Genomic DNA, 55859 nt, shown 5'->3' on the forward strand with positions numbered 1-55859 from the left:
GCATCCAATCCGGCTTGCCGCCAGGCGGCTGTGATTTTTGTGATGACCGTTTCCTGCTGCAACAGCGGAACGTTCGATTTGCCCATAATGCGCAAATTGACCGAATACAAAGCGATCATCATTAAAATGCCGGATAACAGTGGATTGATTTTCCCTTTCGTATGCAAAAGCCCAGTCAACACCCCGGCGGCAAAGCCGGCCAAAAGCGCCGCGGCTGAGGCGGCAAACGGATTGGCTCCATTGACAATCAGCACGGCGGCGACGGACGCGCCGGTGACGAAGCTGCCGTCAACCGTCAGATCGGGAAAATCCAAAATGCGAAACGATAAATAGACGCCGAGCGCCATCACGGCGTAAATCAAGCCGGCTTCGACGGAACTGAACATCGCTGTCCACACAACTTTTCACCTACCTTTTCGGAAACACACCAAAGGCGCATGTGACACGTTGAGTGCCAAAACGCACTTTTCCCTACTTTTTTGGCCCCCCTCCTTCATCGAAGGAGGGACGGCCGCTTATTCAATATATTCCGCAATGGAATCCCATTCCGGATTGAGCTTGATGCCCATTTCTTGCGCTGCTTTTTTGTTGATGACAAGCTTCAATTTTTGTGGATATTGCACCGGCAAATCGGCTGGCTTTTTGCCGTCTTGCAAAATTTGCGCCGCCATTTCCCCCGCTTCGTAGCCGATGTCATAATAGTCGAACCCGTACGCCGCAAAACCGCCGCGCTTGACGGAATCCAGTTCACCAACAAAAAGCGGAATGTCGTGTTCATTCGCCACCTGGATCACCGACTCGAGCGCCGAGACGACCGTGTTGTCGGTGATGATGTACAGACAATCGACTTTGCCGACGAGCGACTCGGTCGCCTGCTTCACCTCTGCTGATGTCGATACTGATGCAGGAACGATTTGCAAGTCCGTTCCTTGCATCGCCTTTTTCACCTGTTCGATTTGAGCGACTGAGTTTTGTTCGCCGGCGTTATATACCATGCCGACACGGTTGCCTTTGATATATTTGTCAATAAACTGCACCGTTTTCGGAATGGCCTCCGGGTGCGTATCGGTCGTTCCCGTCACATTGCCGCCCGGTTTTTCCATTGATTGGACAAGCTGTGCGCCGACTGGGTCAGTCACCGAAGTGAACACGATTGGAATGTCTTTTGTCGCATTGAGCGCCGCCTGCGCGCTTGGCGTTGAGTTGGCAAAAATCAAGTCGACGCCGTCCGAAACAAAATTATTGGCGATCGTTTGGTTGTTGCTTTGGTCGCCTTGGGCGATTTGCACGTCATACTCAACGGACAGCCCTTTGTCTTTTAACGCCTGCTGGAATCCCTTGCGCGCCGCATCGAGCGATGGATGCTCGACAATTTGCGTCACGCCGATTTTGTACGTCTTTTCTTTCCCGCTCTTCCCGCCGCTTCCCTGGCTGCTTCCCGTCTCTTTCGCGCCGCCGCAGCCGCCAAGCAACAAAAAGCCGGCTGCACACACCGCGGCGAACCGCCGAATCGATTGGCCCATGATCCCATCCCCCTATGTAGAGAAGTTTAGTCCTTTTAAACTTTTATGTGTTAAATTATATAAATTTATCTACTTGTTTTCAATATACTATTCAAAAAAAAGAAAAGGTGCTGAAAATTCAGCACCATCAAGCATGGGAAGACGCGAGCCGCTCTTTTAACGCTCTTCGCAAAATTTTTCCTGTCGCATTTTTCGGCAGCTCGTCCAAAAAGTCAATCGCGCTCGGCACTTTATATTTTGCCAACCGCTCACGGCAGTAAGCAATGAGCTCTGCTTCCGTCAACTCCGGATTTTTCGCGACGACATACGCCCGCACCGCCTCTCCGTAATCCGGGTCCGGCACGCCGATCACCGCGGCTTCAACGACATCCGGATGGCTGTACAGCACTTCTTCGACTTCGCGTGGATACACGTTGTAGCCGCCGACGATAATCATCTCTTTCTTTCGGTCGACGATGTAGAAATAGCCGTCCTCGTCCATGCGCGCCAAATCACCGGTGTGCAGCCAGCCGTCGCGCAAGGCGGCCGAGGTCTCTTCAGGCATTTTGTAGTACCCTTTCATGACGTTCGGCCCGCGAACGACAAGCTCGCCAACTTCGCCGACGGGCACTTCTTCTCCGTATTCGTTGACGACCTTATTTTCAACGTTTTTAATGTTCGTTCCAATCGAACCAGGCTTGCGCGGCCGATCGAGCGGATTAAAGCAGGTGACAGGGGACGCCTCCGAAAGCCCATATCCTTCCGAAATGATGACGTTGAACTTTTTCTCAAAGTTTTCAAGCAAAGCGACCGGCATTGAAGCGCCTCCTGAGATGCAAAGGCGGAGCGTCCGCAAATCGTCCGCGCTTCCACCTTCGTACTGATAAAGGAAATTGTACATCGTCGGCACGCCGGCAAAAATCGTCGCTTTTTCCTCTCGGGCTAGCTGAAACAACTTTGCTGGGCTGAACTTTGGCATGATGAGCACCGTTCCGCCGTTCATCAGCGGGGCATTGAGCGCCACGGTCAAGCAAAAGACATGAAACATCGGCAACGCGGCGATGACGCGATCGTTTTCATTGATGCCTAAATAATCAGCCGTATCTTGCGCATTGCTGTATATGTTTTTATGAGTGAGCATCGCCCCTTTCGGCTTGCCGGTCGTCCCCGATGTGTACAAAATGACGGCGACATCGTCATCACCCAGTTCAGGTCCGGTAAAGTCCGGGCTGCCGTCCGCCAACACTTCTGCAAACGATTTCATCCCTTCCGACAGCGAAACACCTTTCTCCTTCCCTTCCGGCGTTTCACAAACGATCGCATGCTCGAGCAGCGGAAGCCGCTTCTTCGCCTCCACAAACAACGGAGCGAGCAAGTCGAGGCCGATCACCGCCTTGACGTCGCCGTTGTGCAAAATATAAGAAATTTCCTCGGGCGTGTAAATGGGATTGATCGGAATGACGGTCGCCCCAAGCCGCAACGCCCCGTACAAGCCGATGACAAACTGCGGCGAGTTGCCAAGCAACAAGGCGATATGGTCGCCTCGGCGAACGCCAAGCCGCGCCAACCCGTCGGCAAATCGGGAAATGGCTTCGTCCAATTGTTGATACGTGCACCGCTCTTTCATGAACACATACGCTTCCTTGTCCGGCAACTGCTTAGCGATTTGCGCCAACCGCGTCGTTACGTTCATATACGCTCCTCCCCCAAAATGAATGAATGACCATTCATTTTATAAGTAAAAAAATTCGAACTATATTTATTATAAAAAAAAGAACAGCAAAGGGCAAGGGAAAGCGTTTCCTTTGCTGCTCTCTCTTATTTTGGCCTATTGCGCCCATGTTAGGCCGGTGCGGGCGAGGCGGATGACACCGCGGAACGTCCGGCCAGCCTCCTCAACCAGCTGCTCGTGCCGGCCAACGTGTGGCAAATGCGTCAACCATAATTCTCCGACACGTGCTCCCTCTGCGATGGCCGCCGCCTCCTCGCTCGTCATATGCCCAGCCGGCGCCGCGTTTTGCCCAGCGTAAAAGTTGCACTCGCAAATGAGCAAGTCGGCTCCTTTGGCAAACGGAAGAAACTCCGGTATATAGCTTGAATCGGCCGTATAAACAACCGTCTTGCCGCCGGCAGTAATGCGCATCGCGTAGCATGGCACCGGATGGACTGTTTTCATAAATGTGATCGAAAACGGTCCAACAGCCAGCGTCCCATTCGGGTCATAGGCAATTCCTTCCGTAATGCCGCTGTGCGTCAAGCGGGAAAACGCCGCCTCGTCTTCCACATGGCCGTAAATCGGCAAGACGGGAAGGTCAGCTCCCAAATTTTTATGAATGAGACGCGCGTATTGGAGCGGGCCGATGTCGGCGATATGGTCGTAATGGTAATGGGAGATGATGACCGCATCTAAGTTTTCCACAGCCGTATAGTTTTGCAGCTTGGCAAGCGCCCCGCTGCCGCAATCAACGAGCAGGCAAAATCCGTCATGCTCGAACAAATACGCCGATGTCGCTTCATTGGCGGCCGGGAACCCTCCCCAATAGCCGATGACCGTCACTTTCATTTTCGGTTCTCTCCTTCCATTCGTTTTGTCTTCATCATACACAACCGCGCCTATTTTTTCATCTTTGTTGATTTTTGTTTTAAAACACCTATTGACATTTTGTTATGTGTTATAATACAATAAAATTACCAAGACAACGGAGGGGATCGGAATGTTGATGAAAGTGTTGGAATTTTTCAGAAACTTGCCACCTAAAAAATGTACGCACTGCGGCAAAGAGATTGACGAGCAGCATGAATGCTACGGCAACACGTGCTCTGATTGCCTTGGCGCCGCTTACCGCCAATAGGTGAGCGGACGCTGCCCTTGCGTCACGTTCGCCGGCTGCCCCGCCGGCGTTTGGCTGTTCCCCAATGCAGCCTGCCTTTTCTCTTGACTGCCTCCAGCTAAGAGGCATTTTTTTTTTGCCAATCTCAGGGGCGCCATCACACACAACGTTCTAATGGCGGCCCATCCGCAAAAAGCAATCCCTCGTCCTAGAAAATGGTTTTAATTCCATCTGTTGTTTGATTCCGATATTGGCCAATGCAAAAAGGCGTCCCAATCTTTTTAGGACGCCTTCGAGACGGCATGGTTCAATCATCACGTTTGAGCTGCTGTTTCCGTCCATACCGCATAACGGCGGCGATACCGAAGGAGAAAATACACGAGCGTCGCCAAGGCAAAGACCGCGGCTGTCGCAAGCAATATCGCAGCTTCCTTCCACATGACCAAGAAATCGCCGCTTGAAATGACTGCTCGCAACCCACGGATCGCATGGGTCATCGGCAGCCACGGATGAAGCGACTGCAACGCACCCGGAACGAGCTCAATCGGATACGTGCCGGCGCTTCCAACTAGCTGGGCAATCAATAGCAAAATGGCAAGAAACCGGCCTGAGTTGTCAAACACGGTGACAAGGAATTGAACAATCATCATAAATGTTATGCTGATGATCCAAGTGAACAAATGCCAAGCAAATTCGGGCGGAGCACGATGGCCCGCAGCTCTTTTCGCAGCATATGGCGCTCCCTCCTTTGTACAGATGACCAAATTGTCCGCATGGTCAATTTCCAACAAAAAAAGAGGATCATCTATCTCGACAATCCTTGCAAAAAATAGAGCGTAAACAATTCAGCAATTTGTTCTTTTGTCAACGGTTCATGATCTTTTTCCCAATCGACGATCAAGGCGATGTACGTCTTGAGCATCAAAAATGCCGTAATTTCCGAATTGCACGGACGAATCTCCCCTTTTTCCACCGCCGCATCAATTTTTTGCCGAATGAACTCGACCATTGCCCGGTCCAGTTTGGCAAGCACTTCTTGCACCGCCGCCGTACCGATATTGCGCACTTCTTGAAGCAGCTTCGCCGTCAGCTGATGGCGCTGGCGAAATTCCAAAATGCGGTACAAGGCGCGGTGGACGTTTTCGGAAAACGGCAGCGACGAGTCCATCGCCAGCTCCGCTTCCGCCTTGATTTCCATAATCAATCCGGAGACGATTTCATCAAGCAGTTCCTCTTTGCTTTTAAAAAACGTATAGATCGTCCCCTTGCCGACGTTGGCGAGCTTGGCGATCTGCTCCATCGTCGTCGCCTTGTAGCCAAAGGCAGCAAACGATTGGGCCGCCGCTTCGATGATTTGCCGTTTGCGGTCGCTTGCCATACTCCTCATCCTTCAAACTGACTAAATGAACAATTTGGTCAATCCGTATCCATTATACTATCAAACAACATGGATGTAAAGGGCCGTCGCATTGGGGACGGAATTTCTTCCTGCTCCCTCATCCTTTCCAAGCAAATGGGTAGAAGCGCCGTTGAAGCTTCTCCCACGTTCTTTTCACATCCCTTTTGCAGCGGAAACCACTTCCACGAACCAAAAGAGACAAACAGCCATCCGCTGCTTTTCGCTTCAAACGGCGGGCGGCCGCACCGACGTCCAAATGTGAGCGGCGAACGGACCAGGGCGTTGGAAAACCGTTGGTTAACGGACGCTGCTGTACAGATCGGACGTCTGTTGAACTGGCGCTTGTTGCAAATACAGAAGCACGTCACGCACCGCTTTTTCGCCTTGGTCAATGCAATCCGGCAATCCGAGCCCTTCGTATGAGCTGCCGGCCAAAAACACCCCCGGCAACTCGGACGCCATCTGCTCCTTAATCTTCGCCAGCCGCTCGCGGTGCCCGACCGTGTATTGCGGCATGGCCCGCTTCCAGCGCGAGATGACGGCGAACTCCGGTTGGCCGGCGATGTTCATCACTTTATTTAAATCATCCAATACAACACGGACGATCTCATCATCAGGTTGGTCGACGATCTCCTCATCGCCCGGGCGCCCGACGTAGCAACGCAAGAGCGCCTTGCCAGGCGGCGCGGTGTGCGGCCATTTTTTATGCGTCCATGTGCACGCTGTCATCGTGTAATCGCTGCGGCGCGAAACGACAAACCCGGTGCCGTCAATGTCTTGGCGGATCGCCTCCTCCGGAAATGCGAGCGCCACCGTCGCCACCGACGTCAGCGGCACTGAACGGAACGGGGCGAAAAACGGATAGTCAGCGAACATGTCGGGCACAACATGATGCGGCGTTGTCACGATGATGCCGTCTGCCCCCCACACCTCTCCTGTGCTCAGTTGCAGCCGATACGCCGAATCGGTGCGAACGATCCGCTCGACACGCACCCCTTTGATGACGCTGCCCGGCTCAAGCCGTTTTTCCACTTCATCAACGAGCGACTGCAAGCCCGTTTTTAACGTCTGGAACGCCCCTTTCCGCTCTTTTTGCTCTTTCGGCGTCGTTCGTCTCGCTCCACGGACAAGGCTTCCGTATTTTTGCTCAAGCTGAAAAAACTGTGGAAACGTCGCCATTAGGCTCATCTCATCAATGTCGCCGGCGTAAATGCCGGAAAGTAGCGGTTCGATGAGATTGTCCACCACCTCATCGCCGAGGCGGCGGCGGAAGAAGCGGCCAAGCGGCATATCACCATCGACTTTCACCGGCGGCAGCACAAAGTCAAGCGCCGCCCGCAGCTTGCCGGCCGGGGAAAACAGTCCGGTCGTTAAAAACGGGGCGATGCGCGTCGGAATGCCCATCACCGCTCCGCCCGGAATGGGATAGAGTTTGCCGTTGACCAAAATGTACGATGTTCCGGTCGCGTTATGAACGATCTCATGTTCAAGGCCGACTTCCTTCACAAGGCGAAACGCGCTCGTTTTCCGCGCCAAAAACGAGTCTGGACCGCGTTCAATGACAAAACCGTCGCGGACGACCGTCTGCACTTTTCCGCCGAGCCGGTGCGTCGCCTCGACAAGTTTGCATGCAAGTGGGAGGCGTTGCTCTCGAATCGCTTTTTGCAAGTAGTAAGCAGCCGTCAAGCCGGTAATGCCACCGCCGATGATGACGACCGTCCGTTGCCCTTCATTCATGTCGATCGCCTTCTTCCGCCCACCGCTTTAACACAACCGACGCCAATGCATCAATAAACAATGGATTCGTGTTGGGCATCTCCGGTCGGTAATAGCGGGCGCCGATCTCTTCCGTCACCTGTTTGCACTCAATGTCGTTGTCATACAACACTTCCAAATGGTCGGCGACAAAACCGACCGGCGCGTAAACGAACGACGTATAGCCGCGCTCTTCGTAAAGCTGGCGCGTCAAGTCTTGCACGTCCGGCCCAAGCCATGGTTCCGGCGTCTGACCGGCGCTTTGCCAGCCGACGGCATAGTGGGCGACGCCGGCTTGATCAGCAATTCGTTTCGCTGTATCTTCGAGCTGCGTTGGATACGGGTCACCGGCTTGAATAATTTTTTCCGGCAAACTATGTGCGGATACGATCAGCACAGCTCGCTCCCGCTCACGTTCCGGCATGGCGGCAAAAATCGCCCGCACTTGTTCTGCCCAATATTGCAAAAACTTCGGCTCGTCATACCATTGATCAATCGTGTAAATGGTCGGTCCGCCGAGCTTTTCCGCTGCCGCTTTCGCCCGCTCATTGTACGAGCGAATGCTGAATGTGGAATAATGAGGGGCTAGGACGATCCCAACCGCTTCTTTGATGCCGTCATCATGCATGCGCTCGACGGCATCCTCAATGAACGGCTCAATATGTTTGAGCCCTAAATACATGCGAAACTCGACTTCATCTTGCACTTCGTTCAGCCGCTCCTCGAGCCGTTTCGCCTGCTCTTCCGTAATTTTCGCAAGGGGCGACAACCCGCCGATCGCCCGATAGCGCGCTTTTAAATCCTCGATTTGTTCCTGCGGCGGCTTGCGCCCATGGCGAATGTGCGTATAATAACGTTCAATATCATCTTCCCGGTACGGCGTTCCGTACGCCATCACGAGCAGCCCCACTGTTTTTTTCACCATTGTGCCACCCCCTCGTTTAGTTCGTTGACGTATATTCGTGGATAAAAGCGGTCAGACGCTTCAGTGTCGCCGGCTGAACATCCGGAAAAATGCCGTGGCCTAAGTTGAAGATGTAGCCCGGCCGTTCCATCCCTTCGTCCAAAATGCGCTTCACCCGTTCTTCGATCACGTCCCACGGCGCAAGAAGCACCGCCGGATCCAAGTTGCCTTGAATCGCTTTGACAATGCCTTGGCGGCGCGCTTCGCGAATCGACAGCCGCCAGTCAAGGCCGATGACATCAAGCGGCAAGTCGTTCCACTCATGCACTAAGTGACTGGCGCCGACGCCAAACATAATGAGCGGAGCCCCTTCTTCCCGCAAAGCGGCAAAAATGCGCGCCATCGCCGGCTTGATAAACGTCCGGTAATCGTCAGCACTAACGGCGCCAACCCAAGAATCAAAAATTTGCACAGCGCTTGCCCCTGCCCGAATTTGCGCCCGCACATAACGGATCGTCATCTCAGCGAGCTTGTCCATTAAGGCGAACCACGCTTTCGGTTCAGCATACATGAACGCTTTCGTCTTATGATAATTTTTTGACGGACCGCCTTCAATCATGTAGCTCGCCAACGTAAACGGCGCCCCGGCAAACCCGATGAGCGGCACATCCAACTGTTCGTTGACAAGGAGCCGGATCGTTTCAAACACATACGGCACATCATGTTCTGGATCAATCTCCCCGAGCCGCTCGACGTCTTGAAGCGAGCGAATCGAATTCGCGATCACTGGCCCGACGCCGCCCTGAATCTCGACGTCCACGCCAATGGCCGGCAGCGGTGTCATAATGTCTTTATATAAAATGGCGGCATCGACGCCATATTGCTCAACTGGAAGTCTCGTGACGTACGCGCAAAGCTCCGGTTGATGCGTAATGTCAAACAGCGAATATTTTTCTTTCAGCGCCCGATACTCCGGCTGCGACCGTCCGGCTTGCCGCATATACCAAACCGGCACGTACGGCGTTTGTTCGCCGCGGCAGGCGCGCAAAAATGTATCGTTGATCTGTCTTGCCATCTCCATCCGCCTTTCTGTCCTCACAATCCCGTCAACGATTTCGCCTTTTCTTGCCTTCAAACATTGCCTATCTCCCTTTCACTATACAGCTTTCCGTACCCAATGTATAGAGAAGAAGGCGAACTGTCAAAAAATCGACCGATTTTTCAGTTCATGCCCATTATAGCAAAAAAGCTGCCCCGGCCGCACGGGACAGCTTTCTGTTCAGATGAGAAACATGGCGACAACGGTCGTAACCACCAAGCCGACAGCAACAGGAATGAGGTTGCGGCGCGCCAGCTCAAACGGGTCAACCCCGCAGATCGCTGCCGCTGGAATGAGCGCCCACGGAACGAGCGTGCCGCCGCCGACCCAAATGGCGGCGATTTGGCCGAGCGCCGTCAACGTCGCCGCTCCGCCGCCAATCGCTACAGAAAACAAATGAGCAACCGAACCGGCGAGCGAGATGCCGGAAAATCCGGAACCGTCAAGACCAGTAATGGCCCCGACGATTGTGAGCGTAACCGCCCCCACCTCATTGTTCAGCGGCACCGCGTGAGCCAAGGCAGCCCCTAAATCGTTGACAATGCCTTGCGATGCCTGCGGCAAATAGTCGCCGATGATTTTCACAAACCCCGCATCGCCAAGATAGAAAAACGCAGCGATCGGAATAACAGGTCCGAACACTTTAAACCCGAACTGAAACCCTTCAATAAAGTAATTGGTCACTTCCGCAAAACTTTCTTGCCGATGGGCGAGAACGGAGATGAGAATCAAAATGAAAATCGCCGTCCCACCAACCAAGGCGGTTGCTTCCCCGCCTTGCAACCGCAAATAAAACATCGCGATGACATCAAGGGCGAACAAAATTGGAATCAACAGCGCAAGCCATTTTTTCGTTTGTCCCGTCAGGAAATGGCTTGTTTTTTCCAGCGTCGAATCGACCGTTGCAGCCATTTCCGCCTCCCCGCTTGCCAGGCGCCCTCGCTTCATGTCACGGCGCAGCAAGGAAAACGCGGTGACCGTTGTGACGACCCCCATGACAAAAACAAGCGGAACGCTGGCAGCGATGACATCGCCGACCGGCAGCCCGGCGGCATCGGCCGTTAATTTCGGCGCCCCTTGGATGATAAAATCGCCGGAAAGCGCGATGCCATGCCCGAACAAGTTCATCGCCATCGCCGCTCCCAACGCCGGCAAGCCCACTCGGACCGCTGCCGGCAACAAAACGGCACCCATGAGAGCAACAGCCGGAGACGGCCAGAAAAACCAAGAAATGATCATCATCAAAATTCCGATCGTCCAATACGCCCAAGCCGGCGTACGGATGAAACGGACAAACGGCGAAACCATGACATCATTGATGCCGGTGGCCGACAACACTTTGCTCATCGCCACAATAATAGAGATGACTAAAATCGTCGGCAATAGCTCCGTAATCGCGTAAATAAAGCTGTTAAACACTCCGCTGACCGCCGCGCTCAACGAATGGGTAGCGACCGCCGCCAATAAAAAGATGCCGGCAATGCAAATGAGCGATGTATCTTTGCGGGCGACCATAAACCCAATAATGAGCACGATGAACAGCAAGTAAATCCAGTGCAGCGCTACAAGCTCTACACCCATGAATCATTCCCCTTTCTTCCCAACTTCCAGCCCGACCCGCTGGACATGCGCCCAGGCCGGTGTACTACAGCATATGAAGCGGGAAAAAAGGTGTGAAAGCTTCGGCCATCCATTGAAAATGAAAAACGCCGGCGCCAGCACAAACAGCACTAGCGTCCGGCTTTCTGCCCACGTTGCAGGCGCACGTACCGCCCTGCCATCCAAAGCCCCCATATGTTTCCGCCAAGCCAAGTGGCGAGCCAAAGAAGGCGCGGGGAAACAGCCAACAGTACGAGATGGAATACCGTATTTTGCCCAATCAGCAGAATGGAAAGCAACCGAACCGCCGCAGCATCCGGTTGCGCCTGCGGCAACGGGTACAGCCGCGGCCATAGCGAATAGCGATGATGGGAAGGCAGCGCGGCCAATTGAACAGCGGTCGCGTAAAGAAACAAAAATGCGATGGCCGCCCGCCCGTATTGGTGATCGATCACAGCCAACATGAAGCCTCCAATCGCAGTGAGACGGACATACAGACCAGCATACCCGCCGGCGCGCAAAAACGTGCGGGCATACAAATGAAAAAACACATGCCGCTTGTCGTACGGAATCAAAGCGAGCAGCGAATCAAGCCAGCGCCGCCGCTTTGCCGCCTCCCTCCATTCCGGAACGTCGGTAAACAAGTTGGCCAGCCGGTAAAACGCCGTGGCCGCTCGCTGTTCTTCCGCGATGATCCGTTCCCATTTCCATGTTTTTCCTCTCGTCAACCGTGACAAACAGATGGACAGAACGGCCATCAAACCGACCAAAACGACAAAAAATGGCCATGGGGCCGCAACCAGCACCAAATAAACGAACACCGCCGCTAGGATGAAACGCGTAAATGCGCCAAAGCGATGAAAAGACGGATCGGCGATGTAGCTTCCTTGCCAACTGGCCCATAAGCTCCATCCTTTGAAGCAGAAAAGACCGAACAAAAAAAGCGGCCATGACACCGGGGAAAAGCGAGCATGCAGTGGACCCGCCAACAGCAAAAGCAAAGAAAGGCCGTACGCCTGCCATAACCATGAGACGAAAAACGCCCGCTGAATATACGGACCGAGCCGTTCTTCCGCCGGCAATAAAAACACCGTATCCGCCTCGCGGAACAAGGTGCGCACCGATCCAGCGGCCGCCGCCCAGCCGAACACGACCGCCGCAATAGCCGGATACGGAAACGAGTCAGGAAGCGCCGCCGCAAAGCGCTCGTACATCACCGCTATGCCGCCAAGCACAATGATCAAACCGACGAGCAAATGGTCGTTGAACATATAGCGCAAGTAGCGGATCCGTTTTCGCCATTCCAATTGGAAACGCTGCTTCCAAAGACGGCGGGCGTCAATCATGGCGCATCGTCCTTTGTCAATTCGACGTACAGTTCATCAAGCGACGCCCCCCGCAGCCCGAACTGGCGGCGAATGTCATCGAGCGTCCCTTTGGCCTTGACGCGGCCGTTGTGCAAAATAACGAATGAGTCGCAATACCGCTCTGCCGTCGCTAAAATGTGCGTCGACAGCAAAATGCCCGCCCCCTTCGCTTTCTGTTCATTCATTCGCTCAAGCAGGGCGTGAATGGCAAGCGGATCGAGGCCGAGAAACGGCTCATCGATGATATAAAGCGGCGGTTCAAGCAAAAAGGCGCATACAATCATGACTTTTTGCTTCATTCCTTTCGAAAAATGAGCCGGAAACGAGGAAAGCCGCCGCTCCAATCGAAACTCGCGAAGCAGCGGCGGAAGGCGGCGTTCATACTCTGCTTCGCTCAACCCGTACGCCATCGCTGCTAGACGCAAATGTTCCTCAAGCGTCAATTCTTCATACAACACCGGCGTTTCCGGGATATAAGCAAACTGCCTTCGATACGTTTCCGGCCCGTCCGCAAGCCGATAGCCGTTAATGGAAATCGCGCCGCGGCGCGGTTCCATCAAGCCGATAATATGTTTGATCGTCGTGCTTTTGCCGGCTCCATTTAGGCCGATCAAGGCGACCATTTCGCCGCGGTCGACCACAAACGTCACGTCTTCAAGCACGTTTTGCGCCGTGTAGCCTCCGGATAGATCCTTCACTTCTAAAAGCGTCATCGTCCGCTCCCTTTCCGTTCTGGCCTTTGTCCCCATTGTACCAAACTATAGCCTCGCTTACCAAAAAAGATCACACCGTTCTTTTGCATAAACTCACTCAAGCCGGGCATGATAAATAGCGAAGAGGGGATGAGGAATCAAAAAGTTGATGAACGATCCATCCGAAATGGGGTGTTCGTCAAAGACACCGTTGTGAGCCGCAAAACGTTGTAAACGTTCCTAGGAAGCGACCATCGCATTCGTTGCTGGGAAGCAACGAGCCTGTCCAAAGGGGATGGTCACGTTGAACAAAGGAAGCGCTCACGCCGAACCAATTTTTGCTGCAAATGGGGTGTTCATCAAACGCACATTTGCTTGAATCATCCTCTCCCCTTTTCACCAACCGGGATGTAACCTGCGTTGCGGGATTACATCCCGGTTTTTTTATGGTAAAATGAAGAAAATAGGAAGGAAAGGGTGACCACAGTGAGCGATTGCATTTTTTGCAAAATCATTAACGGCGAATTGCCCGCGGCGAAAGTGTACGAAGACGACCATGTGCTCGCGTTTTTGGACATCAGCCAAGTGACAAAAGGGCATACGCTTGTCATCCCGAAAGTACATACGGAAAACATTTTCACCCTCACGTCGGAGGCGGCCGGCCAACTGTTTCGCGCAGTGCCGACGATTGCCAATGCACTCAGGCGAGCATTTTCCCCGGTCGGGCTCAACTTATTGAACAACAATGGCGAGCAAGCGGGGCAGACGGTGTTCCATTACCATCTTCACCTCATTCCACGCTACGGCAAAGGGGATGGGTTTGGCGCGGTCTGGAAGTCGCATGCAAGCGACTATACGCCCGCTGACCTGCAGGCGATCGCGGCCGCCATTCGCGAGCAGCTCGGCTGATCTCCCGTTGTTGAACAGCAGAAAGGTCAAGCCCACAAATAAAAAAACGGAAGCAGGGATGTTCTGCTTCCGTTTTTTTACTGTTTTCCTTGCTGCTCGATCACATCTTGCAAATCTTTGTCTTTGATCTCAACACCGGCATCTTTCACCAATTTGTCCACTTTTGACTGCATCGTCGCAGGATCAAGCTTGTTCCGTTTGACTTCAAACGCAATTTCGTCTTTCATTTCGTTGAACGACTTTTTCTTTTCTTTGTCCGTCACTTTAATGATATGGTAGCCGTAATCCGTTTTCACCGGATCGCTCACTTCGCCGACTTTCAGCTTATAGGCGGCTTCTTCAAACTCCTTGACCATTTTCCCTGGGCCAAACCAGCCTAAATCGCCGCCGTTGGACGCCGAGCCTGGATCTTGGGAGTATTCTTTGGCCAACTTGGCGAAATCCTCGCCTTTATCAAGCTTCGCCTTTACTTCTTTTGCTGTTTTTTCATCTTTGACCAAAATATGGCTGGCACGAATTTTCGGCTTGTAGTTGTCATAATACTCCTTCAGCTCTTTCTCCGTCACTTTTATGTCTTCAACGGCCGCTTTCGTCCGCAGCAAATCGAGCTTGACCATTTCGCGGATCACTTTTTCTCCGTTCTGCTGCACGGCCAAATCATATTGCGTTCCATACGCTTCCTTGATTCGTTCGATTTCGCGGTCGATCTCTTCATCGGTTACCTTGTATTTTTTGCTCAACACTTTTTCGTCAATCAAATCACGAAGGACGGATTTGCCGACGCGCTCTTTCATCTCATTATAAAATTCGTCTTTCGTAATATTGCCGTTTTTCGTTTCCACAATCGCTTCCGAACCGTCGTTGCTGCAGGCCGACAAAGCCATGAGCGAAACGACGGCAGCGGCCATCATCCATTTTTTCATTCGCTTCACAACTCCTACATCTTTTTTCGATTGAATGTTCCCACGCTTTCAAGCGGCGCAGATCGAATGGCGCCCAAGAAACAACATGCTCGCCTCTTCAGCCACGACAATAACTATACCATATTTCCAATGAAAAAAAAACCTCTTTCCGCTTTAGTCATCCGCCCATAACATGCACGCTTGCCATACATATGATGAGGATGAAGCGCTCGACAGGCTTCTTCTTGCCGAAAGGGGGTGTTACGATGAGCGCACCTTATTCCGGAGGCTTTGCGTTGATTGTTGTGCTGTTTATTTTGCTAATCATTGTCGGCTGCGCCTGCGTCATCTACTAAACGAAAGAGGGTGCTCCCGCAAAAGGAGCACCCTTTTTTTGCCGCCTTCCTTGAAACGAAGGGAGAGGCAACGACAATGGAACTCGCTCCATCAAAAGGAAAACATAACAATCCCCGCATCAACCGTCAGAGCAGGGAAAAGTCATGTAAACAACACTTCAAAGTAAGAAGAGATTAATAAAATCGTAATCAGGACATTAATCGTGCGAAAAACCGCCGGCTGCTGCTCCTCCGGGATGTCACGCTGCGCGCAAAGCGAGTGTGTGAGCTGGTTGATAAAAAATAAGACCGTAACCGCCAGGAGGATGAAAGAAAGCACCAAAACTGTTCCCCTCCTCTTTGATCTTCACCAAACGCCGCCCATGGCTTTAACTTTACATCGTTCATGGCGGGAAATCAATCATTTTTCTTTTTCCGGACACAAACCGATTTTTCTATTGGTGAATGCGCACAAATTCGGTAAAATATACGTAAAAACGGTCACATTTTCGTCACCAAAAGGAGCACGATATATGGAATCGTTGGAAAAGCGAGTGGCCAAGCTCGAATTTCACCAGTCATTGTTGCTGGAAATGGTCGATGAAACGAAAAAACCGTTTTACTCCCTTGTGATCCGCGCTGATTTGACCAAAGAAGAAGTCGACGCATTCCTATCGTTTTGCCAAGAGCTCGCCGAGCAATATGAGCGGCAAAAAGCGGAAGGGTTGACGATTTTCACCCCTCTGCTCGTGCAGTTTGCCGGGATGCTCCATCCGAACCTTCCGCTCGAACAAACGGTTGACGCCATGTTGGCCCAACAACTGTTTGTGCCGCTGATGACCGAGCTGAAAACGCTCATTCAAACCGTCAATTAGCCTGGCTGGCCAGCTCTTTCTCCTGCTCTGTCGCTTTCGCCGTCCGCCTGACGAGCTTGCCGTCTTGCTCGACAAAGTCTTCCTTAATGTTCTCAAACGCCCGCTCAAAAATCTCCATAAAATCGTCTCCATAAATGTTGCGGACGATGCACATCATTTCTAAAATTTCAGGAAACTTCCCGTACAGCTCGCGCAGCGGCAACGCCCCATTAAAGACCGCATTTTTCGTCGGGTCGTACGTTTCCATCAGCTTCATCAGCACTTCTTCGCCTTTTTCGGTCAACTCAATGTACGTATTGCGCTTGTCGTCTTGCTTTTTGGAAAACGAAAGCAATCCTTTTTCTTCTAATTTCTTTGAGAAGTTGAACGCCGTCGACACATGCATCACACCGAACTTGGCGATTTCCGAAATCGAGGCTCCTTTGAAGTGGTAGGCGATCCATAAAATGTGATGTTCGTTAATGTTCAAGTCAAACGGCTTGATCCACCGCTGCCAATCTTTTTCAATCGATTTCCATAGCGCTTTGCTCAGCTGGGCAATTCGTTGGCTGAATAACATCGCCTCTTTGATGGAATAATGCTGTTCTGTCGCTTTCATCGTTCCACCCACTCTTCCCTCACCGTATTTTTTACTTTCCATTATATCAATAAAACAAAAAGGAATAAAGACAAAAGTATTTATTTTTATGATTTTTTTTGCATATTCATAGTAGTAAGCATAAGGCGCTTGGCGCATACAGGAGGAGAATGCCATGGTGTATATACAATGGCTGCTTATCGCTGTCGGATTCTTATTTTTCTGTCTTTTTATAAACGCATTTTTCGCCTTATGGAAAGCGCGGGCGTACCCGCCGAAAGCATTGCTGAAAGAACGGACTTTGCGCTATATTGGAATAGCGTTCATTTGCTTGCTCACCGCTTGGCTTCTCAGCTATGTCTAATACGCGTTAAAAACAAATGGAGCATAAGTATTTTTTTCCTACTCTCTCTTTGATAGCAAAAAACCCGACCAGCAATGATCGGGTTTTTCGCCGTCTACACGTGCGCTGTAACGTTCATCCGTCGGAAAATCGACGATGCGATCGGATAGATGATGGCCATCGCCACTGCGTTCAACGCCGCTGTCGGCAGCACGATGGTGACAAACAGCGCCGAAAACATCGCTCCGCCCGGCAACCCGACAAGCAAGAGCGCCGCAGCCAAAAACACCCCGCCGGAAATGACCGTGCCGACTGCCGCCAGCACTGAAGCCCCAATGACCGTTTGGCTGTATGCTTTCATCAAAGTCGCTAGGGCAAACACGACAAAGGCGGTGATGATCTTATCGATCATATTCGGCAGCTGTCCGCCCGGGAACGTCGTCGTCATGGCTGAGATCAAGCCAGTGACGACGCCGACAAGGCCGACCGCTTTGACGTTTGGAAAAAGCAAAATCGCCAAAAACATCATCGCCAGCATCATATCCGGCTTCATTCCGAAAAACAACCCCGGAATGACCGCGTGCAACACGGCTCCGATTCCGACTAACAGCGCCATCGATACTAATGCTCTCACATTCATGCTCATCTCTCCTCATCTCTCCTCGTCTATATCTTTTGCTCGAGAATTTTTCTATCATTATATCACTTTGCAGTGTAAAAGTGAAGAAGAAATTTTCAGGCAAAACGGCGGCGGAACTCGTTCATAAACGACGCAAGCGCTTCGCACGCCTCAAGCGGCACCGCGTTGTAAATCGACGCCCGGCAGCCGCCAACCGATCGGTGCCCGCCGAGCCCGACAAACCCGCGTTCTTTCGCCTCGGCGAGGAACGTTTTCGTCAGCTCCTCATTTGGAAGCGTAAAGGTGACGTTCATGAGCGAACGGCTTCCCTTTTCGGCGTGCGGTTTGTAAAAGCCGCCGCTTTCATCAATCGCCTCATACAGCACGGCCGCCTTTTGCTGGTTGCGCTCTTCCATCGCCGCCACACCGCCTTGCTCTTCGACCCATTCGAGCACGAGCGACAGCATGTAAATCGCAAACGTCGGCGGCGTGTTGTACAGCGAATTGCTCTTCTGGTGCGTCCGGTAATCAAGCATCGTCGGCAGCCCGTCCGGAATGCGCTCAAGCAAATCGTTGCGGAGAATGACAACCGTGACTCCTGACGGGCCGAGATTTTTCTGCGCCCCGGCGTAAATGAGGGCAAATTGACTGACATCGAACGGACGGCTTAAAATATCGCTCGACATATCCGCGACCAAGTCAACCGGCGTGTTCGGAAATTCCTTCCATTGAGTGCCGAAGATCGTGTTGTTTGACGTAATATGGACATAGGCGGCGTTTTTCGGCCATTGGACGTCATCAAGCGGCGGAATGTATGTGTAGTTCGCTTCTTTGCTCGAAGCGACGACCGTTGTCAAACCGATTTTTTGCGCTTCTTTCAGCGCTTTCTCCGACCATGCCCCGGTCAGCACATAACAGCCGATTTTCCCTTCCGTGAGGAGGTTCATCGGCACCATTGAAAACTGCAGGCTCGCCCCGCCTTGCAAAAATAAAATGTCATATCCGTCCGGCACATTTAGAAGCCGCTTGAGCCGCTCTTTCGCCGCATGATGGACAGCCTCGTATTCCTTGCTTCGGTGGCTTAATTCCATAACCGACATGCCGGTGTTTTGAAAATTAAGCAGCTCTTTTTGCGCCCGTTCAAGCACCGGAAGCGGCAGCGCTGACGGGCCGGCGTTGAAGTTGTACGCGCGTTTCATTGTCATCCCTCACTTTGCCTCCTGGTAGTCCATTGATATTATTATCCTAGCACGATTCGCAAAAAAAGAAAGAGAATTTTTCGAAAAAAACGCTTTCAAACGAAATCTTCCAAAAAAAGAAAGCCCCTGCTATTGCAAGGACTTCGCTTGTTTCCGCCGCTCGCGCTCCTTTCGGATGCGCTCCATGTAAATCTCCCCTTCTTTTTCAATGAATGCTTCGTCGATTTCCCGCTCACGCGCCGCCGTTTTTACGGTCATATAGCCGCTGAAAATAATGCCGGCAACAACCAAATACACCCACCAAGGCAAACTGAGCATCGCCATTCCCCCTTGTATGCTTGTCTTGTACTTAGTACACTATACGCGCAACAAGGGGGCAGTATGCATGGAGAAAGAGGCGGGAAAGCCGCCTCTTTCTTAGGGACAACGCTTATGCTTCGTTTCGCTTCTTCTTTGTTTTCTTCTTCGCTTTCTTCCACTGTCGGCGCAGCTCGTTCAACTCTTCTTTCGCCTGTTCATACTGAGTCGTCGGGACGATTTCAATGATCGGTTCGATCATGATCATCCCCCCTTTTTCCGCCCCTACTCTTTACTACCCGGATTTTTTGGCTTTGAAACAGACAAAAACGCTGGTTTGTAAAACGAGCGGTTGTCAAGGGCAAAAACGCGTTCCGTAAACTCGCCCGGCTTCACCTTCTCGAGCGCGCGGTCGATCATCGTAATTTTCGCATCCAAATTGTCAATGTAATGAAGCACCTCAGCTTCTTTGACGAGCGGCGGCTTCGGGCTGCCCCACTCCGCCTTGCCATGATGCGCGAGCACAAGATGCTGCAAAATGACAACTTCTTCACCTTGAATGCCGAGCTGTTCCGCCGCCTTGCTGATCTCGCTCACCATGATCGAAATGTGTCCGAGCAAATTTCCTTCAAGCGTATACGCCGCCGATACCGGACCGGATAGTTCAATCACTTTGCCAAGGTCATGCAAAATGACGCCGGCATAAAGCAAATCTTTATTGAGCGACGGATAGAGATGGATGAGCGCCTTGGCGAGCTCGAGCATCGACACGACGTGGTACGCCAGTCCGGAGATAAATTCATGATGGTTTTTCGTCGCCGCTGGATACTCAAAAAACGCCTTTTCGTATTTTTTCAACAAATAGCGGGTAATGCGCTGGATGTTTGGATTTTCCATCGCAAATATGTATTCCATGACTTTCGCCTTCATTTCCTCGCGGCCGAGCGGAGCCTTCTCCAAAAAGTCATCGATGCGCACGGCATCGCCCGGATGAGCAGGACGGATCGAACGGATGCGCAGCTGCAATTTGCCGCGGTAGTTATGGATGTCTCCCGCCACTTTGACGATGCACTCCGGCACATACCGCTCTTCGTCATCCGGCGAGACATCCCACAGTTTGGCTTCAATGTCGCCGCTTTTATCTTGCAAAATCAAAGTTAAGAACGGCTTGCCGTTGCTGGCGATGCCTTTCGTTGCTGATTTGATGAGCAAAAAGAGATCAACTTGTTCCCCAACCTCATAATGGATGATGCCTTTCGCCACTTCGTTCTCCTCCGTTTCTCTGTACGTACTTTCTAGTATATCATAACGGTTAGAGGGCAAAAAGAAAGCCTTGCCGAAACGGCAAGGAAACATTGGCCCAAACGCCCCGTCACGCTGTTTATTTTTTTGTTAGCTGAATGGCCCGTTTTATATCCTTGAAAATGTTCATTCGTCCATACATCAGCACACCGCCTCGATACACTTTGGCGCCAAAATAGATCAGCAAGGCAATCGTCGCCGCTAAAAGCACAAGGCAAAGCGCCACTTCCCACCCCGGCACGGAAACGAGGCCGATGCGCAAAAACATGAGCATCGGAGCGAAAAAGGGAACAAACGAGGCGCCGGTCACGAACGCCGACTCTGGCGCATTCAAGCCAAACATCGCGATCATAAATGCAGCGACAACCAACATCATGACCGGCGTAATCGCCGGCTGCACATCTTCGACCCGGCTGACGAGCGAACCGAGCACGGCAAATAGCACCGCATACAAGAGGTAACCGAGCAAGAAAAAAACGAGTGCATACACAAATATCGATGCCGGCAGGTGGTCAAATCCGAGGAAACGCCACACTTCCTGCCCGCTCGTTTTTAACGCGGCGAAAGCGACGGCGAAAAAAACGAAAAATTGCGTCAAGCTCACAAGAGCAACGCCGATGATTTTGCCAAACAGCTGTTGGACCGGCGGGACGCTTGACACTAAAATTTCCATCACGCGCGACGATTTTTCCGTCGCCACCTCCGTCGCAATCATTCCTCCATACATCAAAACAAACATATACATCGCGAAAAGAAGGACATAAACAAGAGCGCGCGCTTGGTTCAACTCCTCTTCCGTCTTCGCGTTTTTTTCCAATGCCACCTTTTGGAACGGAACCGGTTTGTAAAGCTCTGCCATTTGTTCATCCGTCAGGCCGAGCTTAGCGGCTGAAAGCGCTGTTTTCAGCTGGCTTAGCGCTCGTTTGAGTTCCTCAGGCGTCTGATTGTCCACAATCGTATTGGCATAATACACCGCTTCCGGCAATCCTTCCGCATCCATGGACAATACGAGCAATCCGTCCCATTTGCCTTCTTTGACTGCTTCTTTCGCTTCGTTTTCCATATCCGTAATTTTCGTCAACGCGATTTGGTCATGGCTTACCTGCTTCTCAAGCGGACCGTACAAAGATCCCGTGCGGTCAATGACCGCGACATGAGTCTTTTCATCACCGGTGAAAAACTCGATGATCGGCTGAATGTTGGCCACCCCGATGATCAACAGGCAAGTGATGGCGGTTGTCACAAGAAATGCTTTCGCCCTCAGCTTCGTTCCATACGTATGCCCCGCCACAAGGAAAAACTTATTCATACGCCGCACCTACTTTTTCAATAAAGATATCATTCAGAGACGGTTCTTCCAAGGCAAACAGACGAACCGCGACTTTTCCTGCTATATGGCCGAGTATCGCTTGTGCCGTCTCCTCATTGGCGATTTGCAGCCGCACCCCTTCCGCCGTCCTCTTCCACTGCAAAACGCCAGGAAACCGCGCCAATTCTTCAAACGGCCCGTCCCCTTGAATAACAAGGATTTGTTTGCCAAACGAACGTTTCAGTTCACGCAGCGCTCCAGCCACCACCGCGCGGCCGCGGCGCAAAATGCAGACATGTTCGCACAGCTCTTCCACATGTTCCATCCGATGACTCGAGAAGACAATGGTCGTGCCGTTCCGTTTTAAATCAAGCACCGCTTCTTTCAACAGTTCAACGTTCACCGGATCAAGACCGCTGAATGGCTCATCCAAGATTAATAGCTTCGGTCGATGAAGCACAGCAGCGATAAACTGGATTTTTTGCTGGTTGCCTTTCGACAGCTCCTCCACCCGCTTGTTGGCATAATCGCGGATATGGAAGCGCTCAAGCCAGCGGTCGATTTCTGGAAGAATATCCGTCTTCTTCATTCCACGCAACCGCCCTAAATACAAAAGCTGCTCTTGCACTTTCAGCTTCGGGTACAACCCGCGCTCTTCCGGCAAATAGCCGATCAGATGGCCTTTCGAGTAATCAATCGGTTCGCCTTGCCAACGGATCACCCCTTCCGTCGGGAGCAGAAGGCCTAAAATCATGCGAAAGGTCGTCGTTTTTCCCGCTCCGTTCGCCCCAAGCAATCCGAACATCTCCCCTTCTGGAACCGTCAACGTCAAATGGTCGACGGCCGTCGCCTGACCAAACCGTTTCGTCACCTCAATGATCTCTAAACTCATCCACATTCCCCCAACGCAAAACAAATTTTCCATCCACATTATTAAAACGTGCAGTCTCAAAAAAAGTTTCAGACAGAAGCAGGAATTTGCCTATCAAACCTCTAAATGAAAGAGAAATGAATGATGATTCAGCGAAAGGAGATGGTGACATGCCGATGTATACGTTGACCGCTTTTGAGCGCGACGGAGAAAAATTGCTCGATGAAACGTTTGAAGCAGCCAATGATGAAGAAGCGAAAAAAATCGGTGAACAAAAGCTGCGCGAGCGCGGCTGTTGGGACAAAACACACCGTTGCGTCAATGCCAGCGGCAAGCTCATTTTATTTCACCGCTAATCAAAACACCCCGGGGTTGTTCCCGGGGTGTTGTTATTTATCCAAATATTTCCTTTAATATATTGATTTTCTCTTCCGTATATTCGGCGAAATGCTCGTTGTACACTTTCGGCTCTTTGGGGTTCGCCTGGCGGGTGATTTTCCGCGTTTTCGGATCGACAAACTTGCTTGATGCCCCGCAGCCAAGGCCGATGATCGACTGCTGCTCTTCCATGATCATAATGTTGTATATGCTCTCTTGACCTGGCAGCGCGTAGCCGACGTTTTCAAGGTTGCCGAGAATGTTTTTTTGTCGATACAAATAGTAAGGGACATAACCGTGTTCCTTTGTCCATTCTTGGGCAGCCTTCATCATCGCCTGCACTTCCTCGCGGCTGGCGACTTTGTACTTTTGTTTGTTCTTTGTCATTTCCGACGCCCGTTTAAATGACAGCGTGTGGATGGTGAGCGATTCCGGCATGAGCCGCTCCGTCTCGGCGAGCGTATGCGTAAATTCCGCCAGACCCTCGCCGGGCAGTCCGATGATTAAATCCATATTAATGTTGTTCATACCCATTTGCCTTGCTAAATGAAACTTGTGGATCGTCTCTTCGACCGTATGATGGCGCCCGATCGCTTTTAACGTCTCCTGAATGTAGGATTGCGGGTTAATGCTGATGCGGTCGATCCGCCACTTTTTCAACACTTCGAGCTTCTCCGGCGTAATCGTATCCGGACGCCCGGCTTCGACCGTGATTTCGCGGACGCGGTCGACGTCTGGAAATACGTCATACATATGAGCGTACAGCCGGTCCATCTCGTCGGCCGTAATGCTCGTCGGCGTCCCGCCGCCATAGTAAATCGTTGTGATGCGGATGCCGCGCTCGCGCAAAAAGCGGCCGACCGCCTCCATTTCGTAATGAAGGCCGGCCAAAAAGGCGTCGACCGACCCTTGGCGGCCGTTGATGGCGTACGCCGGAAATGTGCAATAGGCGCATTTCGTTGGGCAAAATGGAATGCCGATATAGATGCTCACTTCGTGGGCCAAATCGTATAAATCCGGAACGACCGTGAGCTGACGATCCACGATCGCTTGCATTAATTCGATTTTTTCGTTTGTCACTAAATACTCTTCAGCCAGCTTCCGGTGCGCCTCTTCTTTCGAAAGGCCTGAGCGCAAAAGCTGATGAAGCAGCTTGACCGGACGAACGCCGGTCAGCACGCCCCACGGCTGAATGAGGCCGGTAGAACGCTCAAGCAACGTCAAATAGACATGCAAAACGGCGTTTTTCAGCTGTTTTTCGTACGTTTTCCCGTCAGCATCCGCCGGCGTGCTGCATTCATGACTCGCTTCCTCAACGCGCCCGGACGTCTTGTCGAGAAGCGTCCCAGAAACAGCGATGCACCCGTCTTTCTTGACGGAAAACATAACGGCCATATCGGCCTCGGGAAGCGGCGCGAGCGACAGCTCCGGCGCTTCGAAGAACAGCTCGGTCATCACTTCGAGCGGGCGCTGAAACCGTTCCGGATGCGGCAGTCCTTGAATTTCGATCCGCACGTTCATCACCTTTTCTTTCAAACTTCTTTCAGTGTACTGAACGGCTGTTTCCTTCGTCAAGCGGAAGAATGCACCTTTGCCGCCGACTTTATGGAAATGACTCTCGCCCGGCCAACTAGATTAAAAAAGCCGGGCATTCGCTCCGGCCTCATTTTTATGATTTTCGTGAAAACGGCAAGCGCCAGTTGTCCGCTCACGGTTCGCTCCCCGCTCAAGCTGCTTACTGTTTCGTTTTGAGTTTTTGCAAAAACTCGATCCGTTGCTGTTTGCGGAAATGTTCTTTCACCATGTAGGCGACGCCGAGCTGTTCGTTCGAACGCGTCACCCAGTCGGCCGCCCGCTTCACCTCAAGCGGTGCGTTCCCCATGGCGACGCCGAGCCCAGCCGCTTCAATCGCCGGCAAATCGTCAAGGCCGTCACCGATCATCACCGTTTCTTTCAACGATACGCCGATATGTTGAGCCAGCCGGCGCAACCCCGCGAGTTTAGACACTCCTTGCGGGACAATTTCCATTTTTCCGTTTGGCTGCATAATCATATCAATGGACGGAATCGATTTCGTCAATAAAGCGGCCGCTGCATCCCTCTCTTCGTCTGTAGCAAAATATACATCAATTTTCGGCACAGCGATCGGTTCGTCGATCAGCACATCGCCAAGTGAATCGACAAATTGGGTCGGATAGAAAAACGGGTCGCTTGAGGAGAGAACCGTTTGCACGACAAGGTTTTTCTTCACTTTCTTCCGATTGCCGAGCGAATACCGCTCATGCATGAGGCGGATGTTGCAGTTGAAGTTTTCCAAAATTTGCACGATATTAAACGTCCGCTCCTCAGGGATCACGGCGTCAAACAGCCTATCATCAAGCGTTCTGGCAATCATCGCTCCTTGGAATGCAATGAGCATCCCATCAAGCCGCAGCGCTTTCGCCACTTTGCGGGCGGAAAGCAAATTGCGGCTCGTGATTAACGTAACATAAACTCCTTTTTTCTTCACATAGTCGACCGCCTCTTTTGTTTCGCGCGGCAGGCGGCCGTTGTTTTTTAAAATCGTTCCGTCAATGTTGAGCGCCAACAGCTTATACACGGCTGTCTCCCCCTTTTGTCCGTCTCAACCTCTCTTGCCGCCGCCAGCAAGCTGGCGGCGGCTTTGCATTCCTTATCATTTTCATGACTATGACGAAACGGACAAAAAAAGAACACCCGACCGGGTGTTTTTCCTATCTTCCTTCCATGAATGAACGGTGCAACTCCTCAAGCGGCTTCATGGCGATTTGCTGAACCTCGGCAATGGTCATGCTCATTTGCTGCTCGAGCGCCATCAGGCGGGCGAGTTTCTCGTTTTGCTGGGCGAGCGCCATCGCCTTTTGCGCCTGTTCGATTTCATCAGGCAAAATGGCCGCCCCGCGCATCTGTTTTTCATGGAGCTGAAGCTGGATGTCGCGGACATTCGCGAACATTCGATAGGCGGTTTCATCTCGGCGGACATCTTCGTATGCCCGTTTCAGCTGCTGAAACGGCTCGCTCGCCCGAATCGCCTGCTCAAGCTGTTTAGCGAGCGCATGAAGGGGTTCAGACATAAAAAGAGCCTCCTATACGAATATCGTTCACGTTCTAACGTATGCGCCATCTGGCGGCGATATGCCACAGCCTACAGCCATAAGCCAATGACGCCTTGAACGGCGCCGATCAGCCCGCCAAGCAAAGCGCCCAAATACGTAATCATCTTTAGTTCACGGCGGGCGATCGATAAAATGATCGCTTCCAATCGTCGTAATGAAAACGACTCCACTTGGTCGCGGACAATATCCGCCAACCCAAGCTGTGCAACAATCGCCTCGATTTTGTCGCTTAACAGGCAGCTGACCGTTGCCGCCGCCTGCGGGATGAGGCGGTCAAACAATGGTTGCTCGTACGGAGCGATCAGCTCATCAAGCGGGCGATGCAGCCAGCTGCCGCTTTGCACCAAGCGGCGGGCAGCCGACCGCACCGCTTCATCGATGCGCCGGCGGCCGATCATCTCTTCCACGGTTGCGAGCGGATAGTCCAACCATTTGTTCCACTCCGTCCAAAGAAGGCGGGAGAGCACCTCTCTTGTGCCAGCATGGCGCAAAAATTTACCGAGCTCCGCCTGCACCTTATCGACGAAATTGACATTGCCAAGCAACATCTGCAGCATATTTCCAACCATCCCGCGCTCTTGGAAAAAACGCTCGATCATGCTGGAAATCTGCTGCTTTCCCTCCTCGCTGCGAAAGTAGTCAAGCGTCCTGTCGGCCAAATAACCCGCTAGACTTTCGACGCGCGCTTCCATCGTCTGCTTCAACTCCGCTGGCAATACATCGCGTATCGGCCGCAGACGCCACGTTTCGCTCCACCGTTCATACGCTCGCTCAGCTTGCTCGGCCGCCATCGCTTCGAGCCGCTCGGCGGGAGAGCGAATACCGAGGCGTTCAAGCAACTCAGCCGGCGTTTCTTTGCGCGCAAGCCACTTTCGAAGCCATTCCCGCCCCCACTCGGCCATCTCGGCCGTAAAGGACGGATCCATGAGTTTGCGCCGCAATCCTTCCGGCGTCACCAAATGCTCCACGACCGTTTTCCCGAGCTGTTCGGCCAGCTCCCGCCGCCGCTTTGGAATCAATCCCGGCGTAAACGGCAGCCGTTTTCCAAACACGTACATCGGCTCATATGGGCGAAACAGCATCACGATGGCGATAAAATTCGTCACCCCGCCAATGAGCGCCCCGACCGCCACCATAAACAGCAAATAAACGAACGTTTCCATCCTCTTCTCCTTCCGTCCCCGCCGCTGTCACCAAACGGCGTCCGTCATCATACGATGGCGATATAAACGTTTGCCTAATTGTTCATTATAGAGCTTGCCTGACGAATGCGCAAATGAGGGACTGCGATGAGCAAACAACGAACGATGGCTGTGCTGACGGAAATCAATGAAACAAGTGAACGGGCTGCCTTTGGATCCATCCATCATTTTTGCGAGGAATTGGCGGCATATGCTAGAAAGCGTGGTCTCTTTTTTTACGTGTCCTCGCCGGCGCTTTACTTAGAGGGAGTCGGCTATCAGTGGACCGAAAGCGGATGGGGCAAGCGGGACGTGCCTCCAGCCGATGTCGTTTACAATCGCCTTCACTCGCGCAAGCTCGAACGCTCCCCTTTGTTTGCCGAGCTGCTCGCTCGGCTTGCCGAAGAAAACGGGATGATGTTCAACCATCGCTTTTTGCATAAATGGGAAGTGCACTGCCATTTTGAGCGGCACGAGTACTTGCACCCGCACTTGCCGAAAACGGCGCTCTGGAGCGGTCAACATACGCTTGAGGCGTTCCTTGACGCTTTCCCATCCGTCTTTCTCAAGCCGATCTATGGCAGCCAAGGGCGAGGGATTTTCTGCCTCCAACATTCGGACGACGGAATTTGTCTTCGCCATTCCACTTCCGCTTCAACGGCCGTATATCGTTCGATGGACGCTTTAGCTTCCGCTTTGCGGCAACAAATCCGAACGCCGATGATCATCCAACAAGGGCTTGAGCTTCGCACCCTCGACGGCCGCCCGGTCGATTTTCGCCTGCTTTGTCATCGCGCCCGCCACAATGATTGGCGCGTCACTTCCGCCGTCGCCCGCGTAGCGCCGCCCGATCAGTTTGTCGCTAACCTTGCCCGCGGCGGAGAACTGATGGCGGTCAATGATGTCTTGCGGAAGTGGTATACGAGAGCTGACGCGTTCCAGCAAAAACAGCTTCTGAAAGAAATCGCACTGGAATCCGCCGCCGTTCTCGCCTCGGAAGCGGAGGGACTGTATGGAGAGTTTGGCGTTGATCTTGCCATTGACATCCATGGCCAGCCGTGGATCATCGAGGTGAATACGAAGCCGTCGAAACAGACGGATATGGCCGCTTCCTACCAATCGGTCCGCCCGTCGGCGAAGGCGATCATCGACTATAGTTTGACATTGATGGAGGAAAAGGAGTGAACCGTTTTGCTTTCACTCGGTTTTGTCACCCTTGACGAACAGCAAGACCACACGTATTGCACTGAGGTGGCGAAATGCGCCAGACGCTACGGCATTTCCGTCTGCCGCTTTTCGCCGCTTGGCATCGATCCGCAGACGGAAAACGTCCGCGGCTTTCTCTTTCAAGAGGAAACGAACGAATGGACAAACGCCGTCTTTGCCATTCCGCCATTTTTATATGACCGCTGCTTTTACGGCAATGATGAGCGGTCCAAAAAAGCAAAACCGATTATGAACTGGTTGAAGCAGCGGCCTGACCTCACGTTTTTAGGCTATGGCCTGCCGGGCAAATGGGACGTATATGAAGCGCTCTCCTCTCACCCGCTCTTGTCCGCATACGTGCCTCCGACTGTCCGGCTTGAGCGCGCCGATGATGTGCTTGCGCTTCTCCGCCGCGAACAAGCCGCCATCGCCAAGCCGGTGCACGGCTCCGGAGGACGCGGTATTTGCATCTTTCAAAAGAAAGGGAAGGCGCTGTCCGTCCAAGACAGTCACGGTCAAGAACAGGCCGTCATTGCCCGCCGAAGCGAGCTGGAACAGCTCCTCGCCTCTTGGAGCCGCCGCGGCGAGTATGTCCTGCAGCCATTGCTTCAGCTATCGACCCCGGAGGGTGAACCGTTTGACCTCCGCATTCTTTTGCAAAAGGATGAAAACGGACGCTGGGTGGAGCGGGTGCGGGCCGTGCGAGTCGGCCGACCGGGGGCATGGGTGGCCAACGTCCGCGCCGGCGCGGACATTCGTCCGTTTTCCGAGTGGCTCGACCGCCTTTCCTCTTCAAAACGTCTCTTCGTGCTCGATGGCGTTGAGACGATCATCCGCACGCTGCCAGTTTATATGGATCACACGTTCGGTCCTTTGTTTGAAATCGGCTTGGATCTTGGTGCAACCGACAACGGGGCGGTGTGGATTTTGGATGTCAATTCCAAGCCGGGGAGAAAAGTGGCGCATCTTCTGCCCCCGGAGCAACAAAACGAACTGTACGAAGCGCCGCTTCGGTATTGCTTGTTTTTGGCCAGAGGAGGAAAAGCCAATGACCTACACGTTGATCATTGACGAACAACAAACAAATACGGTGATTCTTCCCGCCACGCTCCAAGCATCTAGGCAAACATCAGCCGCGTTCGGCAGCCTTGTCACCCCATGCCGGGTCATTTCTTCCCCCCGTCTTGTCGACCGTGTGATTGTGGCGCATGACGTTGCCCGATGCTTGTCGATCCCATTTGCCGCTGACGTTCATGTCTTTTTGACCGATGAAGCTGTTCACTTCGGGCCGCTTGTCGGCATTTTGACCGCCGGATTCACAAAGTCGCTCCACCGCCCGGTCGGCAGCCGGAGCTTCTTTTTTGCCAAGTTGCTGGCGCAAGAAAAGCAAGTCGGCGGATTTGCCTTTTTGTTTGGCGCGCCCCATATTGACTGGGAAAACGGCATGACGAACGGCTATTTTTACACAGAGCGCGGCTGGGAACGCCATACGGTGCCGTTGCCGAATGTCGTTTACAACCGGCTGCCAAACCGGCGCGTCGAAAAGGAGGAAACGTTTCAAACGATGACGAAGACGCTGCAAACCACCTACGGCATCCCGATCTTTAACGGGTGTTTTTTCAACAAATGGGACATTTACCGCCGGCTCGCTGCCCATCCGAAGGCGCAGCCGTATTTGCCGGCGACGTCCGCCCACGTGACGCAGCACACCATTGAGCAGTTTCTTGCCCGCTACCGTGAAGCGTACATCAAGCCGGCCGACGGCAGCCTCGGCCGCGGCATTTATCATTTAGCGAAAAAAAACGCCTATGAATGCCGGTTCCGCGATGAAAGCGGAGAAATACAAACAGTGCTGTTTCCCACCGCCATGGCGGTGTGGCATCATTTGCTCGCCCATGCGCCGCTTCACCGCTATGTCATCCAACAAGCGGTTCCGCTTCTTGCCGTCAACGGCCGACCGGCTGATTTCCGCGTTCACGTTAACAAAAACGAACACGGCATATGGCAAGTGAGCGCCATCGCCGCCAAAATCGCTGGAAAACAAAGCATCACGACCCATATGAACAGCGGAGGCATCGTCAAAACGCTGGAAGAAATTTTCCCGGATGCCGCCGAGCGCGAAATCATGCTCGCCCGTCTTTCTGACGCCGCCCTTACGCTCAGCCGTTGCCTTGATGAAGCATCAGAAACGTTGATCGGCGAAATCGGTTTTGACCTTGGTGTTGACCAACAAGGAAGGATTTGGATGTTTGAAGCCAATTCCAAACCCGGACGGTCGATTTTTAAGCATCCAAAATTAAAGGACGCAGACGAACGAACAGCGCGGTTGCCGCTCGCTTACGCCGTCCACCTCAGCAAAACAGCCATCACCGAACCCGAGGCGCTTTGGCCATGCTGACGATCGGCTACCGTCCTGACACCGGCGAGTGGGTGTGCAACAGTCCGGGCGGCCCTTATCGATTCGGCAGCGGCTGGGTTGCTCCCGCCGCTGTCCTTCCCGATCTCGTCTTTCCCGTCCGCGAGCAAGATGGACGGGTGGGACCGCTCGTCGGCGTGCTGGTCAGCGCCTCGTCCCTTTCCGCTTTGCTGGCTGGGAAAAAGCCGTGGCTTGAAACCGTTATCCGCTCCATCCACAAAGCCGGCGGCATCTCCGTCGTCAGTGCGGCCGCCGGCATCGGAGAGAAAACGGTCTCCGGATATCTATTCGTTCCGACACTTCATCGTTTCATCGAAGCGGCCGCTCCACTGCCCGATGTCGTCTACAATCGAGTAAAAAGCCGCGAAGAAGAAGAAAGCGAGCCGTTTCAAACGGCGGCTGCCCAGTTGAGCGCCCATGGCGTTCCACTTGTCAACCGCTCTTTTTTCCGCAAATCGGACGTTTATGACGCGCTGCGGTCCGACCGCCGGCTCTGGCCGCATCTATTGCCGACGGCGCCTGTCCAAACAGCGACCGATCTTCGCGCTTGGCTCCGCCAATACAGCTGCATTTACTTGAAGCGGGATGACGGCGCCAGAGGAATGGGGCTGTTTCGTCTCACCGCCTTGTCAGAGACGGAAGCCATTTGCGAATATCCGGGCGGCCAAAAACGGTTCTGCTCGCTCGATGCGCTCGCATCACTCATTCAGTCCGGCCGCTACATCGCCCAAGCATTGGCTGAAACGGACGAGTGGAATGGACGCCGCTACGATTTGCGCGTGCTCGCCCATTGGCACAACGGCCGCCATACGATCACCGGCATCGGTGTTCGTTCGGCCGACGTCGAGTCAGTGACGACCCATGTGTTTCATGGCGGAACCATCCTCCCGTACAAAGAAGTCAAGGAACGCATCGATGAAGCGGCGCTCGAGCGGCTTATTGCCTTGAGCGGCGCACGCCTTGGCGAACGGTTTGGCTTTGTCGGCGAGTTTTCCGCCGACATCGGCGTCGGAAGCGAACAGCAGCTTTACATTTATGAAATCAACGCCAAGCCGATGGTGTTTGATGAGCCGGAGATTGAGGCACGGCGGCTTGAGAGGCTCAATCAGCTGTTTGCCGAGCTCGCTCATCGTACGCCATAGCTAGAAACTGGCCGCTGTAGCGAAGCGCCTGGCGGAACACAGCATCAACCGCTTGTTTGGCGGCTCCATTTAAGCTTTGGCAGACGTTCTGGCATAACATCGCTTTTTCCCACTCAGCCGCCGCCATGGCTTGCAAGAGATCACAACGAGGTGCGCCTGCTTTGCTTTGCTCTCTTTCCGCTCGACCGTCGGCGTTAGCCCCAGCAACTAAATAATGCACGTATTGCCAAAGTTTACGCTGCCGCTCGGCTTCAGCCAAATAGACCGCCCATGCCTCATCCGTTTCCATCTCAGCGAGCTGCCGGGCTTTTTCTTCCGCCGCGGCGGTTGTTTCGAGCAATTTTTTGATCAGCATGATCATCGCGTGCCGCCCCTTTCTTCCCGCTTGTCCTCTTTCATCCATATGAATGGCATGGATAGCGTATGCCTCTTTTGGACAAACTTTAGGAAAAACGATGAGAGGAAGGAGCGAGATGATGGAACGAAATGAAGCCGAGCGCCGGGATTCATTGTACGAAGGACGCGATGAATACTATATGGACATCGACCGCATGATCAACGAAGGGATGGCCGGAGGTGCTGTGTACGGCCACGGCGATGACGTCAACATTGAGGAAGCGCGCGATCTTGTCAAAGAAGAGCCGCCGTACGAAGCCGGCCAGTAAACGGAGCCGATTTTCCCGCCTCGGGAAAGTCGGCCTTTTGTTTTATGAAGCCTCTCCGCTAATGCGTTAGGCAGGGATCGTTCGAAACGACCGCTGTTGGCCAAGCCGCCCGTTCATCCTGCGGCTTTCCCGCTTTCATCCGTGTGAGTAAAATATTTGTGGGTGACATTCAGGAATGATTCCCCGACGAGGGTTGCGAACTTTTGTTCGCGACGCTCGTCGGGGCCACCAAGCGAAGCGCGGTAGAAAAAAGCAAATGTCATGCAAAAAGGACTCTCTCCCTGCTATGATGGTGATTGTCAACATCAACCGAAAACAGGAGGGAGAGAGTCCATGAAACATCTTACCACAGAATGGCCTTTATTAAAAGAGCTGGAGGAACAATTCGTCAGAACTCTTCAAAAGGTGTTCGCTGTCTTGTTGGCGGCCCTTTTGGAGGAGATTGATCAACAACTGGCGGAAGCGCGGGACAAGCGCCGGTATCAGCTGAAAGACAAACGGCCGACTACGATCCAAACGCTGTTTGGAGAAGTGACGTTTCGACGGAACTACTACTATGATCGGCAGGCGGGGGCGTATACCTTCTTGCTGGATGCCGAACTGGGCTTTGATGGAGCGCAGTCGATCAGCCCTTGTCTCGAGGAAACGGCGGTCGAGTTGGCCGTAGAGTGCTCTTCCTACCGCAAAGCGGCCCGTACGTTGGAGTCGATCGTGGGGTATGCGGTCCTAAGCCACGAGGCGATTCGCCAACTGGTGCTGGAGGCCCCTGTCTCGCTGCACCACCCTGTTTCCAAACGGCACGGCCGAGTGCTGTTTGTGGAGGCGGATGGGCTGTTCATTTCCCGCCAGGGGAAAGGGAAACGGGCGAAAGAAGAGAAAATCCTGGCGATTCACGAGGGATGGAAACGAAACGGTTCGCAGCTCAAGCTCGTGAACCGGCGCCACTACCTCCATGAAGGGGCGGGAGACGTGTGGGAACGGTTTGAAGAGTGGCTGATGAACGAATATGCCTATGATCCGTGCCGGGACCTTTTGATCATCAACGGCGACGCGGCGTCGTGGATCACGGCCTGCCGGGAGTATTTTGGGAAGCGGGCGTGCTTTCAGCTGGATCGATTTCATGTGGCGCGGGAGCTGCGTCAGTGTCTGTCCGGCCATCCGCGTTGGCGGGAGGTGCGGAAGAAGCTGGCGAAACAAGACGAAGAGGGGCTTCTGGTGGAGCTGAACAGCGCGGTCGGCACGTTGGAGGACGAAGCGAAAGAGAAGCAGATGGCTGCCATGATCCGCCGGATCGAGTCGATGCCGGGATGCATCCGGGACTATCGGGAGTGGCTGTCGGAGCAAGGGGTGGAGACGACCGGCATGCGTCCGATGGGCCACGCCGAGAGCGTGATGAGCCGGTTTGCGCATCGGGTGAAATCCCGCCGCAGCTGGAAAGATCAAGGGCTTCGGGCGTTTCTGAGGGCGATGGCGGCCCGAATCGACGGGATCGGGTGGAGAAAGGGACGGTGGGAGGAGCAAGAGCCCCAGTCGGCCGTCTCGGCCTCAACAAAGTCCAAGCGGATCGAACAGGCCAAACGGAAGGCCGGACGGTTATGGGCAGATGTGGTGCGTCAGAATCTACCGTGTCTGCAGCGGTCATCCGGGACGCCGATCCATCAAGCGTTGTCGGCGCTCCGGGATGGTGGTTGGGTGTAAAAAAATGGAATATCGTATCATCGCCTCAAGATGAGGGATGAGAGTCCGAAAGCGCTTACGATATCAATTCCTGAAAATGGTTCGCTAACTAGTGATTGACAACACCCGTAGTGAACCGAAAAAATGTTCTCCACAAAGTCTTGACTGACTCCTTTCATCCATTGTCTTTCTTTCCATTCGCGGAGATTTGGTATAATGAAAACAACGCCGATTCCTCTTCGGCGTGACATCATCCTTGACGGAAAGTGGTGCGCCGCGATGCTAAAAGAGCTCGAATCGCTTTATGAAGGGGACATCGTCATCAACGGTCAGCCGGAACACCCCGAAGATTACGAATGGTTTTATACCGCCGATGGCGATGAGATCGGCATCGCCAAGCATCGATTGACAGAGCAGGAGCGGCGATTGCTGGCGCTTTTTTTCACCCCCGCCGAGCGCCGACGCGAACCGGAAAGCGAAGAGGAGCGGGCATGGAAACGATGGATGGCAACCGGCGACCCAGCCGCGCTCGCTCGGCTCGCTGCTCCGTATTGCCGGTTCATTCATTTTACAGCCAGCCGGCCGATCGCCAACAAAGAGGAGTTTGCTGACGCTGTTCGCGGCTTATTTTCCTCCCCGGTTGCCATCGTCTGGGAACAAGATCGGCGCGGGCTGATCGTCGAAGCGAAACAAAAGCGGACGACGGAGCCGCCTTCGTTAGCGGACATGGCTGAGGCGCTCGCCGCTGATTTTTATACTGCCATTCATTTATTGATCGGCCCAATCCGCTCCGTCGATGAACGGCTATATGAATCGTTTCTCCTTGAAAAAGAGTGTTTTTCCGCCGCTCGGCGCTTTTGGCCGAAACGAACGGTGTACGAATGGGAAGACGTCATTCCGCTTCCGCTCTTTGAAGAAGGAGCAGTCAGTGAGAAAGCCCGCCGGACCCTCTCGTTTCTTGACGGATTCGACGAGGAGGAAGTGCGGGCGATGGAGACGTTTTTGCAATGCAACTTAAACGTCTCGATGGCAGCGAAAAAGCTGTATATGCACCGCAATAGTTTGCAATATCGAATCGATAAATGGACGGAGCAAACTGGTGTTGACATCAAACGGTTCAAAGGGGCGGCAGCCGTCTATTTGGCTATCTTGCACCGGCGCCGTTCGTAATCCCCCGCTTTTTTGTCATGTCGCCGAAAATCGGCGGCATTTTTTGTGCACCTCGTCCATTTACGAATGTTCCTATTTTTCTATACACTAATGGCAAGAAAACGATTTCGGCGATGAGGAGGATGGTTATGGCAGAACTCATTCTTGATCATATTTACAAAATTTACGACAACAATGTGGTCGCCGTCAAAGACTTCAATTTACATATTCAAGACAAAGAGTTTATCGTATTTGTCGGCCCGTCCGGCTGCGGCAAATCCACCACGTTGCGGATGATCGCCGGCCTTGAGGAAATTTCCAAAGGCGATCTTTACATCGACGGCAAACGAATGAACGATGTGCCGCCGAAAGACCGCGACATCGCCATGGTGTTCCAAAACTACGCTCTGTATCCACATATGAGCGTCTATGACAACATGGCGTTCGGTTTAAAACTGCGCAAATTCCCGAAAGCGGAAATTGACAAACGCGTCCGCGAGGCGGCGCGCATTCTTGGGCTCGAGCAATATTTGGACCGCAAACCGAAAGCGCTCTCCGGCGGGCAGCGGCAGCGCGTGGCATTGGGACGGGCCATCGTCCGCGATGCAAAAGTGTTTTTAATGGACGAGCCGCTCTCGAACTTGGATGCGAAACTGCGGGTGCAAATGCGCTCAGAGATCGCGAAGCTCCATCAGCGCTTGGAAACGACGACCATTTACGTCACCCACGACCAAACGGAAGCCATGACAATGGCCACCCGTCTTGTCGTCATGAAAGACGGCGTCATCCAGCAAGTCGGGACGCCGCGCGAGGTATACGAAAAACCGGAAAACATTTTTGTCGGCGGCTTTATCGGTTCACCGGCCATGAACTTCCTTCGTGGAACGCTGCAAGACGGCAAGTTTGTCGTCGGCCAAACATCGTTTGGCATTCCGGAAGGAAAAATGAAAGTGTTGCGTGAGCAAGGGTATGTCGGCAAGGAAGTGATTTTAGGCATTCGTCCGGAAGACATTCACGACGAACCGCTCTTCCTTGAAGCATCTCCGGCGACGAAAGTTACCGCTCTCGTCGAAGTCGCCGAGCTGCTTGGCGCTGAATCGATGATCTATTTTAGCATCGACAACCAAGAATTGGTCGCTCGCATCGACGCCCGCACGGAAATCAAGCCGGGCCACCGGATTGACCTGGCGCTTGATATGAACAAAGCGCATTTCTTTGACGTTGAAACGGAACGGCGCATCCGGGCGGCGGATGAAAAGTAACCCCCCATTGTTGTTCATATAGATTCATTCGAAGGCGTTCCGAAAAAACGGAACGCCTTTCCTTTCCACTCCATCAACAGCCTTATTCCTTGATAAAACGCACTTCCTCCTCATGGCAAGTCGGACAGTAAAACAAATGAACACATTCATGATTCGTATACGTGCGCAAATAGCCGTCGACAAGCTTCATGACGTCCGCATCCATGTACGGGCTGTAGTCATCGAAATAATCTGTAACTTTCCCATGATCTTCCATTGGTTGCCGGCAGTAGCTGCAATACACCGTCACCCGGCGCAACCCGTTGCACAGCGGGCATACATTCATGCTGCTTCCTCCTCTAAGATGTTCCTTATCTTTACATATTCCCTAATGGTGACGGCGGTAAAACGTTAAAAATTCCCATATTCTCACCATGCATAACAGGCAAAAAACGTCCCAAACTATGAGTACCGCCAGCGAAATCACCCATCCGTTGCAACAGGGACGCTGGCGAAGCCAAAGGCGGGTGGGCCGGTGGGTTCAGCCAAGCTTGGCACACGCCTTGCAGCGTGAAGTGTTGGTGCAAATCCAACCACCCCAACCATCAAAAATTTTTAAGAGGAGATGATCAACGATGGCACGCAACAATAACAACAACCAACTGTTAGTCGCTGGTGCTCAACAAGCCATTGATCAAATGAAGTACGAAATCGCCCAAGAATTTGGTGTGAACCTCGGCGCTGACACGACTTCTCGCGCGAACGGTTCGGTCGGCGGCGAAATTACGAAACGTCTTGTCGCCATGGCTCAGCAACAACTTGGGGGCCAATTCGGAAACATTCAATAACCGCCTTAACGAACAACTTCATATAGATGGCAAACGCCCCGGGCAGTCAGCCCGGGGCGCTTTCATATGGGAACGGGGAGCGAATCAGGCGCCTCCCGCCTGCTCGGCAAGCGGTTGGCTCAATGAGACAAGCACTTTGCGAATGCGCCGATTGTCGACTTGGCGGACGGTGAACGTCAGCGATCCATATTGCAACGTTTCGCCGACTGCTGGAATACGCTCAAACATCTCAAAAATCCAACCACCCAACGTATGCGATTCGCTCCTTGGCACGTCGATGTTCATCACTTCGCAAAATTCATCCAGCGGCAGTTCGGCGCTGAACTCGAAGCTGTGCTCGTCGATTTGGCGCACCGTTTTCACCGCTTCATCATGCTCATCCCATATTTCGCCGACAATTTGCTCGAGAATATCTTCGAGCGTAATGAGTCCAGCGGTGCCGCCAAACTCGTCGACGACGATCGCCATATGCACTTTGCTTTTTTGCAGCTCCGGCAGAAGATCCGACACTTTCATGGACTCGACAACGAACAACGGCTGGCGCAACAAATCGCGGATGCGCACCTCCCGCTTTTGCACAAGCTCGCTGAAAAAGTCGCTTTCCGACAAAATGCCGATCACGTTGTCAATATCCCCTTCATAGACCGGGATGCGGGAATATTTCTCTTCCAAAAACACGTCGCGAATCTCTTCAATCGGCTGGTTCACTTCCACCGCCACCATATCAGCACGCGGCGTGAAAATTTCTCCGACCAAAATTTCATCAAAATCGAGCGAACGTTGGATCAATTCTTTTTCTTTGTTGTCGATGACCCCTTCTTCTTCACTCAGCTCAACCATCACTTTAATATCTTCCTCCGTCACAGCCGGCACAGCCACCCCATTGGCGAACCTCTTGGCGATTCGATCTTTTAAGGCTTGGAGCGACGCCGTAACCGGCGTCATCAACTTCATCAGCCCATAGGCAAGGCCGGCGTATCGGATGGCGAGCTGCTCCGCATGCTCTTTCGCCATCGATTTTGGCAAAATTTCACCGAAGACGACAAATAATACGGTCATCACCGCCAGCGTGGCAAACAAGCCCATCTGTTCCCCAAGCAACGAAACGGCAATGTCCGTAAAGAGCACGACCGTCACGACGCTGGTGAGGCGGTTGGCCACAGCAAGCGCCAACAACACGCGGTCAAGCTGACCGATCACCGCTTGGAGACGCTTATTGTGCAGATGCTCTTCCGCATAATGCCGCAACCGTGCCTTGCTTGCCGAAGAAAACGCGGCTTCTGCTGAAGCGAACAGTGCATTGGCGAGCAGGGAGAGGAAAAACCACCCGAACAACCTTAACGGCCACTCTTCCAATGAATCTTCACACTCCTATGGATGGTGACTATGTTATTCATATCCATTTTTCCGCCGAATCATGCTTTTGACACTCCACACGGCTAAAGCCGTGGGATTCTTGGGTCGTTCGCGTCCTCCTCCATTTCTGGTTCGGACAACGCCCAAGTTTAGGGGTGTGTCATCACCCCGTCCCATCGGGTTAGGATGTACCCCCATGGGCGGCGCACCTGTGACCAGTGCGCTAGGTTAGGAGGCGAAGCCCGAAATCGCTTTGGCGATGTTGATGGCGCCATTCAAGTCGGCGTGGAGAGTGTATCCACACCTTTGGCATCGGAAGCAGATGCCGTTTCGGTTCGCTTTCTCTCGATGTCCACATTTACACGTTTGGCTCGTATAAGTTGGATTCACCCACTCCACCCGAATGCCTGCCATTTCGGCTTTATAGGCAATCATCGTTTGTAGTTGGTGAAATGCCCAAGAATGAAGGCTTCGTCCTGCTTCTTTAGCCGATGTTGCCCGTTTCCGAATGCCTGTCAAATCTTCCATCCGAATCACGCCAACACCGTTGGCGAGCGCAACATTCACGATTTGACGGCTGATTTTGTGATTTTGATCCTTCATCCAGCGGGACTCTTTGCGGCCGATTTTGCGAATCATCTGGAGCTTCTTGGCTTTGCCCAACGTTCGCCGCAAAGCCGCATATCGTCGGCGCACAAAGGCGCATTGGTTCCCTTTGAAAAACCACGATTTCGTTCCCACGCTGGCCACGGCGATATAGCGAAGCCCTAAATCAACTCCCATCACCTTTGTTTCGTGTCGCGGTTCCACTTCAAATGTGACCGCAACAGCCAAGTACCATTTCTTTCTCTTTTTGTAGAGCTTGGCGGCCCCTTGTTTGACGGTTCCGTCCAGCAGCCGATTCAGCCACGCTTCTTGGTAGGGGCGCGCAACCACTGGCACGCCAATTCGCTTCTCCAGTGTGGGGAAGGAAACCGTGTACAACGCTCCTTTCTTTTCCACCTTTACGTTTTGATTGTTAAAGCAACACCATAATGTTTGAAAATTATGTGTTTTCTGGTTTTTCTTTTGGGACTTCACTTCTCGAATCGTCTGATTGACGACGGCGGAAGGAAACCGCTGCGACGAAAACTCTTTAAATAGTTTGCTCGTTGCTTGATTCAGCTCGGGATGATTCAACAGCCAATTCGCAAACGCGGTATTCACTTTTGTCATCCGTTCATACATGTCTTGTTTGGTTTTCGTCGGCTTGTGCAGTTCCAGCCTTAGTGTGATCGTCGGCATGGATTCACCTCCTTGCAGCAATGACAGGATGCCATTTCCATATGAAGAAAACGGCTCACTTTCATCCCACGCCTAAAGAGCGTGGGCTTTCTCGTTCGCGAATCTGTAAAAGCCACACTTGCCGCGCTAAGCGGAAACAAAGCGATGCGACCGGCAGCAGCCGTTTTCGCTCTTCCTATCTTAAATATAACAAATTTTTCGCCAACTGACTATAGCTGGCGAGTTGTCCTTCCATATAAATCCAGACAACCAAAAAGAAAAATGCGCCGGATGAACCGAGGCGCATCATGATTCAAGCCAACAGGAACCAATCAAATACACAAGAACAAGCAATGAGGCAATGTTGAATGTCACCGACCACTCGGCCATTCGTCTTCCCCTCCCTTTTCTTCCCCTCTTTCATCGTACCATATTGCCGGCGGGAAAAGCAGGGAGGAGAAGGGTGTCTTTTTGACAGTTTGATGAACAAAACAAGGGCGTCCTCCCATCAATGGACGCCCTTATTTCATTTTCCCTCGTTTCAACCTAAATAGCGGTAATAGATCGCCTTTGCCTCCTGCACGTCTTTCGTGCCGTGCACAAGCGCACGGCCGTCGCGAAAGACAACCAATCGCTTGTCGCCGAGCGAAACGGAGACAAGATACGGGTTCGCTTCCGCTTGAAGCCCTTGGCGGCGAAACAGCTCCGCCAATTCATTCAAGTCGTACTGGCGCGGGGCAGGCGGACGGATTTGCACAGAATCGCGCCCGCACAAGACGGCAGTCTTCGTCCGTTGTTCATAGGAAAGAAACGGATAAGATGGATGACGTCCGCACGTCGGGCAACCGTCCTTTTTCACCCCGTCAATGCGAATGGAGGCGTATTCGTTCGTCCAAAGGTCAAACGAAACGAGCTTGCCGCGGAGCGCCGACCAGTCCTCCACTAAAATTTTTAACGCCTCAGCCATCTGATAGCTGACAACCATTTGCACCGCTGGGCTGATAATGCCGGCCGTATCGCACGTCAATCCCCCTTGCGGCACCGTTTCAAGCAAGCAATACAAACAAGGCGTGCGGTTCGGAATGAAGGCGCAGCTTAAACCGTAACTGCCGACACAAGCGCCATAAATCCACGGAATGTTGTACTTGTAGGCAACGTCATTGATGACAAGGCGCGTATCAAAATTATCTGTCGCATCGATCCATAAGTCAGGGCGTTGCTTGAGGGCGATCGTTTCCAATTCTTCTGGGCCGGCGTCGCCGACAATGGCCTCGATCTCAACCTCGCTGTTGATTTGTTCAAGGCGCCGTTTGGCGGCGATCGCCTTTGGCAGCCGCTCCTTCGCATCCGCTTCGCTGTACAGTTGCTGGCGTTGCAAATTGCTCCATTCGACGTAATCGCGGTCAATGATTGTCAATTTGCCGATGCCGGCGCGAACGAGCGCTTCGGCGTTGCCTGTGCCGAGCGCTCCGGCGCCGACTAACACGACATGCTTTCCCCGTATTTTCTTTTGCCCTTCCTCGCCAATCGGTGCAAATAGTTGCTGCCGGGAATACCGTTCGTTCAAACAACACTCATTCCTTCCGTTGGACTGCTCGCTGACGCGTACCGTTTTTTCGGGATGCGTCCGGCTTCATAGCCGAGCCGGCCCGCTTCCACCGCCAGCTTCATCGCTTTCGCCATTTTCACTGGATCGGCCGCGCCGGAAACAGCGGTGTTCAAGAGCACCCCATCCGCGCCAAGCTCCATCGCCAGCGCCGCGTCCGCCGGTCCACCGATGCCGGCGTCGACAATGACCGGCACGTTCGCCTGCTCAATGATAAAGCTCAAATTGAGCGGATTGATGATGCCTTGCCCAGACCCGATCGGCGAGGCGCCCGGCATGATCGCATGGCAGCCAAGCTCCTCTAGCCGCTTCGCCAGCACGACATCATCGGATGTGTACGGCAACACGATAAACCCTTCCTCAAGCAGCATTTCCGCCGCTTTCAACGTCTCGATCGGGTCTGGGAGGAGCGTTTTGTCGCAGCCGATCACTTCTACTTTTATCATATCACACAATCCGGATGCCTTGGCGAGTCGGGCGATGCGCACCGCTTCTTCGGCCGTTTTCGCCCCGGCGGTGTTCGGCAAAAGCTTATATTTGCTTAAATCGAGCTGCTCTAAAAAGTTCGGCTGCTCCGGGGAAAAGATGTTCATCCGCCGGACGGCGAACGTTAAAATTTCCGCCCCTGATGCTTCCACCGCTTCTTTTTGCACGTCCAAGCTCGGATATTTGCCCGTGCCGAGCAACAGCCGCGAAGAAAATTCATATGGGCCAATTTTCAACATCATCAACCGCCTCCTACAAAATGAACGATTTCCACGCGATCACCATCGCATAGCACCGTCGTCCCATACTCATGTTTTTGGATGATGCGGACATTGACTTCGACGATGCAAAGCTTGTTCTCAAGCCGGAAATGGGCAAGCAAATCGCCCACCGTTTTCACCTCGTCGGGCACGGCGACCGTCTCCCCGTTAATCACTAACGTCATTCCACCCCCACCTTTCCGATATGGCGTGTCAACGAAAATGGCGCAAGATCAAACGCCGTCTCTTTCCGCTCCACTAAGTCGGCGACAAGCAGACCGGTCAATGGGCTGAGCAAAATGCCGTTCCGGTAATGTCCGGCAGCGACGAATAAGCCGCGCCGCTCCGGATGCTCGCCTAGATAAGGCAAGCCGTCTTCGGTCTGCGGCCGAATGCCGCTCCATGATGCCACCCATTCCGCCTGTTCGATGTCCGGAACAAGGTGGGCGGCGCGGTGAAGCAAGTTCATCACCCCACCGGCCGATACACGTCGATCGAACGTGCCGGGCGTGGACGTCGCTCCGATGAGCAGCCGGTTTCCTGATTTCGGAACGATGTAGCAGCCGTTTTTCGCAAATACAGTCGTTTGCAACAACGGAACCGGGGCGCGCACCATGACGCATTCTCCTTTGACCGGATAAACGGAAAGCGAAAGCCCGACCCGCGCGCCGAGCCGCGCCGCCCAAGCGCCGGAAGCGATGACGACCGCCTCGGCGGCAAACGTCCCGCCTGTTGTGTCTAACACATGCCCACTGCTGTCGGAACGGATGTCGAACACTTCCGTATACTCGTACAGACAAGCGCCGGCGGAGGCGGCGGCATAGGCAAGAGCGGCGGCCAAATCCGGAGCGCTCACTTGCCCATCGCCAGGGATGTACATCGCGCCGGCAAGCGCTTCCGCCGCAAGACGCGGCTCCATTTCAAGCGCCTCCCCTTTCGTGAGCCACTGCACCGGTTCGCCTATGCCCCGCCAAAATGTATAATGGCGATAGAGATCGTCTGCTTCCTCTTCCGTTGTCGCTAGTTTGATCAATCCTTTTTCGACAAGGCCGATATCGATGCCGGTCCTCTCCCTCAGCTCTTCAGCCAAGGCCGGCATGAGAGCTCGGCTTTGCAAGGCAAGCGGCACAAGCGGGCTTGACGTCGAAAACTCGGATTGCGCCCCAAGCATGCCGGCTGCCGCGCTTGACGCCCCGCTTCCCATCGTTCCTTTTTCAAAAATGGCGACGCGATGCCGCCGCTTGGCGAGCTCAAAACCGATGGCCGCCCCAATCACCCCGCCGCCGACGATCGCGACGTCATACCGATGCGTCATCCCCTATCCCCTCCCTTTCACGATGTCTGCCAGCCGTTTAGCCTCAGCAACGGGGTCAGCAGCGAAAAAAACAGCCGACAATACTGCCACCCCGGCTGCGCCCGCTTCCAGCACCCGACGAGCGTTGCCGGCGTGAATGCCGCCAATGGCGATGACTGGAATGGACACGGCGGCCGCGATTTCCGCAAGCGAGTCCAGACCGCGCGGCGGCAAACCGGGCTTGCTGTCCGTCGGAAAAATATGGCCATACAAACAAAAGTGAGCGCCATCCTGTTCGGCCTGTTTCGCCTCCTCCGACCCGTGCACCGAGCAACCAACCGTCAAGTCCGGAAACGAGCGGCGGACGGCGCGCACCGGCAGGCTGTGATAAGCAAGCTGCACACCTTTGACACCGTAGACAGCGGCGACATCAACCCGGTCATTGACGATGATTTTTTGCAGCGGCACCCCGACGCGAAGCAGTGCCGCGACAAACGCCGCCACTTCACGCGCCGTCTTCCCTTTTTCGCGAATATGAATCAGGTCGGCATACGGATGGGTGTGCGCACAAATCGCGGCAAATTCGTCAACCGTCTGACGCCCGGTGGAAACGAAATGGAGAACCCCCATCGCCATCCCTTTCTTTCTACCGTACATCGCTTATAGAAATATACGGATAATGAACACCGACATAGTAGGCGGCGAACATCAAAGCGGCAAACAAGGCGACAAGCCAAATATCATATTTGCCGAACCCGATTTCATAATAAAACGTGCGCCGCCCGCTGCCGGAAAATTGTTTCGCTTCCATCGCCACGGCGATGCGCTGGGCGCGGCGGATGCTTTGCGACAACAGCGGAATGGCGTAGCGCTTCACTTTGCTGAGGACGCCCTTATTCGGCACGCCGCGCACTGTTAACGCATAGCGGATCGCCTGAAACTCTTCAAGCATAATCGGCAATAGGCGAACGGCCGCCAAAAAACTGTACGCATACTTTGGCTTCAGTCTCAACTGCTGCATGAGCGAATAAAACAACGGAACCGGCCGGGTCGTCAGCGAAAAAATCAATCCGAGAAGCCCAAGCGCCAAAGCGCGAAACCCGATGTGCACCCCGCGCCAAAAACTTTCCGCTGTAACATGGATGAGCCCCCAGCGAACCCATGTCGTCGTTCCCTCGCCAAACATCATCATCGATGAAGCCGTCGAAACAAACACGAGGAAAAACGGCAAAAACAGCCAAAACAACACATTCGCCGGATAGCCGGTGCCAAAGCAAAACAAAACGAAGAGAGCGAGCGAAACGTTAATCAGCACGTTCGGGTTATGAATGAACAAGACAGCGAAAAAGAGCACGACAAGCACAATGAGCTTCAAACTCGGGTTCGTCTCATGAAGCCATGTCTCGCGGCAGCGAACCTCCCATTTCATCACCCTGCCCCACCTTCCGCCAACACCGGCTCTCGGATGTCAAGCCGTTCGTCCCGAACGAGCGCCCCATCTTCAATCACCCACTGTCTCGTCGCAAAGCGGCGGACGATTTGTTCGTCATGTGTAACCATCATGATCGCCGCCCCTTGTTCACGGTATGCTTCAAGCATTTCGAGCAACGCGAACGTATTTTTTGCATCTTGCCCAAATGTCGGCTCATCAAGCAAAAAGAGGCGCTGGCCGGCGACGATCGAAGCGGCGACGCTCAACCGCCGCTTTTGTCCGACCGACAGTTGGTACGGGTGCTGGTCTTGCTGCTCAACAAGGTCAAATTCACGCAACAGACGGTCGACGATTCCCTCAATTTCCTCTTTCGGCCGCCCCTCAAGCCGAAGCGAGTAGGCGAGCTCTTCGCGAACGGAATGGGCGACAAATTGCCATTCCGGATTTTGGAAAACAAACGCAATATGGCGGTAAAGCGGGTGTTGCCGCTTGATGTCGGCGCCTAGCAGCATATACTCTCCGTCCGTGCGGATGAGTTGCATAAGCGCGTGCAGCAACGTGCTTTTACCGGCGCCGTTTTTTCCGGTGACGGCAATCCATTCGCCGGCGTGCACCGTTGCTTCAGGAACATAGATTTTCGCCTCCCGGCCGCGGAACCCGCGAAAACGGGCGAGGCGAAGAAGCTCCTCGCCTCGATGGCGATTTCGCCGCCTTGCCGTCCGGTCATAGTCATCCCAGACGCCTGGATACCAAATCCCTTCAGCGGCAATGACGTCTTTATAGTCGGAAAACACCGCCTTCGCCTCGCCGTCGGCGATGATGCGCCCATCGCGGCCGAACAAGACAATGCGATCCACAAAGTCGAGCACATGGTCAATTTTATGCTCGACGATGATGACCGTTTTGCCGCGGCCCACCTGCTTCACCGTTTGCCATACCGCCTTCGTCCCTTCTTCATCAAGCAGCGCCGTCGGCTCATCCAAAAACAAGACATCCGGCTCAAGCGCCAGCACCGAAGCAAGAGCCAATCGCTGCTTCATTCCACCGGAAAGCGTATGAATATCCGTATGCGGAGCGATCTCCAAACCGACTTGGTTCAGCAGGGCACGGATGCGGACGGGCATCTCGTGGCGCGGCACGCTTCGATTTTCGAGGGCAAAAGCGATTTCCTCGTCCGCATACGGCATGCAAAATTGCGCATCAGGATCTTGGAAAACATAGCCCCACCGTTCCGGCCGCTTAAGGCGCTCCGCTTTCATCGGCACATCGATCGAGCGGGGAATGATGCCAGCCATCACTTGCAATAATGTCGACTTGCCGCATCCGGACGGACCAAGGAGGAGCACTTTCTCCCCCTCGGCAATCGAAAGCGACAAGTCGCGAAACAGCAGCCCGTCGCTCCCGGGAAATTTCAGGCGCAGCCGATCAATCGCAATTGCTTGTTTCATCGCCATTCGCCGCCTTACCGGTTCAATGCATCGTAATCGTCTTTCGAGGCCGGCCGCCACATTTGCGTCACTCCGGTTTTTTCGAGCGCTTTCGCCAATGAAACAGCAAGCACGCCGGAGATGAGGATGGCGCCGATAAAACGCGCCAGCAAAAAGAGCGCCATATTCCATGGGGCGAGCGCCTCAATATAGCCTTTGTAAAAGTCCATGATGAGCGAGCCAATCGTCGCCCCGACCGCGCCGAGCGATACAACGAACGTATCAAAGCGCCGATAGCGGAAGGCGGCAAAGACGAGCTCGGCCAACAGCCCTTGAACGACCCCGTAAATGAGCACTTCAAGCCCCCATTGCGATCCCATGATCAGCTCGCCGGACGAAGCCGCAATCTCCGCGAGCAACGCCACCCCTGGCTTGCGAATGAGCAAATAAGCGAGCGAGGAGGCGATAAACCACATGCCGTAAATGAATTGATCGAGATGAAACCCTACTGCTCCCACCGCGCTATATAGCGGTCCCCATAATTTGTAAATAACGCCAAACACAATCGCAATGACGATCGTCGTTAAAATATCCACCAATCTTAACCCTTTTGTCTTCACTTCCATCCTGTTCTCCTCCTTGTCTCACGTCAACGGCTCGCCGCCAATTCAGCCGACGGCCACTGCTCAAGCCGATACGCCATCTCCCAAAACTCGTACTCATATTCGCTGCTGATGAGGAAATGCCGCTTCATCCGATGGCGATCCTCTTCGGTGACCTCGTCAGCGATGTCGTCAAGCCGCGCGATTTGCTCTTCCACAAGCGAGCGGAACCAGTCCGAACTGTAGGTGCCGATCCATTTTTCATAAATCGGATCGTTCGGGCGGCACGTTTTCAAGCGCTCGCCAATTTCGTAATACAGCCAGTAGCACGGCAAAATGGCGGCGATAACATCACCGAGATGCCCTTCGTACGCCGCGCGGTACATGTGCGACGTATAGGCGTACGCCGTCGGCGCCGGAATGAACGCCGCCCTTTCCTCTTCTGTAATGCCCAAGAGCTCGGCGAACGTTTCATGCAGAGACAGCTCGGCTTCGCACGTGCTTTGTGCATGGTGCGCCAACCGGGCTGTCGTCGCCAAATCCGGCGATTTCGCCGCCCCGATCGCCTGCACGCGGGCAAAATGGCGCAAATAATAGGCATCTTGCATCACGTAATAGCGAAACTTCTCGCGCGCAAGCGTCCCTTGGCCAAGCTCCTGAACAAACGGATGGCGGAAACTCGCCTGCCAGATCGGATCGGCCGCTTGGCGCAATTGTTTGGCAAATGACATTCGTTTTCCCCCTTTTTGGCAAAATAAAAACGCCGCTTCCTTTGCCGATTGGCGTAAAGAAAGCGGCGTGGGCATGCGACGTTGGCAAGGCAAAGCCTAGCCTTGCTGTGCTGCTCCTCCACTTCCCTACGCTGGCATTACCCAGATCAGGTGCTAAGGGTCTCAAAGGCACACTTTGATCTCAGCCTTTCTAAAGGCCCCCCTAGTGGATGATGGTGCAATTTTCAGTTTTCTTTACACTTAATCATACCATGGCACGAACGATTGTCAATCTTTTTTTCTCCGACGTTGCGCTATGCGTTGCAATCCGCTATGATGGAAACGCAGCAATTGACGACGGAATGGGAGTGGAAACGATGGCGAAGGTCATCCTGAAAAGAGAACGGAAAAAACGGCTTGAGCAAGGGCATCCATGGATTTTTCAAAGTGAAGTTGACCGCATCGAAGGCGATGCTGCGCCGGGCGACTTCGTTGACGTTTACAATCATCAAGGGTATTGGCTGGCGAAAGGATATATCAACCCCGCTTCGCAAATCATCGTCCGCGTCTTGACGCAAAACCCAAACGATGAACTCGATGAGCGCTTTTTCATCGACCGCATCCGTCAGGCGTGGGCGTACCGTGAACGGATGATTCCCGGCGTTCGCTCCTGCCGCGCCGTCTATGGCGAAGCCGACTTTTTGCCCGGATTGATCGTCGACAAATATGAAGATGTGCTTGTTGTGCAAATTTTGGCGCTCGGCATGGAAAGGCGGAAAGACTGGATTTTGCGCGGCTTGCTTGACGTGTTTGCCCCAAGGGCCATTTATTTGCGCAACGATGTGTCCGTTCGGGAGCTTGAGGGTCTCAAACAAGAAAAAGGCTTTTGGTACGGGGAAGCGGAAACGGAAATCGAAATCGAGGAAAACGGCGTGAAATACATCGTCGATATTGAAAACGGACAAAAAACAGGCTTTTTCTTCGACCAACGGCAAAACCGCGCCGCTCTTCGTCCGCTCATCGGTCCGGAGACAACCGTGCTCGACTGCTTCACCCATACCGGCTCGTTTATGCTAAACGCTTGTCTGTATGGGGCAAAACATGCTACTGCCGTCGATATTTCTGAACATGCCATCGAAACAGCGAAACGGAACGCCGCGTTAAACGGATTCACGAACGTTGAATTTGTCGTCGCCAACGCCTTCGACTATTTGCGCGAATCGGTGCGCGCCGGCAAACAGTGGGATGTCGTCATCATCGACCCGCCGGCGTTCGCGAAATCGGCCCATGCCGTCCCGAAGGCGCTGCGCGGCTATAAAGACATTAACTTAAACGGATTGAAGCTTGTCAAAGACGGCGGCTTTTTCGTCACATCAAGCTGCTCGTACCACGTCCGCCCGCACCTATTTCAAGAGATGATCGCTGATGCGGCATTTGACGCGAAAAAAGTGCTGCGCCAAGTATATTGGAACGGCGCCGGCTACGACCACCCGAAACTCCTTGCCGCGGAAGAAGGCGACTACTTAAAATTCGCCATTTACGAAGTGCATTCCCGGCGGTGACGAGCCGCACTCAAAGGCCGTTTCGATGCGCCGCTGGGCAGAAAAAACGCCTAGGGGTTATCCCTAAGCGTTTTTTCGTTCCCTGGGGCGAAGCGATTGTTCTTTATGCAAGACCGACAGATAGACAAGCATCGAAAGGAGCACCGAACCGCTAGCAGCTAAATAAATGCTCGGATAGCCGAACCAATGGCTGATTTGGCCAAACACCATCGCCCCAACGCCAACGCCTAAATCAAAAAAGGAGAAAAATGTCGCGTTCGCCATTCCCTTGCGGTGGGCAGGGGCCCGCTCGACGGACCACGCCTGCAGCCCGGGCTGCACCATGCCAAAGCCGAAACCGTACAGCACCGCCGCCAAAAGCAACGCCCATTCTCCCGGCAGCCAAGCGAGAAGAAGCATCGCCAGCAAAATAAGCCCCGCACCAGGGAGAAAGACGGCCCGATGCCCTTTTCGGTCATACAACTGGCCAGCGAACGTTCGCGTCACCATCAAGGCAAGCGCATAAAGCAAAAAGTACAGCTGCAGGCCGCCGATCTGCTTTTGCGCCGTATATAGAGGCAAGAATGAGGCGATGCCGCCGAACGTCACCGTCAAGAAAAACAACAGCACCGACGGAGTTAAAGCGCTTTTTTCGTACAAATCCCATCTGTTCGCCCCTTTGCCATGCACGGCTTCCACTTTTTTATACGTGATCGCGGCGGCAAACAGCACCGAAGCGACTCCAAGCGCCGCACAAATGGCAAACAGATGGCTAAACGGAATCATAGCGGCAAGCACAAGTCCAAGCGACGGACCAAACGCCAAGGCGATATTTCCGGACAGCCCGTAATAGCCCATTCCTTCCCCGCGGCGGCTCGCTGGAATGATGTCCGTCGCCACCGTTCCGGAAGCGGTTGTTGAAAACCCCCAGCCGATTCCTTGGACGACCCGCATCAAAAAGAGAAGGAAAATGCTTGAGATCAAGCTGTAGGAACCGACAGAAATGACAAAAATGAGAAGACCCAATAAAAACACAAACCGGCGCCCTTTCGTCTCAAGCGCATGGCCGGCGAACGGACGGACGATGAGCGCCGAAAACGTAAACACACCAACGACAACGCCAATCAGCTGATCGTTGCCGCCCAAATGCTCGACAAACAGCGGAATGGTCGGCAGCGTCATTTGAAACCCAAGAAACACAAAAAAATTGGCCAAACAAATCAAAACGAAATCTTTCGTCCATATTTTTTCTTTTTGTTCTGCAATAAGCGGCTGCTGCTCCGCTCCCATACCGATCCCCCTTGCGAACTATGTATTTCGTGTCCCTTAATATTTGTTAGTATAACATAATCATATGCCGCCGTTTAAGCAAAATGTGATTTCACCGTTCTCCCGGCAGGATGACGCCAAAAAAGCCCCGCCCAGCCGGCGGTTTCCCGGGTGTTGTTTGCGCAGCATCATCCTTCTATTATGCATGAAGAAAAAAGCCGCCGAAGAATCGGCAGCCTTTACCATCCTTTCCGTATTCATTGATTCATTCAACACGGAAAGGCAAATTCCTTCTTATTCTTTCCAGATGTATACGCGCGCCTCGTACGGCTTCAGCTTAAAACGCGTCGCATTTTTATGCGGACGGACCGGGTAGTTCGAAAGCGCCAAATCGCTTGACTGAAGGCGGAAGCCGTCATAGCGGTAAAGTGAAGGACGATCGGATACGTTGACAATGATAAGCGCCCGATCGCGGCCAAGCGTTCTTGTGTACGCGTAAATGGATGGGTTGTTTTCCAAAAGCAGATCGTAGGTTCCATAAACAAACAGCTCGTTCGCTTTCCGAAGCTGAATCATTTGTCGATAAAACGACCATACCGAGTTCGGGTCGCGCCGCTCGGCCTCGACATTGATCGTACGATAGTTTTCGTTCACCTTGATCCATGGCGTACCTGTCGTGAATCCAGCGTTTGGGGCACCAGACCATTGCATCGGGGTGCGCGAGTTGTCGCGCCCGGTTTGCCAAATGATCTTCATCACTTCCTCATGTGTCCGGCCGTTCGCCCGTTCGAGTTCATACAGACGCAAGGCAGCGACATCGCGGTAGTCGCGAATGTCGGAGAATTGCACGTTCGTCATCCCGATCTCTTGCCCTTGGTAAATGAACGGCGTCCCTTGCATGAAAAAGTAGAGCGCGCCAAGCGCCTTCGCGCTCTCCGCCCAATACTCGCCGTCATTTCCCCATGTCGACACTGATCGAGGCAAGTCGTGGTTTTCCAAAAAGAGCGCGTTCCACCCACGGTTTTCCAATCCTTTTTGCCATTTCGTCAACGTCCGCTTCAGCCGGCGGACATCGATCGAACCATCGGCTTTCCTTTTCCAAAGCCCTAAATGCTCAAACTGAAAAATCATATGAAACACGCCGTTTTCTTCCCCGACCCATTGTTCGGCCTCATCAACCGTTACTCCGTTCGCCTCGCCGACCGTCATAATGTCATATCGTGCAAACGTTTGCTCTTTCAACTCTCGCAAATACTCCATAATCCCTGGCTGGTTCATGTGCGCAGCAAATGACGGCACGTACTTCAGCCCCTTCGGATTTGGCAAATCGGGAAGACCCGGCTTTTTCTTAATGTGGGAAATCGCGTCGATGCGAAAGCCGTCGATGCCTTTATCCAGCCACCAGTTGATCATGTCATACAGCGCTTGGCGCACCTCGCTGTTTTCCCAGTTCAAATCGGGCTGTTTCACATCGAAAAGATGTAAATAGTACTGACCCGTCCGCTCGTCATACTGCCATGCCGAGCCGCCGAAAATGCTTTCCCAGTTGTTCGGTTCGCGCCCATCTTTGCCGTCGCGCCAAATGTACCAGTCGCGCTTCGGATTGTCTCGCGATGACCGCGATTCGATAAACCACGGATGCTCATCACTCGTATGATTGATGACCAAATCCAAAATGATTTTCAACCCGCGCCGATGGGCTTGGGCAAGCAATTCATCGAAGTCATCCATCGTTCCAAACTCATCCATAATGGCATAATAATCGCTGATGTCATATCCGTTATCGGCGTTCGGCGACCGGTAAATCGGACAAATCCAAACGATGTCGACTCCAAGCTCCACCAAATAATCCAGCTTTTCGATGATGCCGCGAAGATCACCGATGCCGTCGCCGTTGGCATCCATAAAGCTGCGAGGATAAATTTGATACGCAACGCCTTCTTTCCACCATGTTTTTTTCAAGGCTGCCTCCTCCTTGTGCACACGTTTTCACTATTAACTGTACACTATATTGGTGCGGTAAACAACTTCTCTTTTTCTCAAAAAACAGCCGTTTGGCGGGGCTGCACGCTCCTGCCAAACGGCTGGGTTGAACAACTGGTCACTCACCGGTTGCGCGGCTCGCTTCGTAAATTTTTAAATTGTGATATACCACCTCGAGCATCGGAGCATGGATGCCATGCCGCTTCGCCAATGCTAGCAAATACCCTTGCAAATGATCGGCTTCAATGAGCTGTCCTTTTTCCATATCGCGCTGCATGGACGATTTCATCGTTGGGGCGATCTGCTCGAGCTGGGTGCGCTGCCGCTCGGCCATTTCATCGGTCAGCGGCGCCCCATGCGCCTGAATGATCGTTTTGATTTCCCGAAACAGCCGATCGATGATGACGCTCCCGTACTCCCCGGAACGGATCGGCCCGATCGGGGCGCGGAACAGCGTTGTCACGCCCGACATCGTCGCGATAAACAAATATTTGTTCCACATATCAGCTGCAATTTGTTCGCTTAGGCGAAAGCAGGCGTTAGCGCCGGCAAACAACGATGCAAGCACCTCCGTTCGCTCGCTCCGCCCGTTTGGCCATTCACCGAAACGCATCTCATGCGCCGGGCTCGTTTGGATGATCTCCCCTCTCTCGTTTAACGTCGTTTCGATAAAGCAAAGCCCGCCTAAGACATTCTCGCGGCCGAACGCCTTCCATAACGCATCCATATGGGCCATGCCATTTAACAACGGCAAAATCATCGTCGCCTCTCCAACATACGGTTTCGCGTCGGCGATGGCGCCGTCTAAATGGTACGCTTTGCTTGAGAACACGACAAGATCAAATGGCTCGGCCGATTCGCCGGCAACAAGCAATTTCGGCGCCAATCCCACATCGCCATGGACACTGTGGATGACAAGCCCATATTTCTCCAGTTCCTGTTTTCTGCGCTCGCGAACAAGAAACGTTACGTCCACCCCTTTTTCAAGCAGACGGCCGCCGAAATACCCGCCGACCGCTCCTGCTCCGACAAACAGAATGCGCATCATATGTACAGCTCCTTTCTCCACTGAGGGTTGATCCAACGCTCCCAACGTCTTTCACAAAAACCATGCCGCCAATCGAACATTTTCTCAGCGATGATGAACAAGAAGAAAAAAAGGAAGAAGGGAACGCGCCCCTCCTTCCTTCCCGTTTGCTAGCAGCAACGCGACACTTTGCCGCCTTTAGCATTGTAGCGTGCCTCTTGCGCCTCGCAGAAAAACTCTTTCCGCGACTTAATCGGCTCGCCAGGATGATGGGTTTTCATATGCTCGACATATTTTTCATAGCTCGGCACACCGACAAGCAAGTCAAGAAACTGCCGGCGATAAGCCAAAACGTTTTGCAGCCATTTAGGCATAGTGCTTCGCTCCTTCTCCATCGCGCGGCACGTACGGCGCTTCCTTGAGCGGCACATGTTTGTTTTGCAATACTTTGATCCAAATGTTCAACGCCGAGATCAGCATCGCGATCACAACGAGCATGAAAATCGCGCACAATGTCGCATCAATGTAATCGTTCATAATAATTTGCCGCATTTGCGCCTCATTCGTTGCCGGCGCCAAAATTTTGCCTTGGCTCAAGCTGTCTTGGAACATTTTCGCATGCGACAAGAAACCAATTTTGACATTTTCGTGGAACAGTTTTTGATACCCGGCTGTCAGCGTGACGACCAAAAGCCATGTTGTCGGCACGAGCGTGACCCAAACATATGCCTTTTTGCCCATTTTAAATAGAACCGTCGTCGCAAACAACAAGGCGATGCCAGCCAACATTTGATTGGCGATGCCAAACAGCGGCCATAGCGTGTTGATGCCGCCGAGCGGGTCGACGACGCCTTGGTACAGGAAGTAACCCCACGCCAGTACGCAAAGGGTCGTAGCGATCAAGTTCGAGGCAAGCGAATCCGTTTTGCCGAGCGGTTTGTAAAACGTGCCCATAATGTCTTGGATCATGAAACGGCCGACGCGCGTGCCGGCGTCAATCGTCGTCAAGATGAACAGCGCTTCAAACAGGATGGCAAAGTGATACCAGAACGCCATAAGCGCCTTGCCGCCGATGACGCTCGATAAAATGTGCGCCATCCCGATCGCCAACGTCGGCGCCCCGCCCGTGCGTGACAACACCGTTTGTTCGCCGACGTCTTTCGCCAACTGCGCAAGCATATCCGGCGTGACGGTGAAGCCCCATGACGATACCACTTTTGCCGCCTGCGCCACATCGGTTCCGATGACAGCAGCCGGGCTGTTGATGGCAAAATACGCCCCTGGCGTCAAGACGCAAGCCGCCACCATCGCCATGACAGCGACGAACGACTCCATCAGCATCGCACCGTAGCCGATCGGCCGCGCATGGCTTTCAAGCTCAATCATCTTCGGCGTTGTGCCGGATGAAACGAGCGCGTGGAATCCAGACACCGCGCCGCAAGCGATCGTAATGAACAAGAACGGGAACAAGTTGCCTGCAAACACCGGCCCGGTGCCATCGATAAATTTCGTCACTGCCGGCATTTGCAAGTCCGGCATGACGACGAAAATGCCGAGCGCCAATCCGACAATCGTGCCGATTTTCAAGAACGTGCTCAAATAGTCGCGCGGCGCCAACAACAGCCATACCGGCAACGCCGAAGCGACAAAGCCATAAATGATCATTAAGATGGCGATCGTTTCCCCTTTTAGCGTAAACATCGCCGAGAGCGTCGGGTGCTCCGCGACATATTGCCCGACCACGATCGACAAAATCAACAGCACAAATCCCCCAAGCGACGCTTCAGCAACGCGCCCTGGACGGATGAAGCGCATGTAAATGCCCATCAAAATCGCAATCGGAATCGTCGCGGCGATCGTAAACATCCCCCACGGGCTTC

60 protein-coding genes and 1 riboswitch (2 of these 61 cut by a window edge) are annotated in these 55859 nt (G+C 53.3%); of the genes, 16 read left to right on the forward strand and 44 right to left on the reverse strand.

All coding sequences use genetic code 11. The annotated features are described in order from the left end of the window. From ACVX3G_RS16900 to ACVX3G_RS16915, 4 genes are all read right to left on the reverse strand, one after another. A protein-coding gene (locus ACVX3G_RS16900; RefSeq protein ID WP_011230173.1) for an ABC transporter permease crosses the window boundary here: on the reverse strand, window positions 1-386 show its 5' end (the start). It extends 607 nt beyond the left edge of the window; the window shows 386 of its 993 coding nt (coding positions 1-386); its start codon is at window positions 384-386; its stop codon lies beyond the left edge, outside the window. Between the two features lie 129 nt (window positions 387-515). Further along, window positions 516-1523 (reverse strand): ABC transporter substrate-binding protein, encoded by a 1008-nt coding sequence (locus tag ACVX3G_RS16905; RefSeq protein WP_011230172.1) that lies wholly within the window; start codon window positions 1521-1523, stop codon window positions 516-518. A 127-nt stretch (window positions 1524-1650) separates the two neighbouring features. Further along, window positions 1651-3195: a fatty acid--CoA ligase family protein gene (locus tag ACVX3G_RS16910; protein ID WP_014195010.1), complete on the reverse strand. Its 1545-nt coding sequence runs from the start codon at window positions 3193-3195 to the stop codon at window positions 1651-1653. Window positions 3196-3330: 135 nt separating this feature from the next. After that, on the reverse strand, window positions 3331-4065 hold the full coding sequence (locus ACVX3G_RS16915) for an MBL fold metallo-hydrolase (RefSeq protein WP_015374046.1): 735 nt from the start codon (window positions 4063-4065) through the stop codon (window positions 3331-3333). 151 nt (window positions 4066-4216) lie between these two features. Between ACVX3G_RS16915 and yhfH the strand changes: the two genes are divergently transcribed. Continuing rightward, window positions 4217-4354, forward strand: a complete 138-nt coding sequence (gene yhfH / locus ACVX3G_RS16920) for a protein YhfH (RefSeq protein WP_014195008.1) — start codon at window positions 4217-4219, stop codon at window positions 4352-4354. Between the two features lie 293 nt (window positions 4355-4647). Here the strand turns inward: yhfH and ACVX3G_RS16925 are convergent, their stop codons facing one another. The 8 genes from ACVX3G_RS16925 to ACVX3G_RS16960 form a co-directional block, all read right to left on the reverse strand. Beyond that, window positions 4648-4980, reverse strand: coding sequence for an ABC-2 transporter permease (locus ACVX3G_RS16925; protein WP_014195005.1), 333 nt, complete (start codon window positions 4978-4980; stop codon window positions 4648-4650). A gap of 158 nt (window positions 4981-5138) precedes the next feature. Beyond that, the gene (locus ACVX3G_RS16930) at window positions 5139-5711 is read right to left on the reverse strand and encodes a TetR/AcrR family transcriptional regulator (RefSeq protein WP_011230167.1); all 573 of its coding nucleotides are present in this window, start codon (window positions 5709-5711) and stop codon (window positions 5139-5141) included. 318 nt (window positions 5712-6029) lie between these two features. Further along, complete coding sequence (hemY, locus tag ACVX3G_RS16935) at window positions 6030-7469, reverse strand: protoporphyrinogen oxidase (RefSeq protein WP_014195002.1); 1440 nt, start codon at window positions 7467-7469, stop codon at window positions 6030-6032. Next, complete coding sequence (hemH, locus tag ACVX3G_RS16940) at window positions 7462-8412, reverse strand: ferrochelatase (protein ID WP_014195001.1); 951 nt, start codon at window positions 8410-8412, stop codon at window positions 7462-7464. Before hemH ends, hemY begins: the two co-directional genes overlap by 8 nt. 16 nt (window positions 8413-8428) lie before the next feature. After that, on the reverse strand, window positions 8429-9466 hold the full coding sequence (gene hemE / locus ACVX3G_RS16945; RefSeq protein WP_033845559.1) for a uroporphyrinogen decarboxylase: 1038 nt from the start codon (window positions 9464-9466) through the stop codon (window positions 8429-8431). Between the two features lie 204 nt (window positions 9467-9670). Next, window positions 9671-11071 carry a hypothetical protein gene (locus tag ACVX3G_RS16950; protein ID WP_014194999.1) on the reverse strand — a complete coding sequence of 467 codons (1401 nt, stop codon included), beginning with the start codon at window positions 11069-11071 and terminating at the stop codon, window positions 9671-9673. A gap of 149 nt (window positions 11072-11220) precedes the next feature. Continuing rightward, on the reverse strand, window positions 11221-12435 hold the full coding sequence (locus ACVX3G_RS16955; protein ID WP_014194998.1) for an ABC transporter permease: 1215 nt from the start codon (window positions 12433-12435) through the stop codon (window positions 11221-11223). Next, a complete protein-coding gene (locus ACVX3G_RS16960) occupies window positions 12432-13169 on the reverse strand; it encodes an ABC transporter ATP-binding protein (protein WP_011230161.1) in 738 nt (245 codons plus the stop codon). The genes ACVX3G_RS16955 and ACVX3G_RS16960 overlap by 4 nt, the downstream gene beginning before the upstream one ends. Before the next feature lie 465 nt (window positions 13170-13634). Here ACVX3G_RS16960 and ACVX3G_RS16965 point away from each other — a divergent pair, with 465 nt between their 5' ends. Continuing rightward, complete coding sequence (locus tag ACVX3G_RS16965) at window positions 13635-14057, forward strand: HIT family protein (RefSeq protein ID WP_014194996.1); 423 nt, start codon at window positions 13635-13637, stop codon at window positions 14055-14057. 77 nt (window positions 14058-14134) lie between these two features. Here ACVX3G_RS16965 and ACVX3G_RS16970 read toward each other — a convergent pair whose 3' ends face one another. After that, window positions 14135-14980 carry a peptidylprolyl isomerase gene (locus ACVX3G_RS16970; RefSeq protein ID WP_021322512.1) on the reverse strand — a complete coding sequence of 282 codons (846 nt, stop codon included), beginning with the start codon at window positions 14978-14980 and terminating at the stop codon, window positions 14135-14137. Between the two features lie 245 nt (window positions 14981-15225). Here ACVX3G_RS16970 and ACVX3G_RS16975 point away from each other — a divergent pair, with 245 nt between their 5' ends. Then, the gene (locus ACVX3G_RS16975) at window positions 15226-15315 is read left to right on the forward strand and encodes a YjcZ family sporulation protein (RefSeq protein WP_021322511.1); all 90 of its coding nucleotides are present in this window, start codon (window positions 15226-15228) and stop codon (window positions 15313-15315) included. A 142-nt stretch (window positions 15316-15457) separates the two neighbouring features. Here ACVX3G_RS16975 and ACVX3G_RS16980 read toward each other — a convergent pair whose 3' ends face one another. Further along, complete coding sequence (locus tag ACVX3G_RS16980) at window positions 15458-15637, reverse strand: hypothetical protein (RefSeq protein WP_014194994.1); 180 nt, start codon at window positions 15635-15637, stop codon at window positions 15458-15460. A gap of 190 nt (window positions 15638-15827) precedes the next feature. Between ACVX3G_RS16980 and ACVX3G_RS16985 the strand changes: the two genes are divergently transcribed. Continuing rightward, a complete protein-coding gene (locus ACVX3G_RS16985; RefSeq protein ID WP_033011588.1) occupies window positions 15828-16169 on the forward strand; it encodes a YhaI family protein in 342 nt (113 codons plus the stop codon). On the opposite strand, the gene ACVX3G_RS16990 is transcribed toward ACVX3G_RS16985, so the two are convergent. Next, window positions 16162-16767 carry an HTH-type transcriptional regulator Hpr gene (locus ACVX3G_RS16990; RefSeq protein WP_196795225.1) on the reverse strand — a complete coding sequence of 202 codons (606 nt, stop codon included), beginning with the start codon at window positions 16765-16767 and terminating at the stop codon, window positions 16162-16164. The genes ACVX3G_RS16985 and ACVX3G_RS16990 overlap by 8 nt on opposite strands. 154 nt (window positions 16768-16921) lie before the next feature. Here ACVX3G_RS16990 and yhzF point away from each other — a divergent pair, with 154 nt between their 5' ends. Then, window positions 16922-17110: a membrane protein YhzF gene (gene yhzF, locus ACVX3G_RS16995; protein ID WP_013146234.1), complete on the forward strand. Its 189-nt coding sequence runs from the start codon at window positions 16922-16924 to the stop codon at window positions 17108-17110. Between the two features lie 94 nt (window positions 17111-17204). On the opposite strand, the gene ACVX3G_RS17000 is transcribed toward yhzF, so the two are convergent. The 7 genes from ACVX3G_RS17000 to ACVX3G_RS17030 form a co-directional block, all read right to left on the reverse strand. Next, complete coding sequence (locus ACVX3G_RS17000; protein WP_014194991.1) at window positions 17205-17729, reverse strand: tryptophan transporter; 525 nt, start codon at window positions 17727-17729, stop codon at window positions 17205-17207. A 95-nt stretch (window positions 17730-17824) separates the two neighbouring features. After that, entirely contained in the window at window positions 17825-18907 is a 1083-nt protein-coding gene (gene serC, locus ACVX3G_RS17005; RefSeq protein ID WP_011230153.1) for a 3-phosphoserine/phosphohydroxythreonine transaminase, read from the reverse strand. 129 nt (window positions 18908-19036) lie between these two features. Continuing rightward, window positions 19037-19225, reverse strand: a complete 189-nt coding sequence (locus ACVX3G_RS17010; protein WP_011230152.1) for a sporulation YhaL family protein — start codon at window positions 19223-19225, stop codon at window positions 19037-19039. A gap of 112 nt (window positions 19226-19337) precedes the next feature. After that, window positions 19338-19466 carry a hypothetical protein gene (locus ACVX3G_RS17015; protein ID WP_014194989.1) on the reverse strand — a complete coding sequence of 43 codons (129 nt, stop codon included), beginning with the start codon at window positions 19464-19466 and terminating at the stop codon, window positions 19338-19340. Window positions 19467-19489: 23 nt separating this feature from the next. Then, window positions 19490-20467, reverse strand: a complete 978-nt coding sequence (gene yhaM, locus ACVX3G_RS17020; RefSeq protein WP_011230150.1) for a 3'-5' exoribonuclease YhaM — start codon at window positions 20465-20467, stop codon at window positions 19490-19492. A 118-nt stretch (window positions 20468-20585) separates the two neighbouring features. Then, a complete protein-coding gene (locus ACVX3G_RS17025) occupies window positions 20586-21815 on the reverse strand; it encodes an ABC transporter permease (protein WP_011230149.1) in 1230 nt (409 codons plus the stop codon). Continuing rightward, entirely contained in the window at window positions 21808-22707 is a 900-nt protein-coding gene (locus ACVX3G_RS17030) for an ABC transporter ATP-binding protein (protein WP_011230148.1), read from the reverse strand. The genes ACVX3G_RS17025 and ACVX3G_RS17030 overlap by 8 nt, the downstream gene beginning before the upstream one ends. A gap of 149 nt (window positions 22708-22856) precedes the next feature. Between ACVX3G_RS17030 and ACVX3G_RS17035 the strand changes: the two genes are divergently transcribed. Then, window positions 22857-23042, forward strand: coding sequence for a YhzD family protein (locus ACVX3G_RS17035; protein WP_014194986.1), 186 nt, complete (start codon window positions 22857-22859; stop codon window positions 23040-23042). A 37-nt stretch (window positions 23043-23079) separates the two neighbouring features. On the opposite strand, the gene ACVX3G_RS17040 is transcribed toward ACVX3G_RS17035, so the two are convergent. The 4 genes from ACVX3G_RS17040 to ACVX3G_RS17055 form a co-directional block, all read right to left on the reverse strand. Next, window positions 23080-24585: a coproporphyrinogen III oxidase gene (locus ACVX3G_RS17040; RefSeq protein ID WP_020278971.1), complete on the reverse strand. Its 1506-nt coding sequence runs from the start codon at window positions 24583-24585 to the stop codon at window positions 23080-23082. A 214-nt stretch (window positions 24586-24799) separates the two neighbouring features. Further along, a complete protein-coding gene (locus ACVX3G_RS17045; RefSeq protein WP_011230145.1) occupies window positions 24800-25663 on the reverse strand; it encodes a Cof-type HAD-IIB family hydrolase in 864 nt (287 codons plus the stop codon). 133 nt (window positions 25664-25796) lie between these two features. After that, the gene (locus ACVX3G_RS17050; RefSeq protein ID WP_011230144.1) at window positions 25797-26156 is read right to left on the reverse strand and encodes a YlbF/YmcA family competence regulator; all 360 of its coding nucleotides are present in this window, start codon (window positions 26154-26156) and stop codon (window positions 25797-25799) included. A 71-nt stretch (window positions 26157-26227) separates the two neighbouring features. Then, window positions 26228-27361 (reverse strand): DUF445 domain-containing protein, encoded by a 1134-nt coding sequence (locus tag ACVX3G_RS17055; RefSeq protein ID WP_011230143.1) that lies wholly within the window; start codon window positions 27359-27361, stop codon window positions 26228-26230. Between the two features lie 126 nt (window positions 27362-27487). Between ACVX3G_RS17055 and ACVX3G_RS17060 the strand changes: the two genes are divergently transcribed. From ACVX3G_RS17060 to ACVX3G_RS17075, 4 genes are read left to right on the forward strand one after another with little or no spacing between them, the layout of a single operon-like run. Further along, a complete protein-coding gene (locus ACVX3G_RS17060; RefSeq protein ID WP_011230142.1) occupies window positions 27488-28564 on the forward strand; it encodes a YheC/YheD family endospore coat-associated protein in 1077 nt (358 codons plus the stop codon). Between the two features lie 6 nt (window positions 28565-28570). Then, complete coding sequence (locus ACVX3G_RS17065; protein WP_020278974.1) at window positions 28571-29656, forward strand: YheC/YheD family endospore coat-associated protein; 1086 nt, start codon at window positions 28571-28573, stop codon at window positions 29654-29656. Continuing rightward, window positions 29634-30983, forward strand: coding sequence for a YheC/YheD family endospore coat-associated protein (locus ACVX3G_RS17070; protein ID WP_011230140.1), 1350 nt, complete (start codon window positions 29634-29636; stop codon window positions 30981-30983). Before ACVX3G_RS17065 ends, ACVX3G_RS17070 begins: the two co-directional genes overlap by 23 nt. Beyond that, on the forward strand, window positions 30977-32143 hold the full coding sequence (locus ACVX3G_RS17075) for a YheC/YheD family endospore coat-associated protein (protein WP_021322505.1): 1167 nt from the start codon (window positions 30977-30979) through the stop codon (window positions 32141-32143). The genes ACVX3G_RS17070 and ACVX3G_RS17075 overlap by 7 nt, the downstream gene beginning before the upstream one ends. On the opposite strand, the gene ACVX3G_RS17080 is transcribed toward ACVX3G_RS17075, so the two are convergent. Then, entirely contained in the window at window positions 32103-32504 is a 402-nt protein-coding gene (locus ACVX3G_RS17080) for a hypothetical protein (RefSeq protein WP_011230138.1), read from the reverse strand. The genes ACVX3G_RS17075 and ACVX3G_RS17080 overlap by 41 nt on opposite strands. 115 nt (window positions 32505-32619) lie before the next feature. On the opposite strand from ACVX3G_RS17080, the gene ACVX3G_RS17085 reads away from it, so the two are divergent. The 4 genes from ACVX3G_RS17085 to ACVX3G_RS17100 all read left to right on the forward strand — a co-directional run bounded on the left by ACVX3G_RS17085 (window position 32620) and on the right by ACVX3G_RS17100 (window position 36896). Next, a complete protein-coding gene (locus tag ACVX3G_RS17085; protein ID WP_011230137.1) occupies window positions 32620-32808 on the forward strand; it encodes a hypothetical protein in 189 nt (62 codons plus the stop codon). Between the two features lie 333 nt (window positions 32809-33141). Then, a complete protein-coding gene (locus ACVX3G_RS17090; protein ID WP_025039438.1) occupies window positions 33142-34506 on the forward strand; it encodes an ISLre2 family transposase in 1365 nt (454 codons plus the stop codon). 258 nt (window positions 34507-34764) lie between these two features. Next, window positions 34765-35655 (forward strand): PucR family transcriptional regulator, encoded by an 891-nt coding sequence (locus ACVX3G_RS17095; RefSeq protein ID WP_011230136.1) that lies wholly within the window; start codon window positions 34765-34767, stop codon window positions 35653-35655. A gap of 128 nt (window positions 35656-35783) precedes the next feature. Next, the gene (locus tag ACVX3G_RS17100) at window positions 35784-36896 is read left to right on the forward strand and encodes an ABC transporter ATP-binding protein (protein WP_011230135.1); all 1113 of its coding nucleotides are present in this window, start codon (window positions 35784-35786) and stop codon (window positions 36894-36896) included. Between the two features lie 82 nt (window positions 36897-36978). Here ACVX3G_RS17100 and ACVX3G_RS17105 read toward each other — a convergent pair whose 3' ends face one another. Beyond that, window positions 36979-37221 (reverse strand): hypothetical protein, encoded by a 243-nt coding sequence (locus ACVX3G_RS17105; protein WP_011230134.1) that lies wholly within the window; start codon window positions 37219-37221, stop codon window positions 36979-36981. A 289-nt stretch (window positions 37222-37510) separates the two neighbouring features. On the opposite strand from ACVX3G_RS17105, the gene ACVX3G_RS17110 reads away from it, so the two are divergent. Further along, window positions 37511-37723 (forward strand): alpha/beta-type small acid-soluble spore protein, encoded by a 213-nt coding sequence (locus ACVX3G_RS17110; RefSeq protein ID WP_011230133.1) that lies wholly within the window; start codon window positions 37511-37513, stop codon window positions 37721-37723. Window positions 37724-37807: 84 nt separating this feature from the next. Here ACVX3G_RS17110 and ACVX3G_RS17115 read toward each other — a convergent pair whose 3' ends face one another. The 11 genes from ACVX3G_RS17115 to tenA form a co-directional block, all read right to left on the reverse strand. Then, window positions 37808-39079: a hemolysin family protein gene (locus tag ACVX3G_RS17115; protein WP_011230132.1), complete on the reverse strand. Its 1272-nt coding sequence runs from the start codon at window positions 39077-39079 to the stop codon at window positions 37808-37810. Window positions 39080-39307: 228 nt separating this feature from the next. After that, window positions 39308-40363 carry an RNA-guided endonuclease TnpB family protein gene (locus ACVX3G_RS17120; RefSeq protein ID WP_014194752.1) on the reverse strand — a complete coding sequence of 352 codons (1056 nt, stop codon included), beginning with the start codon at window positions 40361-40363 and terminating at the stop codon, window positions 39308-39310. A 520-nt stretch (window positions 40364-40883) separates the two neighbouring features. Beyond that, window positions 40884-41909 (reverse strand): thiazole biosynthesis adenylyltransferase ThiF, encoded by a 1026-nt coding sequence (locus ACVX3G_RS17125; protein ID WP_011230130.1) that lies wholly within the window; start codon window positions 41907-41909, stop codon window positions 40884-40886. Continuing rightward, complete coding sequence (locus ACVX3G_RS17130) at window positions 41906-42673, reverse strand: thiazole synthase (protein ID WP_013146257.1); 768 nt, start codon at window positions 42671-42673, stop codon at window positions 41906-41908. The genes ACVX3G_RS17125 and ACVX3G_RS17130 overlap by 4 nt, the downstream gene beginning before the upstream one ends. 2 nt (window positions 42674-42675) lie before the next feature. Beyond that, entirely contained in the window at window positions 42676-42879 is a 204-nt protein-coding gene (thiS, locus tag ACVX3G_RS17135) for a sulfur carrier protein ThiS (protein WP_011230128.1), read from the reverse strand. Continuing rightward, the gene (gene thiO / locus ACVX3G_RS17140) at window positions 42876-44009 is read right to left on the reverse strand and encodes a glycine oxidase ThiO (protein ID WP_011230127.1); all 1134 of its coding nucleotides are present in this window, start codon (window positions 44007-44009) and stop codon (window positions 42876-42878) included. The genes thiS and thiO overlap by 4 nt, the downstream gene beginning before the upstream one ends. A 3-nt stretch (window positions 44010-44012) precedes the next feature. After that, entirely contained in the window at window positions 44013-44618 is a 606-nt protein-coding gene (tenI, locus tag ACVX3G_RS17145; protein ID WP_011230126.1) for a thiazole tautomerase TenI, read from the reverse strand. A 16-nt stretch (window positions 44619-44634) separates the two neighbouring features. Beyond that, window positions 44635-45417: an energy-coupling factor transporter transmembrane component T family protein gene (locus ACVX3G_RS17150; RefSeq protein ID WP_011230125.1), complete on the reverse strand. Its 783-nt coding sequence runs from the start codon at window positions 45415-45417 to the stop codon at window positions 44635-44637. Then, window positions 45417-46868, reverse strand: a complete 1452-nt coding sequence (locus ACVX3G_RS17155; RefSeq protein ID WP_011230124.1) for an ABC transporter ATP-binding protein — start codon at window positions 46866-46868, stop codon at window positions 45417-45419. The genes ACVX3G_RS17150 and ACVX3G_RS17155 overlap by 1 nt, the downstream gene beginning before the upstream one ends. A gap of 14 nt (window positions 46869-46882) precedes the next feature. After that, window positions 46883-47473, reverse strand: coding sequence for an ECF transporter S component (locus ACVX3G_RS17160; RefSeq protein WP_011230123.1), 591 nt, complete (start codon window positions 47471-47473; stop codon window positions 46883-46885). 23 nt (window positions 47474-47496) lie between these two features. Beyond that, window positions 47497-48180, reverse strand: a complete 684-nt coding sequence (tenA, locus tag ACVX3G_RS17165; RefSeq protein ID WP_011230122.1) for a thiaminase II — start codon at window positions 48178-48180, stop codon at window positions 47497-47499. 106 nt (window positions 48181-48286) lie between these two features. Next, window positions 48287-48394, reverse strand: a riboswitch (TPP riboswitch). A gap of 142 nt (window positions 48395-48536) precedes the next feature. On the opposite strand from tenA, the gene ACVX3G_RS17170 reads away from it, so the two are divergent. Then, a complete protein-coding gene (locus tag ACVX3G_RS17170; protein WP_025038991.1) occupies window positions 48537-49721 on the forward strand; it encodes a class I SAM-dependent rRNA methyltransferase in 1185 nt (394 codons plus the stop codon). A gap of 63 nt (window positions 49722-49784) precedes the next feature. Here the strand turns inward: ACVX3G_RS17170 and ACVX3G_RS17175 are convergent, their stop codons facing one another. From ACVX3G_RS17175 to ACVX3G_RS17195, 5 genes are all read right to left on the reverse strand, one after another. Continuing rightward, window positions 49785-50990, reverse strand: coding sequence for an MFS transporter (locus ACVX3G_RS17175; RefSeq protein WP_014194966.1), 1206 nt, complete (start codon window positions 50988-50990; stop codon window positions 49785-49787). 273 nt (window positions 50991-51263) lie between these two features. Continuing rightward, complete coding sequence (locus tag ACVX3G_RS17180; protein ID WP_011230119.1) at window positions 51264-52931, reverse strand: glycoside hydrolase family 13 protein; 1668 nt, start codon at window positions 52929-52931, stop codon at window positions 51264-51266. A 139-nt stretch (window positions 52932-53070) separates the two neighbouring features. Continuing rightward, the gene (locus ACVX3G_RS17185) at window positions 53071-53997 is read right to left on the reverse strand and encodes a ketopantoate reductase family protein (RefSeq protein ID WP_011230118.1); all 927 of its coding nucleotides are present in this window, start codon (window positions 53995-53997) and stop codon (window positions 53071-53073) included. A gap of 152 nt (window positions 53998-54149) precedes the next feature. After that, entirely contained in the window at window positions 54150-54353 is a 204-nt protein-coding gene (locus tag ACVX3G_RS17190) for a YbdD/YjiX family protein (RefSeq protein WP_011230117.1), read from the reverse strand. Beyond that, window positions 54346-55859, reverse strand: partial view of a carbon starvation CstA family protein gene (locus ACVX3G_RS17195; protein WP_011230116.1) — the 3' portion only. It continues 562 nt past the right edge of the window; the window shows 1514 of its 2076 coding nt (coding positions 563-2076); its start codon lies off the right edge, out of view — the gene reads right to left on this strand; the stop codon is at window positions 54346-54348. Before ACVX3G_RS17195 ends, ACVX3G_RS17190 begins: the two co-directional genes overlap by 8 nt.

It is taken from the genome of Geobacillus sp. PLS 41, from assembly GCF_056494105.1.

What these genes read in the sequence shown, in the direction of transcription:
- ACVX3G_RS16985 (WP_033011588.1), top strand. Translation starts at nt 15,828, where the DNA reads ATGGAATCGTTGGAAAAGCGAGTGGCCAAGCTCGAATTTCACCAGTCA.
- hemE (WP_033845559.1), bottom strand. Translation starts at nt 9,466, where the DNA reads ATGGCAAGACAGATCAACGATACATTTTTGCGCGCCTGCCGCGGCGAA.
- ACVX3G_RS17170 (WP_025038991.1), top strand. Translation starts at nt 48,537, where the DNA reads ATGGCGAAGGTCATCCTGAAAAGAGAACGGAAAAAACGGCTTGAGCAA.
- hemH (WP_014195001.1), bottom strand. Translation starts at nt 8,412, where the DNA reads ATGGTGAAAAAAACAGTGGGGCTGCTCGTGATGGCGTACGGAACGCCG.
- ACVX3G_RS17150 (WP_011230125.1), bottom strand. Translation starts at nt 45,417, where the DNA reads ATGAAATGGGAGGTTCGCTGCCGCGAGACATGGCTTCATGAGACGAAC.
- ACVX3G_RS17130 (WP_013146257.1), bottom strand. Translation starts at nt 42,673, where the DNA reads ATGTTGAAAATTGGCCCATATGAATTTTCTTCGCGGCTGTTGCTCGGC.
- ACVX3G_RS17090 (WP_025039438.1), top strand. Translation starts at nt 33,142, where the DNA reads ATGAAACATCTTACCACAGAATGGCCTTTATTAAAAGAGCTGGAGGAA.
- thiO (WP_011230127.1), bottom strand. Translation starts at nt 44,009, where the DNA reads ATGACGCATCGGTATGACGTCGCGATCGTCGGCGGCGGGGTGATTGGG.
- ACVX3G_RS17105 (WP_011230134.1), bottom strand. Translation starts at nt 37,221, where the DNA reads ATGAATGTATGCCCGCTGTGCAACGGGTTGCGCCGGGTGACGGTGTAT.
- thiS (WP_011230128.1), bottom strand. Translation starts at nt 42,879, where the DNA reads ATGACGTTAGTGATTAACGGGGAGACGGTCGCCGTGCCCGACGAGGTG.
- ACVX3G_RS17050 (WP_011230144.1), bottom strand. Translation starts at nt 26,156, where the DNA reads ATGTCTGAACCCCTTCATGCGCTCGCTAAACAGCTTGAGCAGGCGATT.
- ACVX3G_RS16910 (WP_014195010.1), bottom strand. Translation starts at nt 3,195, where the DNA reads ATGAACGTAACGACGCGGTTGGCGCAAATCGCTAAGCAGTTGCCGGAC.
- tenA (WP_011230122.1), bottom strand. Translation starts at nt 48,180, where the DNA reads ATGTCATTTGCCAAACAATTGCGCCAAGCGGCCGATCCGATCTGGCAG.
- ACVX3G_RS17190 (WP_011230117.1), bottom strand. Translation starts at nt 54,353, where the DNA reads ATGCCTAAATGGCTGCAAAACGTTTTGGCTTATCGCCGGCAGTTTCTT.
- ACVX3G_RS16960 (WP_011230161.1), bottom strand. Translation starts at nt 13,169, where the DNA reads ATGACGCTTTTAGAAGTGAAGGATCTATCCGGAGGCTACACGGCGCAA.
- ACVX3G_RS17070 (WP_011230140.1), top strand. Translation starts at nt 29,634, where the DNA reads ATGACCTACACGTTGATCATTGACGAACAACAAACAAATACGGTGATT.
- ACVX3G_RS17035 (WP_014194986.1), top strand. Translation starts at nt 22,857, where the DNA reads ATGCCGATGTATACGTTGACCGCTTTTGAGCGCGACGGAGAAAAATTG.
- ACVX3G_RS16930 (WP_011230167.1), bottom strand. Translation starts at nt 5,711, where the DNA reads ATGGCAAGCGACCGCAAACGGCAAATCATCGAAGCGGCGGCCCAATCG.
- ACVX3G_RS17155 (WP_011230124.1), bottom strand. Translation starts at nt 46,868, where the DNA reads ATGAAACAAGCAATTGCGATTGATCGGCTGCGCCTGAAATTTCCCGGG.
- ACVX3G_RS17185 (WP_011230118.1), bottom strand. Translation starts at nt 53,997, where the DNA reads ATGCGCATTCTGTTTGTCGGAGCAGGAGCGGTCGGCGGGTATTTCGGC.
- ACVX3G_RS17025 (WP_011230149.1), bottom strand. Translation starts at nt 21,815, where the DNA reads ATGAATAAGTTTTTCCTTGTGGCGGGGCATACGTATGGAACGAAGCTG.
- ACVX3G_RS17060 (WP_011230142.1), top strand. Translation starts at nt 27,488, where the DNA reads ATGAGCAAACAACGAACGATGGCTGTGCTGACGGAAATCAATGAAACA.
- ACVX3G_RS16950 (WP_014194999.1), bottom strand. Translation starts at nt 11,071, where the DNA reads ATGGGTGTAGAGCTTGTAGCGCTGCACTGGATTTACTTGCTGTTCATC.
- hemY (WP_014195002.1), bottom strand. Translation starts at nt 7,469, where the DNA reads ATGAATGAAGGGCAACGGACGGTCGTCATCATCGGCGGTGGCATTACC.
- ACVX3G_RS16955 (WP_014194998.1), bottom strand. Translation starts at nt 12,435, where the DNA reads ATGATTGACGCCCGCCGTCTTTGGAAGCAGCGTTTCCAATTGGAATGG.
- ACVX3G_RS16905 (WP_011230172.1), bottom strand. Translation starts at nt 1,523, where the DNA reads ATGGGCCAATCGATTCGGCGGTTCGCCGCGGTGTGTGCAGCCGGCTTT.
- ACVX3G_RS16975 (WP_021322511.1), top strand. Translation starts at nt 15,226, where the DNA reads ATGAGCGCACCTTATTCCGGAGGCTTTGCGTTGATTGTTGTGCTGTTT.
- ACVX3G_RS17000 (WP_014194991.1), bottom strand. Translation starts at nt 17,729, where the DNA reads ATGAATGTGAGAGCATTAGTATCGATGGCGCTGTTAGTCGGAATCGGA.
- yhzF (WP_013146234.1), top strand. Translation starts at nt 16,922, where the DNA reads ATGGTGTATATACAATGGCTGCTTATCGCTGTCGGATTCTTATTTTTC.
- ACVX3G_RS17040 (WP_020278971.1), bottom strand. Translation starts at nt 24,585, where the DNA reads ATGAACGTGCGGATCGAAATTCAAGGACTGCCGCATCCGGAACGGTTT.
- ACVX3G_RS16970 (WP_021322512.1), bottom strand. Translation starts at nt 14,980, where the DNA reads ATGAAAAAATGGATGATGGCCGCTGCCGTCGTTTCGCTCATGGCTTTG.
- ACVX3G_RS16925 (WP_014195005.1), bottom strand. Translation starts at nt 4,980, where the DNA reads ATGATTGTTCAATTCCTTGTCACCGTGTTTGACAACTCAGGCCGGTTT.
- ACVX3G_RS17015 (WP_014194989.1), bottom strand. Translation starts at nt 19,466, where the DNA reads ATGATCGAACCGATCATTGAAATCGTCCCGACGACTCAGTATGAACAG.
- ACVX3G_RS17110 (WP_011230133.1), top strand. Translation starts at nt 37,511, where the DNA reads ATGGCACGCAACAATAACAACAACCAACTGTTAGTCGCTGGTGCTCAA.
- ACVX3G_RS17095 (WP_011230136.1), top strand. Translation starts at nt 34,765, where the DNA reads ATGCTAAAAGAGCTCGAATCGCTTTATGAAGGGGACATCGTCATCAAC.
- ACVX3G_RS17030 (WP_011230148.1), bottom strand. Translation starts at nt 22,707, where the DNA reads ATGAGTTTAGAGATCATTGAGGTGACGAAACGGTTTGGTCAGGCGACG.
- ACVX3G_RS17010 (WP_011230152.1), bottom strand. Translation starts at nt 19,225, where the DNA reads ATGCTCAGTTTGCCTTGGTGGGTGTATTTGGTTGTTGCCGGCATTATT.
- ACVX3G_RS17085 (WP_011230137.1), top strand. Translation starts at nt 32,620, where the DNA reads ATGGAACGAAATGAAGCCGAGCGCCGGGATTCATTGTACGAAGGACGC.
- ACVX3G_RS17175 (WP_014194966.1), bottom strand. Translation starts at nt 50,990, where the DNA reads ATGGGAGCGGAGCAGCAGCCGCTTATTGCAGAACAAAAAGAAAAAATA.
- ACVX3G_RS16915 (WP_015374046.1), bottom strand. Translation starts at nt 4,065, where the DNA reads ATGAAAGTGACGGTCATCGGCTATTGGGGAGGGTTCCCGGCCGCCAAT.
- ACVX3G_RS17120 (WP_014194752.1), bottom strand. Translation starts at nt 40,363, where the DNA reads ATGCCGACGATCACACTAAGGCTGGAACTGCACAAGCCGACGAAAACC.
- serC (WP_011230153.1), bottom strand. Translation starts at nt 18,907, where the DNA reads ATGAAACGCGCGTACAACTTCAACGCCGGCCCGTCAGCGCTGCCGCTT.
- ACVX3G_RS17075 (WP_021322505.1), top strand. Translation starts at nt 30,977, where the DNA reads ATGCTGACGATCGGCTACCGTCCTGACACCGGCGAGTGGGTGTGCAAC.
- ACVX3G_RS17055 (WP_011230143.1), bottom strand. Translation starts at nt 27,361, where the DNA reads ATGGAAACGTTCGTTTATTTGCTGTTTATGGTGGCGGTCGGGGCGCTC.
- ACVX3G_RS17100 (WP_011230135.1), top strand. Translation starts at nt 35,784, where the DNA reads ATGGCAGAACTCATTCTTGATCATATTTACAAAATTTACGACAACAAT.
- ACVX3G_RS17160 (WP_011230123.1), bottom strand. Translation starts at nt 47,473, where the DNA reads ATGGAAGTGAAGACAAAAGGGTTAAGATTGGTGGATATTTTAACGACG.
- tenI (WP_011230126.1), bottom strand. Translation starts at nt 44,618, where the DNA reads ATGGGGGTTCTCCATTTCGTTTCCACCGGGCGTCAGACGGTTGACGAA.
- ACVX3G_RS16990 (WP_196795225.1), bottom strand. Translation starts at nt 16,767, where the DNA reads ATGAAAGCGACAGAACAGCATTATTCCATCAAAGAGGCGATGTTATTC.
- yhfH (WP_014195008.1), top strand. Translation starts at nt 4,217, where the DNA reads ATGTTGATGAAAGTGTTGGAATTTTTCAGAAACTTGCCACCTAAAAAA.
- ACVX3G_RS17080 (WP_011230138.1), bottom strand. Translation starts at nt 32,504, where the DNA reads ATGATCATGCTGATCAAAAAATTGCTCGAAACAACCGCCGCGGCGGAA.